Raw genomic sequence first — 45,693 nt, forward strand, 5'->3', positions numbered from 1 at the left:
TCGACATCGGCACCGGCGGCAAGATCTGCCTCTACACCCTCCAACCCGTCGACATCCTCGCCGACATCAACGGCTGGTTCCCCGCCGGCGCCGACTACACCCCCCGCAACCCCAACCGCCTCCTCGACACCCGCAACATCACCACCCCGCCTCCCACCAATCCACCGACGACGCCGCCCACCACGCCGCCGACGCCGACCCCGCCGCCGGCCAACGCAGCCTTCGTCGAGACGTTCGACGGCAACACCGGGCTCGACCGGTTCCGGTACGGCGTGTACCACCGAGGCGTCGGCTGGCAACAGGCCGGCAGGGCCCCGGTCCTGGTCGGCAACAACAACGTGGGCGCGGCGGGGCAATGGAGCGCCGACCACGACCTCTCGTGCGGCAGCCCTGACACCCAGCGGCCGCTGCGCACCGACTTCTTCCAGGACAAGACCGGCGAGAACGGCTGGAAGCCGCGGGTCGACTTCCACCTCGACGAGCTCCTCTACCTCTGCCGCGACCACCTGATGACGTCGATGGGCGACGTGGCGGCCTACTCGATCGTCTGGTTCTCCCCCGATCAGGTGTTCTCGTCGGTGTCGAAGGTCTGCGTCGACGTCAACCTCACCGACCTCGGCACCCGCCAGTGGTGGAAGATCGGCGTCGTCTCCGACGGGTTGTACAACTCGAAGATCAACGGCAACCCGGGCCTCCTGATCTCCGATGTCGGCACCTCGGACCTGCCGGGCAGTCTGAGCGGACCCGATCGGCTCCTCGCGTCGTGGTCGGGCGCTGCATCGGCCGGCTACCCGGGTGCCCTGAAGATCGGCGGCACCAAGGTCGGCGCCGGCTTCAACGGCGGCGACGACAAGAAGACCCGCCACCCCGCCTGCCTGACCGACAACGGGAACGGCACGGTCACCTTCTCCGTCGCCGGCGTCTCGAAGACGACCTCGGGATCCTTCCCCGCCGAACCCAGCCGCGTCGTGTTCTACGACCACAACTACAACCCGGACAAAGACACCAACCCGATCGGCCACACCTGGCACTGGGACAACATCGTCGTGTGGGAGTGAACCCGCACGATCGGTGACCTCGGTCCAACCGGTCGATCACAACCAGCTTGCTTGCCGCCGACGAGGTGACCTCGTCAGGCCTTGAATCAAGAGATCGGCAAGAAGCAACTCGCAGCCTCAAGAGCGTCGGGCGGACGCGCCGATACAGCCCCGAACGTTCGTGACGCGGTCCTGCGCGCGGGCGTCGCAGGACCACAGTCCACGAAAGGAAGGCACATCCGCCATGAAACCCTCCCTTGCGACCGCCCTGGTGGTCGGTCTCGTCGTTCCACTCGGTGTGGGCGCGACCGCCACCTTCGGGTCGTCGACCGACACCGAGTGTTGGGACATCTACAGCCGAACCGGATCGCGGTTCTTCTCCACGATGGTGCCCCAGGGCCTCGATCCGGAAGACTGCACGCCGGCCAGCGGCGACTGCTACGTGGGCTACAACTCGAGCGACCGCGTTCGCCAGCTGATCGTGCCCCACGATGCCGATCCGCTCACCGCATGCAGCAACGTCTCCGACGAGACCACCACGACCACGGTCGCACCGACGACCACCTTGCCGGACGTCCCGACCGGCCGCTTCGAGACGATGCCGGTCGGCGCTGCGCTGCCGACCGATGCCGAGTGCGCAGCCGGCGTGCGCCCTGCGTCGGAGAACCGTCCTGAGAACGTCCCGTACAACGCGACCCGCGGCAACGGCGCCAACGCCACGTACCCCCGTGTCACCGGCGACTTCGTCGGAACGACGGACGAGATCATCCAGTGGACCGCCTGCAAGTGGGGCATCGACGAGGACTGGGTGCGAGCCCAGATCGTGAACGAGTCGAACTGGAAGCAGACCGCGCTGGGCGACTTCACGACCGACCCGGCGGCCTGCGCACCCGGCTTCCCGATCGGCAACTACCCGCCGCAGTACAACGGCGATCGTGACCACAACGGGGAATGCCCCGAATCGATCGGGCTCGGTCAGGTCCGTTGGCTCTACCACCAGTCGGCGTTCGCGAACGACAACTCGACGAGCTCGAGCGCCTACAACCTCGACTACACCTACGCGATCTGGCGTGAGTGCTTCGAGGGCCGATTCGGTTGGCTGAACAACGTCGAGGGCCGCGGCGACTACGCGGCCGGCGACGCCAAGGGCTGCCTCGGCGTGTGGTTCTCGGGGCGCTGGTACACCGACGCCGCGAACAGCTACATCGCCCGGTTCGACGCCACGTTGGAGAACCGGTCCTGGGAGCAGGACTGGTTCGGTCCGGCGAGCACCGAGACCGCGCCGCCGACCACCGCCCCCGCGACCACCGCGCCTGCGACCACCGCCCCGGAGACCACCGCCCCGGAGACCACCGTGCCGGCGACGACCGCTCCCCCGGCCACGACGGCACCCCCGGCGACGACGGCACCCCCGACCACCCAGCCGCCGACGACCGAGCCGCCGACGACCGAGCCGCCGACGACGACCGCTCCGCCGGCGCCGCCGGCCGAGTCGCCTGCGGCGTCCGGCGCCCAGTTCGTCGAGACGTTCGACAACAACACCGGGCTCGATCGGTTCCGGTACGGCGTGTACCACCGCGGTGTGGCCCACCACGAGGCCGGGACGCCGATCCCCGATGGCGCCAACAACAACATCGGCGCCGGTGGCACCTGGACGGCCGACCACGACCTCGACTGCGGGTCGCCCGACACACAGCGGACGATCCGGTCCGAGTTCCAGCAGGACAAGACCGGCGCCAACGGGTGGAAGCCGATCATCGACTTCCACACCGAGGACCTCCTGTACCTGTGCCGCAACCACCTGATGACGACCATGGGTGACATCGCCGCCTACTCGATCCTGTGGTTCTCGCCCGACCAGGTCTTCTCGGACGTCTCGTCGGTGTGCTTCGACGTGAACCTCACCGATCTGGGCAACCGCCAGTGGTGGAAGGTCGGCGTCGTCTCCGATGACCTGTTCAACTCGACCTACCGGGCGGGCTGGGACGAGTCGGTGCCCGTGCCCGGCCACATCGTGTCCGACGTCGGTTCCGCCGACGTCCGCGGCGGGCTCAACACCTCGGATCGCCTGATCGCCACGTGGTCGGGCGGGGCGTCCGCCGGGTACCCCGGTGCGCTCAAGATCGGTGACACACGCCTCGGCGGCGGCATCAGCGCCGGGTCCGACAAGAAGACCCGTCACCCTGTGTGCCTCGAGGACAACAAGAACGGCACCGTCACCTTCACGGTCGGCGGGCAGTCGGTCTCGATGGCCGGCTCGTTCCCCGACGGTCCGCAGCGGGTCGTGTTCTACGACCACAACTACACGCCGGACAAGGACGGCAACCCGATCGGCCACACCTGGCACTGGGACAACTTCGTCGTCACCTGATCGGAGGCGTCGGCTGACCCGCCGACGTGCGGCGCTCGCGCTCCGCACGTCGGCGGGCCACCGGCAACACGCCGGGGCGACCACGGATCCGGCAGCGTGCCGGTCGCCGCGGGTGGCTGCGGCCCGCCGCCGTGGCACACTTCGGTTGTGCCGTGGCTCGTGAGAGAAGACGCCCGAGTACTGGCGTCGGCCGAGGTCGCCGACGCACGATCGGCCCGACGAAGGGGTCTGCTCGGCCGTGACCACCTCGATGGCGCCCTGGTGCTCCGACCGTGCCGCTGGGTGCACACCATCGGGATGCGCTTCCCGATCGACGTCGCGTTCCTCGACGACGACGGCGTCGTCGTGAAGACGATGTCGATGCACCAACGCCGTGTCGGCGTACCCGTTTGGCGAGCGAGCGTCGTCGTCGAAGCCGAGGCTGGTGCGTTCGCCCGGTGGGGGCTCCGCGTCGGCGACGTGCTCGAGGTCCGGACCGACGACACGTGAGCGAGGGCGGCACGCTCTGGTTGGTCGCCACCCCGATCGGCAACCTCGGTGACCTGCCACAACGCGCCGTGGACGTGCTGGGCCGCGTGTCGCTGGTGTGCTGTGAGGACACGCGCCGCACCGGCCGGCTCCTCCAGCACGCGGGCGTGCGAGCCGAACGGCTCGCCGTCGCCAACGAGCACACCGAACACCACCGCATCGCCGACGTCCTCGACGAGTTGGGGGCCGGCAACGACGTGGCCGTCGTCAGCGACGCCGGCACGCCCGGCGTGTCCGATCCGGGCGCACGGTTGGTGCGGGCTGCGCTCGATGCCGGCTACGCCGTGTCGGCCGTGCCGGGGCCGGCCGCCGTGATCACGGCGTTGGTCGTCAGCGGGCTGCCCACCGACCGCTTCGTGTACGAGGGCTTCTTGCCCCGCCGCGGCGGTGAGCGCGCGGCGCGACTCGACGAGATCGCTCGCGAGACGCGGACGATCGTGCTCTACGAGGCGCCGCACCGGATCGAGCGCACGCTGGACGACCTCCGCCGCGTCTGCGGCGACGACCGCTCCGTGGCGATCTGCCGCGAGCTCACCAAGCTCTACGAGGAGGTCGTGCGCGGCACGTTGGGCACCGTCGCGATCGGCGATCCACGAGGCGAGTACGTCATCGTCGTGGGCGGACATCGCTCCGGGTCGGCCGAGCCGGGTGACGACGAGATCCGCGCCGCTCTCCGCGTCCACCTCGGGGCAGGTGCGACCAAGCGCGACGCCGTCGCCAGCGTGGCGACCGAACTGGGCGTCCCGAAGAAGCAGGTCTACGCCCTCGCGATCGCCGAGTAGATCGGGCGAGGGCCGCTGCAGCGCGCGCTGCCCCGCCGACGGCCCATGGTTAGCCTCGCCGATGTGAGCGAGTACGTGTCGGTGGCCACCGGCGGACCGAGCGCAGCGTTCTTCGACCTCGACCGCACCCTGATCGCCGGGTCGTCCGCGTTCACGCTCGCCACCGCCGCGCGTTCGATGAAGATGATGCCCGCCCACGAGCTCGTCCGCGATGCGCTGACCGCGGCCACGTTCAAGTTCGTCGGCGACCACAGCGGCGACGGCACGAGCGACGCCGTCCGCGACCGCATCCTCGGATTCGTGAAGGGCCAGCGCCAGGACGACCTCCAGGCGCTGAACGAGCGGGTGCTCCCCCGCCTGCTCGGCAAGATCCGCCCCGAGGCGCGGCGGCTCGTCGACATCCACCGCCACGCCGGTCGGGCCACGTTCATCGTGTCCGCCGCGCCGCAGGAGATCGTCGAGCCGCTGGCGATCTCACTCGGCATGACCGGCGGCATCGGCACCCGCGGCAAGGTGGCCGACGGGGTGTACACCGGTGAGCTCGACGGCCCGTTCTGCTACGCCCAGGGAAAGGTCGACGCGATCGAGCACCTCGCCCGATGGGACGGTCTCGACCTCCGACAGTGCTACGCCTACAGCGACTCGTCGAGCGACCTGCCGATGCTCGGCGCCGTCGGTCACCCGGTCGCCGTCAACCCCGACTCCAAGCTCGAACGCCACGCGCGGTTGCACGCCTGGCCGGTGGTGATCTTCAGCCAGCGCACCAAGACGGTGATCCGGCGCACCGTCGCCGGCGTCGCGTCCGCCGGCCTGGCCGCCGGGACGTTCGCAGCAGGGATCGAGGTCGGCACGCGGCGCGCCCGGCGCGGCTGGTTCCGCTGACGCCTCGCAGCGGCACCGGCCACCGACCAGCGCCGCCGAGCGTCGAGACGTGGCGCTGCGACGCCGCAGCGGAGACAGCGAGCTCGGCCAGGCGCAGCCGATCCGGCTCTGCCCGAGCGCGTCGCGCCACGCTGATCTCGCCGACCGACCGCGTTGCGCCGGCCAAGTCGGCGAGCGTCGAAGCACGGCGCGAAGCGCCGCAGCGGAGACAGCGAGCTCGGCCAGGCGCGGCCGATCCGGCTCTGCCGGTCGGCGGAGCGCGACGGAGCACTAGCCGCGCGGCAGGAGGGCGAGCTGCCGGGATTGCGCAACCAGCGCTCCGCCGGCATCCCAGATCTCGCCGTCCTCTTCGAACAGCCCGGCCTGGAGGCACCGGCTGCGGAACCGGCACCGCAGCGGGCCGGGCTCGGGGACACCGCGAACGTGGACCGTCAGCTCGAGCGTCGGCGTCCAACCGACGGGCACCGACGGCACGTTGAAGCAGACCGGGGCGAACGCGTCGGCGACGAGCAGCAGGCCGAGCTCGTCGGTGCGCTGGTGGTCGGTGAACTCGAACCAGCCGCTGATCTCCGGCCGCCCGCTGGGCTCGCCGAGGCGGAAGCCGGCGTCGGCCGGGTCGATCCGGACGACCACTCGGTCACCGAACCCCGAGACCGCCTCACCCCCGGGAGGCTTGGCGCGGACGCACTGGTCGATCGGCGGCAGGTCGGGCGGCTCGGTGCCGATGAACAGCGGACCGGGCGCGCCCTGCTCGCCGAAGGTGCCGAGCAGCGCCAGCGAGTCGACGCCGTGAGAGCGCAACCGCGCCGAGGCCGTCGCGGTGCGGCGGCCCACGCGAACGAGGTCGACCGAGACGTCGCACGGCCCCGGCCGTCCCGGCGCGAGGTAGTGGGCGGTCAGGCTGAGCGGCGGGCGACCGGTCGCATCGATCATCGCCCGTGCCGCGAGTGCGATCAGGTAGCCGCCATTGGCGTTGCCGGCGATATCCCAGCCGGCCGGGATGTCGGCGTCGTACAGACCACCGCCCCGACTGCGGACCCGCGTCGCGCGCTCGAACTCACCCTCCACGAGCCGGAACGATACGGGTCGTGTCTGGTGCCGGGACGACCGGACGGGTGTGACCATCGCCACCGCCGAGCGGCGTGAAGGCAATGGATCCGATCCGCCCGGTCCGTGCCGTCGACCGCACGTGGAGCACCGGCCGCGGGCCGGCCGGTCGCCCGATCCCACGTCGGTGCGCCGCATGGCGGTCGGTACGCTCGGCGGGATGAGCACCCCGATCCTCGTGGCTGTCGCGTGGCCGTACGCCTCCGGGTCGCGCCACCTCGGCCACCTCGCGGGTGCCTACCTGCCCGCCGACGTGTTCGCCCGCTACCAGCGCCTCGCCGGCAACGACGTCTTGATGGTGAGCGGCTCCGATGTGCACGGGACGCCGATCACCGTTCGTGCCGAGGAGGAGGGCGTCACCGCGCAGGACATCGTCGATCGGTATCACGGCGAGATCGTCCGCCAGTGGGACGAGCTCGGCATCTCGTGGGACCTCTACACCACGACCGGCACCGAGAACCATGCCCGGGTCACGCAGGAGATGTTCCTCGAGCAGCTCCGGCGGGGCCACATCGACCGCCGCGTCAGCAAGCAGCTCTACGACCCCGAGGCCGAGCGGTTCCTCCCCGACCGGTACGTCGAGGGCACCTGCCCACACTGTGGCTACGGCGAGGCGCGCGGCGACCAGTGCGACAACTGCGGCCGCACGCTCGACGCGACCGACCTGATCGACCCGCGCTCGAAGCTGTCGGGCTCGACGCCCGAGCTCCGCGAGACCGAGCACTTCTACTACCGCTACTCCGACTTCAACGAGCGGCTCGCCGAGTGGCTCGACACCCGCGAGGGCTGGCGGCCGCACGTCCTCAACTTCGCCAAGAGCTGGACCACGGAGGGGCTCCACGACCGGGCGATCACGCGCGACATCGAGTGGGGCATCGACCTCCCGGTCGACGACCTCGGACCCGGCAAGCGCATCTACGTCTGGTACGACGCCGTGATCGGCTACCTGTCGGCGTCGAAGGAGTGGGCGGCCGGCACCGGCGACCCCGAGGCCTGGCGCCGTTGGTGGGAGGGCGACGACGCACGCAGCTACTACTTCGTCGGCAAGGACAACATCCCGTTCCACTGCCTGTTCTGGCCTGCCCAGCTGATGGGCGCGGGCGACCTCAACCTGCCGACCGACGTGCCCGCCAACCAGTACGTGACGTTCAAGGGTGGCAAGGCATCGGCGAGTCGAGGTGTGGGCCTCACGATCGAGCAGGCGCTCGACCGATTCGAGCCCGATGCGATCCGCTTCGCCCTCGCCGCGGCGTTCCCCGAGCACGCCGACACCGAGGTCTCCGAAGACGAGATCGCCAGGCGCATCAACGAGGAGCTCGTCGCCACCTGGGGCAACCTCGTCAACCGGGTGCTGTCGATGGTCAACAAGAACTGCGAGGGCCAGGTGCCCGACCCCGGCGAGCTGCTCGGTGCAGACCGCGCCGTGCTCGACGAGGTCGATGAGGCCCTTCGATCGGCCGCGGCACAGCTCGAGGCGGTCGAGCTGAAGGCAGGTCTGCGCACCGCGCTGGCGGCCGCGCAGGCCGTCAACGGCTACCTCAGCGAGACCGAACCATGGAAGGTGCTGAAGGTCGACGAGCAACGCGGACGCACCATCCTCCACACCGCGCTCAGCGCCGTGAACGGCGTGCGAGTGCTCTTCGCGCCGTACCTCCCGTTCTCCACGGCCCGCCTCGCCGAGGTGCTCGGCCCGATCGAGCGCTGGGAGCGGTCACCGATCGCCACCGGCGCGCCGATCCCCAAGCCGACGCCGCTGTTCGGCAAGGTCGACCTCGACGCCTGAGCCGCTCGTCGTCATGCAGCACTGGTCCGACAGCCACTGTCACGTGCACGACGAGCGCATGCCGGGCGGCACCGCCGCAGCCGTCGCGGCCGCACGCGAGATGGGCGTCACGACGCTCGTCACGGTCGGATGCGATCGCACGACGTCGCTCGCAGCGATCGCCACCGCAGCCGAGCACGACGGCGTCCACGCCACCGTCGGTCTCCACCCCCACGAAGCCAGCGACGGTGTCGACACCATCGTCGACCTGCTCGACGAACCCGGCGTCGTCGCAGTCGGCGAGGCGGGGCTCGACTACTTCTACGAGCACTCGCCGCGCGACGTCCAGCGGCGGGCGTTCGCCGAGCAGATCCAGCTCGCACACGAGCGCCGGCTGCCGCTGGTGATCCACAGCCGCGACGCCTGGGACGACACGTTCGAGATCCTCGTCGCCGAGGGCCCACCGACCCGGACGATCTTCCACTGCTTCACCGGCGGCGCCGACGAGGCCCGCCGGGCGCTCGACCTCGGAGCCCACGTCTCGTTCTCGGGGATCGTCACGTTCAAGAACGCCACCGACGTGCAGGAAGCGGCACGGCTCTGCCCGCTCGACCGGCTGCTGATCGAGACCGACAGCCCGTACCTCGCCCCCGTCCCGCACCGCGGGCAGACCAACCGGCCGGCGTGGGTGCCGCATGTCGGCCGGTTCGTCGCCGACCTGTGCGACCTCCCCGTCGGCGACGTCGCCGACGCCACCCGACGGAACACCGAGCGGGCGTTCCCGGCGACGGCGCCGTGACCGGTCGGGTCGCCCCGGGGCGCCAGTAGCCTTTTCGGTGCTGCACCCACCGTGGCTTCGGTGCCGGGCAGACTGGCCTCACCGATCATGAACCCCGACTACGCCCAGCGACGCCGCGTCGCCATCGCCGCAGCGATCACGGTGATCCTCGTCCCCGCGGCGTTCCTCCTCAACCGGGGCAGCGACGACGAGGCGGCCACGCCGACGGTGACGTTCGTCGGCGCCACCGTCGTCGCCGACGACCGGACCCCCGAGGCGCCGGCGACCGAGCCGCCGCGCGACGACCCGATGGGAACCGCGCCGGTCGCCTACCTCGATGGGACGTCCCCGGCGCAGGACAGCGACCCCGCCACGATCGCGATCCCGCGCCCTCCCGACGGCATCACGGGCACTGCCTCGTTCCGTCGCAGCATCACGGCGACCACCGCGTGCCAGGTCAAGGGCGTGCCGTTCAACACCGCCGTCACCGTGACCAACCTCGACAACAGCCGGAGTGTGCGGTGCATCGCCAACGTCGGCGGGACCGAGCCCGACGTCGACGTCGTCCTGAACGCCGACGCCTTCCTGCTGATCGCCGACCTCACCGACGCGCCGGTCCCCGTGACGATCACCTGGTGAGCCGGTGACGCACTCACGACCGCGCATCCACGAGCTGCTCGACGGCCTCGCGCCCCGGCGCGACCTCGGCCAGAACTTCGTCGCCGACCCGAACACGGTGCGCCGCATCGCCGCCCTGGCCGGCGTCGGCGCCGGCGACCACGTCGTCGAGATCGGGGCGGGGCTCGGTTCGCTGACGCTGGCGCTGGCCGAGACCGGCGCCGAGATCACCGCCGTCGAGGTCGACGCCGACCTCGTGCCGGTGCTGCGGGACGTCGTCGCCCCGTCGAGCAACGTCTCGGTGGTCGAGGCCGACGCGACGCGCGTCGACTGGTCCCAGCTGCTCGCAGGTAGCGACCGTTGGACGCTCGTCGCCAACCTGCCGTACAACGTCGCGACGCCGCTCGTGTGCGACCTCCTCGACGAGGTGCCCGGCATCGCGTCGATGCTGGTGATGGTGCAGAAGGAGGTCGCCGAGCGGTTCGTCGCATCGCCCGGGTCGAAGCAGTACGGCGCGGTGAGCATCAAGGTCGCGTACTGGGCGACGGCCCGCCTCGTCGCCACGGTTCCGCCCTCGGTGTTCGTGCCCCGCCCCAACGTCGACTCCGCCCTGGTTCGCATCGAGCGTCGGACACCCCCGGCGACCGACCCGCAACAGCTGTTCGCCGTCGTGCGGGCGGCGTTCACCCACCGCCGGAAGATGCTCCGGCGGTCCCTCAGCTCCGTCGTCACGGCCGATCAGTTCGCCATCGCCGAGATCTCGCCCGAGGCCCGCCCCGAGCAGCTGTCGCTCGACGACTGGTGCCGGCTGACCGACGCCGTGACGTCGACGGCGCCCGCCGCGACCCCCGGCCCGGCATGACAGCGGGACGATGAGCGCGCCCGTCACCCTCGTCGCTGCTGCGAAGCTCACGTTCGAGCTCCGTATCACCGGCGTGCGCGACGACGGCTACCACCTCATCGACGCGGAGATGGCCAGCCTGTCGGTGGGCGACTCGCTCACCATCGACCCGAGCGGCGACGGCGTCACGCTCTCGGGGCCCTACGCCGAGGGCATCCCAACCGACGAGTCGAACCTCGTCAGGCGGGCGCTCGCACTCACCGGCCGGCGCGCCCACGTCACCATCGACAAGCGGATCCCGCCCGGCGGCGGACTCGGGGGCGGTTCGACGGATGCCGCCGCAGTGCTTCGATGGTCCGGCTGGGGCGGCTCGGCCGACCAACTCGTCACCGCGAGCACGATCGGCGCCGACATCCCGTTCTGCATCGTCGGCGGTCGTGCGCGGGTGCGGGGCATCGGCGAGATCGTCGAGCCACTCCCCCATGCGGCTCGCTCGGTGACGCTGGTCATCCCGCCGCTGTCGGTCGACACGCCCGCCGCCTACCGCGCCTGGGACGAGCTGGGCGGACCGACGGCTGACGGACCCAACGACCTCGAACCGGCTGCGTGCCGAGTCGAACCGGAGCTCGTGCGATGGCGGGATCGCATCGGCGACGCGTGCGGCGAGCATCCCGTGCTCGCGGGCAGCGGCGCCACGTGGTTCGTCCCGGGCGAACACGAGAACGCCCTCGCTGCGCTGGGCAACGAGGGCGCACGAATCATCGCCGCGCACACCACGCCGCCGCCGGATCCGGTGGGATCGAGGCGATGACGGATGGGCCCGGCGGCCGGTGAGCACCGGCGACGAACTGTCAGCTACTTGCGACGCTGGTGACGCGTGCGGCGAAGCATCTTCTTGTGCTTCTTCTTGCGCATGCGCTTGCGGCGCTTCTTGACGAGCGAACCCATAAGGGTGGTCACGCTACCGGCGGATGTCCGCTCGCGGCACACCGAAGTGGTCGCACCGACGAGGGCAATCCGCCGAGCGGGCACGGGCTTGCGCCGTGGGGGAAGAAGCGGGCGCGACCGACGCGGCCGGCGCTACCGTGAAGCCGTGCGGTCGGCTCGCGCCGACGGCACGGCCGTCCGGGGTCGTTCAATGGTAGGACAGCGGTTTTTGGTGCCGTTTATAGGGGTTCGAGTCCTCTCCCCGGAACGATGAGAGCGATGCACCACCTCGCACCCTCAGGAGGCTCCCGATGACCGTGTCAGCAATCGTGCTCGCCGCCGGGGCAGGCACGCGCATGCGATCCGAGCGACCCAAGCCGCTCCACCGCATCTGCGGGCGACCGATGGTGTTGCACGTCATCCACGCGCTCGAGCGGCTCCACCCGGCTCGGACCGTGGTCGTCGTCGGGCACGGCGCCGAGCAGGTCACCAAGAAGGTCCACGAGACCGCCCCGGGCTGGTCGAACGTCGCATTCGTCGAGCAGGTCGACCAGAACGGCACCGGCGACGCGACCGCCATCGGCATGACCGCCCTCGGCGGCGACGACTACGACGACGACGCCATCGTGGTGGTCCTGCCGGGCGACACGCCGTTGCTGCGCCCCACGACGCTCGACGAGCTGGTCGCCACGCACGTCGCCAACGCCAACGCAGCAACGCTGCTGACGAGCGTGATGGACGACCCGACCGGCTACGGGCGGATCGTGCGTGCGTCCGACGGGCGTGTCCTGCGCATCGTCGAGCAGCGCGACGCAGCGCCCGACGAGCTCGACATCCGAGAGGTCTGCACGAGCATCTACGCGTTCCGGCGCGATCTCCTCGGCCCTGCGTTGCGCAACCTGACGACCGACAACGCGCAGGGCGAGTTCTACCTCACCGACGTCATCGAGGGGCTGGCCGCGATGGGGCACCGGGTCGGTGCGGTCGAGGCGCTCCCGGCCGAGACGCACGGTGTCAACGACCGCTGGCAGCTCGCGCTGGCCGAGCGCGAGTTGCGCAACCGCACCAACCGTCACTGGCTCCTGAACGGGGTCACGATGCTCGACCCGCGCCAGACGTTCATCGACGTCACCGTCCGGCTCGGGCGTGACGTGACGATCTACCCCGGCACGATGCTGCACGGCGACACGGTGATCGCCGACGGCTGCGACATCGGCCCGCACACCCAGCTCGAGGACTGCGTCGTCGGCGCCGGGGCGCTGGTCCGCCAGACCGTCGGCGTCGACGCCGAGATCGGCGAGGGCGCACAGGTGGGCCCGTTCGCGCACCTCGCGCCTGGCTCGGCGGTACTTTCCAACGTCACCACCGGGGCGTTCTACACTGCAAGTGTCGACGACTGACGAGAGCCGCCAGCTCGTGAGCCGCCGACGGGCCACGCAGACGACCATCGCAGCTGCCCGGGGAGGGGCGCTCACCATGGAGAAGGTCACGACCAAGAAGCTCGCCCTCTACTCGGGGCGAACGCACCCGGAGCTGGCGGAGGAGGTGGCGGCGCATCTCGGTCAAGGCCTCGGCGACGCCAACATCGTCGAGTTCGCCAACGGCGAGATCCGCCCGCGCTTCGCCGAGTCGGTGCGCGGTGCCGACGTCTTCGTGATGCAGAGCCACTACGGCATCGACGGCCGATCGGTCAACGACTCGATCATGGAGCAGCTGACCATGATCGACGCCGCCTACCGGGCGTCGGCCAAGCGGATCACCTCGGTGTGCCCGTTCTACGGCTATGCCCGCCAGGACCGCAAGGCCGAGGGCCGCGAGCCGATCACCGCCCGCCTCGTCGCCGACATGTTCAAGGCCGCCGGCGCCAAGCGGATGATCTCGATCGACCTCCACTCCGGGCAGATCCAGGGCTTCTTCGAGGGGCCGGTCGACCACCTCACCGCAGCCCCTGTGCTCGAGAACTACATCCGTCAGCAGGCGGCGGACGCACCGGTCATCGTGTCGCCCGACTCGGGACGCATCAAGGTCGCCGAGCGGATGGCGCAGCACCTGGTCGACTGCGACGCCGACATCGCGTTCATCTACAAGCGCCGACCGAAGGGCCAGGCCAACGTGGTCGAGGCACGCGAGGTCATCGGCGACGTGGACGGCCGCCTGTGCATCCTCACCGACGACATGATCGACACCGGTGGCACGATCGTGTCGGCGGCCGAGATCCTGCTCGCACGCGGCGCCACCGAGGTCTGGGCGATGGCCACCCACGGGGTGCTGTCGGGCCCGGCGATCGACCGGCTCAAGAATGCGCCGCTCGAACGGATCGTCCTCACCAACACACTGCCACTCCCACCCGAGAAGCAGATCCCGAAGATCGAGGTGCTGTCGGTCGCCGAGATCATCGCCGAGGCGCTGAGCGCCGTGTTCGACGACACCAGCGTCAGCGACATCTTCGACGGCGAGAACCTGGCCTGACCGTCTCGCTCCCGCCCGCAGTGTGGGACGCCGTGGACCCTTCGGCCCCCGGCTGCCGGAGACTTCCAAGACGAAGTCGAGCTGGGTCCGAGTTCCCGCCGGCGACAGCCATCGGCGCTTCCTCCACGGACTGACAGCGACGGGAGACCGACGGTCCGCCGACCCGGCGCGGGATCGACGCGGCCGCTCGGTTGGAGCCGCTCGGAGATGCGGGGCGTCGGCACCGATGCTGCTCCTTCGCGGCGCCGATCGCCCGGCACTTCCGGCATGCCCCGGGTCCTCGACGGCTCGACCCCGCTACCGTCGGATCGTGCAGATCTCTTTGCTGCTGGCCCATCCTCGACCGAACAGCTTCAATCACGCTCTGGCGTCAGCGATCCTCGACGAGCTCGACGAGGCCGGTCACACCGTCGCGTTCCATGACCTCTACGACGAGGGATTCGATCCGCTCCTGCGTCCCGAGGAGTGCTACACGACGGGGAGCACGGTCGAAGAGCTGCTCGCGAGCTCCGACGACGTACTGGTCGCCACGCATCGCGAGGAGATCGCCGATGCGGACGGCCTGGTCGTCGTGCATCCGAACTGGTGGGGAAAGCCGCCGGCAATCCTCGCCGGCTGGCTCGACCGCGTTCTCGTACCAGGGGTTGCCTACCGACTCACCGACGCCACGGGCGAGCCCGACGGGCTGCTCTCGCTCAGGGCCGCGCTCGTGGTCAACACGACCGACACCCCGGCACAGCGCGAGGCGGAGGTGCTCGGCGACCCACTCGCTTCGATCTGGACCCGCTGCGTACTCCCGTACTGCGGCGTGAGAACGGTCGATCGCGTCGTGGTTGGTCCGGTGACCGACAGCACCGCGCGTGCTCGATCGGAATGGCTCGACGAGGTTGCCCGCAGAACCACCGACCTGTTCGGACTCGCGGAGCCATAGCGGCCCGTCGGCGCTCGCCGGGCAGCGCGAGAACGTGCGGCGGAGGGACAGGCGTCAGCACCCGGGAACCGGTTCGCCCCGCCTTGCTGCCTCCGCGGCTCCGAACCCGTCAGACCACGTTGCTACGACACATCGCTCGGCAGTGATCTACGGTGCGCTTCGGTGAGGTCTTCGGCGCAGTCGTCGTGGGCAGTTGTTGCCGTCGCGATGCTGGCGGCGTTGACCGGCTGCGGGCTCGACGACGGGTCAACCGATGAAGCTGAACCAGCTCCTACCGACTCGCCGGCCGCGGTGGGGCTCGACGGACCTGTCATGCGCCACCTTCGGGCCCGTTCGACCGAAGGGGAGGATGCCGAGGTCGGAGGTGTGATCGAGATCGACGGAGACTGCCTGTACGTCGCACTCGCCGACGTGGCCCAGCGCTATCCCATCGTCTGGCCTGCGTCGACGTCATGGGACTCCCGAACGGATCGAGTGATCCTCCCCGGCGGGGAGTCGATCGGCCACGGCGACGCTGTCCACGGCGGCGGCGGATACCGATCCGTCGACGACGTGGCCGCAATCGCCGGCGACGCAGCTGCAGCCCGGGCCAGCGAGTGCGTCGACAACCGGTACGGCGAGATCGCGGTGGTCAACAATCAGCCCGACGGGATCCGCGCTGGCGCTCGCCCGGTCGAGGACGAACAGCCGAGCGTCGACTCGAGTGACGCACTCGAGGTCGAAGGGGACTGGCTCGTCGAGGAGCTGACCGTGGACGGTGAACGGGTCGTGCTCGGCGCCTCGCAGCCCGTCACGGTCACGATTGAGGGCGGGATGATCAGTGGTACCGCTGCGTGCAACCAATACACCGGTGCGATCGATTGGTCGGCCGAGGCCGGATTTGGCCGCTTCGGCGTGTCGGATCTGAGGTCGACAAAACGGGCTTGCGGTGCGGACGCAATGGAGATCGAGCAGGCCTTCTTCACCGCGCTCCAGGCGGTCGACTCCTTCGAGGCCGCCGATGGTCTCTACGTTGCGCAGACCGGCACGTCCACCAACTTCCACCTCGTCCGGTCCGACTGACCGGGATGAGCACCCGGTCGGCGGTGCTCGTCCCGGGCACCCTGACCCGCTCGCTCGACCCGAGGGCAGGAGTCGTACGAGGGATCGCGACGCGGCTCGCCCCGCGGACGATCATCCGTCTCCGGGTGGAACCGGCGGCCACAGACGAAGCAGAGCCCGGGATCGTCGAGGCGCTCGCCATCCCCGGGCGCCATCACGTCAGCACCTCGCACGGAGCCCCGATCAGCACATCGGGACGATCGGAGGCCGGAACCTGCGCGAGCGCGGCACCGATGCGCTGGCCGAACCGATCGGACCGCTCGTTCGCTTCTACCTCGGGGGCTGCGAGGATGACATGGATGTCAGACGAGGAGGTGCTGCACGGTGGTGTCGCCAACGCGGGCGCTGTGGCTCGCGTGGGCGACCACGTGCTTCGGCCCTCGAACGCGCACTCGACGTCGATCCACCGGTTCCTTGTCGCTCTACGTCGAGGCGGATTCGACGGCGCATCGGTGCCGGTGGGGATCGAACCGGATGGACGGGAGCGTCTCTGGTTCGTTCATGGCGACGTCGCCACACCGCCGTATCCGAGCTGGGCGCAGACCGACGCAGCGCTCGGCTCGATTGCTCGGCTCCTTCGACGCTTGCACGACGCTTCGGTCGGCCTCGACATCGGCGCCACGACGTGGAGCGACGAGATGGCCGATCCGTCGGGCGGCGACGTGATGTGCCACAACGACGTCTGCCTCGAGAACGTGGTGTTCCGCGACGGTGAAGCGGTTGCGCTGCTGGACTTCGACTTCGTGGCACCGGGTCGTCGCGAGTTCGACCTGGCTGCGTTCGCACGCATGTGCGTTCCGATCGACGACGACACGAACGCTGCCAAACTCGGATGGACGACGACCGACCGGCCTGCTCGACTGCGACTGGTGTGTGATGAGTATCGACTCGATGGGGTCGGTCGCAGCGTGCTCATCGACTGTCTGACGGAGTCGATCGAGCGAGGCGGCGAGTTCGTTCGGCGGCGGGTCGAAGCCGGCGAGGCTGCGTTCATCCAGATGTGGGAGTCGATGGGGGGCCAAGGACGGTTCGATCGGCGACGACGTTGGTGGAACGCCCACCGCGACGAGTTCGCCGAGGCTCTGCGGTCGTCACAGCCGCCCGGCAATCGCGGAGCGTCGACGAGGGTGGCACCTGCTCGGAATCGGCACTCCTGAGCGGTTGGTCGCGCGGGTCCTGGCGTCATGCCTCGACACGGATCCGGTCGAGCGGGCTGCTGATCGAACACGAGGCGACCACGACAGCGGACCGACCCTCGGCTGCGTCGCAGCAGCGGTGTGGCGAGCGATCCCGACGACACGAGCCGCGCCGCCCGGGCGACGCCCAGGTGATTCCGCTGAATCGCGCCCGCGCCGCGCGAGGTACCTTCCGAACCATGACGGACACGCCGAAGCACCGCATCGATCTCGACGAGTCGGAGATGCCGACGACTTGGTACAACGTCATCCCCGACCTGCCCGAGCCGCCACCACCCCCGCTGCATCCCGGCACCAGGGAGCCGGTCGGGCCCGACGACTTGGCGCCGCTGTTCCCGATGGCGCTCATCGAGCAGGAGGTGTCGGCCGAGCGCCACATCGACATCCCCGGTGAGGTCCTCGACGTCTACCGGGTGTGGCGTCCCAGCCCGCTGTTCCGGGCGACGCGCCTCGAAGAGGCGCTCGGCACGCCGGCTCGCATCTACTACAAGTACGAGGGCGTCAGCCCGGCCGGCTCGCACAAGCCGAACACGTCGGTACCGCAGGCCTTCTACAACCATGCCGAGGGCGTCACCCGCCTGACGACCGAGACCGGCGCCGGCCAGTGGGGCAGCGCGCTCGCCTACGCCACCGCCCAGTACGGGATGGACTGCGAGGTCTGGATGGTCGGCGCGTCGTACCGCCAGAAGCCCTATCGCCGCACCATGATGCAGATCTGGGGAGCCACCGTGCACTCCAGCCCGTCCGACGTGACCGAGTTCGGGCGCCAGCTGCTCGCCGACGACCCCGACCACACCGGCTCGCTCGGCATCGCGATCTCCGAGGCCGTCGCCGCCTGCGTGGCCGACCCGAACGCGCGGTACGCACTCGGCTCGGTGCTCAACCACGTCCTGCTGCACCAGACCGTCATCGGCGAGGAGGCGCTCCTGCAGCTCGCCAAGGTCGGCGAGACGCCCGACGTGCTGGTCGGCTGCACCGGCGGCGGCTCGAACTTCGGCGGGCTGGCGTTCCCGTTCCTGCGCGAGAAGCTGGCCGGCAAGATGGACCCGGTCATCCGCTGCGTCGAGCCGGCCGCCTGCCCGACGCTCACGAAGGGCGAGTACCGCTACGACTTCGGCGACACCGCCGGCATGACGCCGCTGATGAAGATGCACACGCTCGGCCACGGCTTCGTACCCGAGCCGATCCACGCCGGCGGGCTGCGCTACCACGGGATGAGCCCGCTCGTGTCGCACATCTACGAGCTCGGCCTGGCCGAGGCCGTCGCCATCCCCCAGCGTGAGTGCTTCTCCGGAGCGGTGCAGTTCGCCCGCACCGAGGGCATCGTCCCGGCCCCCGAGCCGACCCATGCGATCGCGGCTGCGGTCCGCGAGGCGCTGGCGTGCAAGGAGTCGGGCGAGGAGAAGGTGATCCTCACTGCGCTGTGCGGCCACGGACACCTCGACCTCGCGGCGTACGAGAAGTACCTCAGCGGCGAGATGGTCGACTACGACCTGCCCCAGGAGAGCATCGACGCTGCGATGGCCGAGGTGCCGGTGCTGAACTGAACTGAACGGACGGACGGGTTCTGGCGGACCGGCGCAGCTGGACCCGCCGCCACCTCCCGAGCTCGCCGCTCCGCTCCGCCCGAGCCCCACTCCGCTTCGGCGCTCGCCCAACCCGCACACCTCCGCACGGGTTCTGGCGGACCGGCGAGCCCCGGAGCCCACGAGGCAGGCCGGCACTCACGGTGTGGGTGCCGGGGGCGGGCGATAGCATGGCCCGCTGCTCGTATCACCGTTCCACGAGGCTTGATCTACCCATGTCTGAGACCGTTCTCATCGCCGAAACCGGGCGCGCAACCGGCAGCGCAAACGCTCGCCGCCTGCGCGCCACTGATTCGATCCCCGCCGTCGTGTACGGACAGGGCATGGAGCCGCTGAGCATCTCGGTCGCCCGCCGCGACCTGCGCGTCGCCCTGTCCGGCGCCGCCGGCACCAACACGATCCTCGACCTCACCGTCGACGGCACGGTGTACCCGGCCATCGTCAAGGACATGCAGCGCCACCCGGTGCGCCGGACCGTGCAGCACGTCGACTTTATCCAGATCAACCTCGACGAGGCGATCACCGTCTCGGTGCCGGTCCGGCTCGAGGGCGAGGCGAAGGACGTGCTCGCCAACAACGGTCTCGTCGACCTGGCGATGACCGAGATCGAGGTCTCGACCACGCCGCGGAACATCCCCGACGAGATCGTCATCGACGTCACCGAGATGACGATGGACACCACGATCACGCTCGGCGACGTCGCGCTGCCGTCCGGCGTCACCGCCACCGCCGACGTCGAGCTGCCGGTCGTCACCGTGCTCACGATGCGGACGCCGGTGCTCGACGCCGAGGAAGAGGCAGCCGAAGGCCTCGAAGAGCTCGAAGGCGCCGAGGAGGCCGGCGAGGCCGCCGACGAGGGCGGCGGCGACGCTGCCGGCGACGACGCCGGCGAGTGACCGCTCCCACGCTCACCTGACCGATGGGTCTCTTCGACCGGCGGGCCGGCAAGGGCACCCCGTTCGACTGGCTGGTGGTCGGTCTCGGCAACCCGGGCAAGGAGTACGCCCGCACTCGGCACAACGTCGGCGAGGAGTGCGTTCGCATGTTGTCCGAGCGGCACGACGCCCCGCTCAAGGCAGGCCGCGACAACGCGCTCGTCGGTGAGGCGAGGTTCGGTCGAGGTCTCGATGCTCCTCGTGTCGTCCTCGCGTTCCCGATCACGTTCATGAACGAGTCGGGGCGAGCGGTGTCCTCGCTGGTCCGCCGGTACCGGATCGAGACGCCCGAGCAGATCATCGTCGTCCACGACGAGCTCGACCTCGAGCCCGGCGTGCTCAAGCTCAAGGCGGGGGGCGGCCTCGCCGGGCACAACGGTCTGCGCAGCATCACGCAGCACCTGAAGACCCAGGACTACCTCCGGATCCGGATCGGCGTCGGGAAGCCGCCCAACAAGGGGCGCGGCAAGAGCCACGTGCTGACCCGGGTCCCGGCCCGCCAGCGCGAGCTGCTCGACCAGCGGGTCGCCGATGCCGCCGATGCCGTCGAGATGATCATCCACGATGGCATCGACGCCGCGATGGCCGACTTCCACGCCCGTCCGTGACGCTGGCCTCGCTCCCGCCGCTGCTCCGGGACGAGCCCGGGCTGACCCGGGCGCTCGGCGAGCCGGGCGCCCGTCTCGCGGTCGTCGAGGTGGCCCGGCCGATCTCGATCGCCGCGCTCGCCCACCTGTCCGGGCGCTCACCGCTCGTCGTCGCGTGCCCGACGGGGGCGATGGCCGGCCAGCTCTACGACGACCTCCGCCAGTACGTCGGCGGCGACGACGTCGCCCTGTTCCCGGCATGGGAGACGCTTCCCTTCGAACGTGTCAGCCCAGCGGTCGAGACGATGGGCCAGCGACTCGAAGTGCTCTGGCGCCTGCGGCAGGGAGCCGAACCCGACCGGGCAGCGGGGAGCAGCTCGGCCGCGACCAGCTGCCCGAAAGTGATCGTCGCCGGGGTCAGGGCGCTCCTGCAGCGCCTCGGGCCGGGTGCGGTCGACGTCGAGCCGATCATCGTGCGGCCCGACGCGATCATCGACCCCGATCAGCTGACCGCTCAGCTGGTCGAGTTCGGCTACCGGCGGGAGGAGCTCGTCGAGCACCGCGGCGAGTTCGCACGGCGCGGCGCCATCGTCGACGTCTTCCCGTCGACCGCCGACGCACCGATCCGCATCGACCTGTGGGGTGACGAGGTCGATCGTCTCACGGTGTTCGGCGTCAACGACCAGCGATCGACCGGCGACATCGACCAGGCGACCATCTTCCCGGCGCGTGAGTTGATGCCCACCGACGACGTCCGCGAGCGTGCGGCCTCACTCGTCGCGACCGAGCCGTGGGGCCGCGAGCAGTGGGAGCGCCTCGCCGAGGGGACCCACTTCGAGGGGATGGAATCGTGGGTCCCGTGGCTGGTCGACGACGACACGCTCATCACCGACGTGCTCCCCGAGCAGGCCAAGGTGCTGCTCGTCGAGCCGCGGCGCATGCGCGACCGCGCGATCGACCTGCTGGCAGAGGAGGACGACCTCGCCAAGGCGCTGGCATCGACCTGGGCCCGTGACCCCGACAAGGCGTTCCCGAGGTTGCACGCCGACGTCGACCGTCTGCTGTCCTCGTCGGCCACCGGCTCGTTCTGGACGATCGACTCGTCACCCGACTCGCCGGACACACCCGTCGTGCAGGCGTCCGGCTGGGGCCCGGTCGGCGCAGACGGCTCCGGGCTGAGCAACCGGCTGATCGACCTGATCGGGCAGGGCTACAGCGTGACCGTCGCCGCCGACGGCGCCGGATCGGCGACCCGCCTCCACGAGATCCTCCTCGAGCAGGGCCTCGACTTCCCGGTCGTCGGCACGACCGACATCGAGCCGCCGCTCGAGCTCGCATCCCCCGGCGGTCGCATCGTCGTCGCGCCGCTCCACCGCGGTTGCACGATCCCCAACGCCAAGGTCGCGATCGTCGCCGAGTCGGACCTCACCGGCCGCCGCCGCGCCCACCGCAAGGCGCGCCCGCGGCGGCGCGAGGGCACGACCACGTTCGAGGACCTCCACGCCGGCAACTACGTCGTCCACCACATGCACGGCGTCGGCAAGTACGAGGGGATGGTGAAGCGATCGATCGGTGGCGTCGAACGCGACTACCTGCTCGTCGCGTACAAGGGCGGCGACAAGCTTTACGTGCCGTCCGATCAGATCGACACGCTGCGCCAGTACGTCGGCGGCGAGGCCCCGACGTTGCATCGGCTCGGCGGCAGCGACTTCGCGAAGGCGAAGGGACGCGTCCGCTCGGCCGTCCGCGAGATCGCGCAGGAGCTGGTCGTGCTGTACCAGAAGCGGGTCAACGCCGAGGGCCATGCGTTCGGCCACGACACGCCCTGGCAACGCGAGATGGAGGATGCGTTCCCGTACGTCGAGACGCCGGACCAGCGGACGGCGATCGACGACCTCAAGGGCGACATGGAGCGACCCTTCCCCATGGACCGCCTGATCTGCGGCGACGTCGGGTTCGGCAAGACCGAGGTCGCCATCCGGGGGGCCTTCAAGGCCATCCAGGAGGGCAAGCAGGTCGCCGTGCTCGCCCCGACCACCCTGCTCGCCAGCCAGCACGGCAACACGTTCGCCGATCGCTTCGCCGGGTACCCGATCCGCGTCGAGGTGCTGTCGCGGTTCCTCACGGCCGCCCAGGCGAAGCAGGTCATGCAAGGCCTCAGGGACGGCGAGGTGGACTGCGTGATCGGCACCCACCGGCTGCTCGCGGCCGACGTCACGTTCAAGGACCTCGGGTTGCTGATCGTCGACGAGGAGCAGCGATTCGGTGTCCAGCACAAGGAGCAGATCAAGAAGCTGAAGACGAACGTCGACGTGCTGACGCTGTCGGCCACGCCGATCCCGAGGACGCTCGAGATGTCGCTCGTCGGCATCCGCGACCTCTCGCTGCTGCAGACACCGCCCGCGGACCGGCAGCCGATCCTGACCTACGTCGGCGGGTACGACGAGCGGGTGGCGGTCGAGGCGATCCGCCGCGAGCTGCTCCGCGAAGGGCAGGTCTTCTGGGTCCACAACCGGGTCCGCTCGATCGACACGGCTGCCGCCCGCCTCCGGCAGCTCGTCCCCGAGGCGCGCATCGCCGTGGCCCACGGCCGCATGGACGAGGGCACGCTCGAGCAGGTGGTCGTCGACTTCTGGGAGGGCCGCTACGACGTGCTGGTCTGCACGACGATCATCGAGTCCGGCATCGACATGCCGACCGTCAACACCCTGGTCGTCGAGCGCGCCGACCTGCTCGGGCTCGGTCAGATGCACCAGCTACGGGGTCGCGTCGGCCGCAGCGGTAGCAGGGCCTACGCCTACCTGTTCCACCCCGAGGACACCGTGCTGTCCGAGGAGGCGTACGAGCGGCTCAAGACCATCGGCGAGGCCACCGACCTCGGCTCCGGCTTCAAGATCGCGATGCGCGACCTCGAGATCCGTGGCGCCGGCAACCTGCTCGGTCAGGCGCAGTCGGGCCACATCGCGGCCGTCGGTTACGACCTGTACTGCCAGATGGTCACCGAGGCCGTTGCGGAGATGAAGGGCGAGCCGATCCCGACGCCGTCGGAGATCAAGCTCGACGTGCCCTCCGACGCGTTCCTGCCGGTCGACTACGTCTCGAAGGAGGAACTGCGCCTCGAGGCGTACCGCCGGCTGGCCGAGGTCACGAGCCACGGCGCGGTCGACGACATCCGCACCGAGTGGGAGGACCGCTACGGCCCGCTCCCCGAGCCGGCCGAGGCCCTGCTCATGGTCGGCCGCCTCCGGGCCGAGTGCAACCGGCTCGGCATCGTCGACCTCCAGATCACGGAGAACCAGGCCCGGCTGGCGCCACTCGAGCTGAAGCTGTCGGCTGCGACCCGGCTGAAGCGGATCGCCAAGGGCGCGATCCACAAGGAGGAGCTCCGGCAGCTCGTGGTGCCGATCCCGCGCGGGCAGGACGCAGCGACGTTCCTGGTCGGATTCCTCCAGGAGCTGATCCCGGAGGGCGCCGCGTGACCGGTCGGCGCGGAGCCGGCGCAGCGCGGCCGGTAGGTTGTGCGCCGTGATCCGACGCTCCCCCGCCCGCCTCGCGCTCGCCTTGACGGCGGCGGCGCTGGCGTTGTCCGGTTGTTCGACGCTCGGCGCCGACGACGTGGCTGCACGGGTCGGCGATGCCGAGCTGAGCCACGACGAGTTGAAGGAGCGGTCGTCCAAGCTCGGGCTGCCGATCGACGACGCCGTGGTGGTGGCCGACGACGCCCGCGCCATCACCGCCACCTGGATCGCGACCGAGCTCATCCGCGAGGTCGGGCTCATCGACCGGTACGAGGCCGGCGGCGAGACGTCGGGCATCTGGTGCCTGTCGTTCTTCCAGGTCGGGAACATCGACGAGGCGCAGGCGTACGTCGACCGGCTCGACGCCGGCGAGGACTGGCATGCGATCCTCGCCGCCGAGCTACCCGACCTCCCGAACGCGGCGCGGGCGCAGTGCCAACCCACCGAATCCCTCGGCGAGTCGATCACCCAGCTCACCGGCATGTCACCGTCCGATCCACATCGCACGGTGGCCACACCCGACGGGCTGACCCTCGTCGTGCGCATGCAGCCGGTCGACGAGGTCAACGGGTTCGAGCTGATGAGCCTGGCCCAGGCGACCGATCCGTCGCTGATCGACGCCGTGCTCGAACTCGCCATGACCGCCGACGTGTCCGTCGATCCGCAGCTCGGCGCGTTCTCGCCCGAGGACCTGAGCGTCGTCCCGCTCGGCTAGTCGGGTGAACGACCCGCGTCCGCGCATCGTCGTCGTCGGGTTGGGCCCGGGCGGCGAGTCGCACGTCACCCGCGAGACGCTCGACGCCGTCGACCGCATCGAGCCGCGCTTCCTGCGAACGTCGGTGCATCCCACCGCGCACCTGGTTCCCGACGCGACATCCTTCGACGACGTGTACGAAGCGGCCGACCGCTTCGACGACGTCTACGAGGAGATCGTCGAGCGGCTCGTCGCGTCGGCGGTCTCGAACGGCGCTGTGCTCTACGCCGTCCCGGGTTCGCCGCTGGTGCTCGAGCGCACCGTTCGCCTGCTGCTCGACGACGAACGGGTGACGACCGAGGTGCTCCCGGCGATGTCGTTCCTCGACCTGGTCTGGGCGCGACTCGGCATCGATCCCGTCGAGGCCGGCGTCCGCCTCGTCGACGGCCACGAGTTCGCACGATCCGGAGCTGACGCGTCGGGACCCCTCCTCGTCGCGCACACCCACGCCAACTGGGTGCTGAGCGACATCAAGCTCTCGATCGACGACGTCGACGTCGTCGGCGACGCGGCAGGGACGTCGCTCGCCGAGACGCCCGTCACGTTGCTCCAGGCCCTCGGCACCGAGGACGAACGCATCGTCACCACCACCTGGGCAGACATGGACCGAGCGCTCGAGGCCGACCACCTCACGTCGCTGTACGTCCCGGAGCTCGGCGCCCATCCCGGGCTCGGCTACGTCCGATTCCACGACCTGGCCAGGACCTTGCGCGAGCGCTGCCCGTGGGACATCGAGCAGACCCACACGTCGCTCGTGCCGTACCTCATCGAGGAGTCGTACGAGCTCGTCGACGCGATCCAGGGCCTCGACCCCGATGACCCGGCGAGCGACGAGCACCTGATCGAGGAGCTCGGCGACCTGCTCTACCAGATCGAGTTCCACGCCACGATCGCCGAGCAGGAGGGGCGGTTCAGCATCGCCGACGTCACGTCCGCGATCCACGACAAGCTGGTGCGACGCCATCCGCACGTGTTCGGCGACGTCGACGTCGAGGGCAGCGACGACGTGCTCGCCAACTGGGAGGCCATCAAACGAGCCGAGAAGGGTCGCACGTCGGTCTTCGACGGCGTCGCCGGCTCGCTGCCGTCGCTCAGCTACGCGCACCAGGTGCAGCGCAAGGCCGCGAAGGTGGGCTTCGACTGGCCATCCGTCGACGGTGCGCTCCCCAAGATCGCCGAGGAGGCGGCCGAGCTCGCCGACGCGCTGGGCGACGACGACGAGTCGCGCGACGAGCTCGGCGACCTGCTGTTCGCTGTGGTCAACGTCGCTCGGCATCTGCGGGTCGATCCGGAGGCGGCGCTGCGTGCGGCCGCCGACAAGTTCCGGCGCCGGTTCGAATCGGTCGAACTGCTCGCCGCGGAGCGGTCGATCGACCTGCACGACGCCGATCTCGGCACCCTCGACGCGCTGTGGGACGAGATCAAGCGGGTCTGAGCGGGACGGTGCAGGTCGACTCGCGCCGACGAGCCGTCGTCAGCGTTCGGCCTCGGCGAGCAGCGACTCGCCGAACCGGTTGCGGAGCGTGTAGCGGTGTTGCGTGCCGTCCTCGATCGACCGAGCGGCCTCGTTGACCGCCAGCGCGCCCAGCACCTGGAGGAGGCCACCGATCACCATGTACGCACCGAGGCGCCCCCACTCGTCGGACCCACTCGTCTGGTCGATGGTCGACAGGCCACCGAGGAACTGCAGTTGTGCGAGGAAGCAGACCGAGATCATCGCCGCGACACGCAGCGGGCGGTGCTTGGCCTCGGCCGCGCTCGTCACCCGCTCGAGCATGATGAGGGGGACGGCGATGAAGATCGCCTGCAGGACGAAACCGGCGCCCTCGCCCAGCGCGTCGTCGGCCTCGGCGACGATCTCTGAGCCGACGATCCAGATCCCCAACAGTCCGAAGGGCAGGCTCAGGGCTGCGACGATCGGGCTGCGACGCTGCCCGGTGCCGCGCCGCACGTTGACCGTGGCGACAGCGATCCACGCCACGGCGACGGGAATCGTCGCCAGGGCGAGCCAGCGCTCGATCTGGCGGAGCATGTCGAAGAGATCCCAGGTGCGATCGAGCTGGCTCGTCAGGACGCCCGATGCACGCTCCTGCTGCCAGAGCAGCAGCATCAGGATCGCACCACCGACGGTCAGGAGGCACAGGATGGCCAGCATCGTGGCCATGGTGAACCGGAGGATGCTGGCGGCGCCGTAGGGCTCCTGGGCAGCGGCGAGCTCGCCGTGCGTCGCCGGCCGCAGCCGATCGAGCCACGAACGCTTGGCCTCGGCCGTCGCCGCCTCCGCAGGGGCCTCGGATCCGGGCGCCGGCGTGATCGTGGTCCGCGTGATCGAGCTGCGCGCGTCGTCTTTCCCGGGCGTCGACGCGCCGGCGTGTGCCGGCCCGTCCGCGACCATCAGATCTTCCACTCCCACACTCCTCTCATCGTCGCGCATCGGTCCGGGCTTGAACGGTTTCTTGAGTTTGTGCCGAACGAGCGGCGGCCCGGTCGGAAGGCTGGCACACTGACGGCCATGCGGGTCCAGGTCGCCCACCCAGCCGAACACGCCGCGATCGCCGACCTCCCCTTTCGCGAACCCCTCGAGACCTGGGACATGTCGAACGTGCACGAGGTGCTCGGCCTGCACCGGCACGTCGTCAAGCTGATCGAATTCGAAGGTGTCTCCTACGTCGTCAAGGAGCTGCCCGACCGCCTTGCGCTCCACGAGTACCGCTTGCTTCGCGAGATCGACGAGGACGGGCTTCCGACCGCCGAGATGGTCGCCGTGGTGACCAACCGGTCGGCGGGTGACGGGATGATCGTCACCCGTCATCTCGACTACGCACTCCCCTATCGCTCGCTGCTGATGGGACGCGGGCTCGAGATCCCGTACCTCGGCGACCGGCTCCTCGACGCCCTCGTCGTGCTGCTGGTACGCATCCACCTCGAGGGGATCTACTGGGGCGACTGCTCGCTGTCGAACGCCCTGTTCCGGCGCGACGCAGGGGCACTGCAGGCGTACATCATCGATGTCGAGACGGCCGAGCGCCACGACGAGCTCACCGACGGCCAGCGGTCGATGGACATCATGATCGCGACCGACAACGTCGCCGGGGGCCTGATGGACCTCCAGGCCGCAGGCCGGCTGGCCGACGAGATCGACCCGATCCCGTTCGCACTCGCCATCGAAGACCGCTACAACGCGCTCTGGAACGAGCTCCACGCCGAGTCGACGGCGGCACTCGGGGACGTGATGCCGATCCGGCAGCGGCTCGACCGGCTGCACGACCTCGGGTTCGACGTCGACGAGATGGAGGTCATCAGCAACGAGGACGGCTCGTCGCTCCGCTACGTGCCGACGGTCGTCGAGCACGGGTACCACGCCGAGCGGCTGGCCAATCTGACGGGCCTGATCGCCGGCGAGAACCAGGCGCGCCGCATGCTCGACGACATCAAGAGCTACGGCGCCTGGCTCCAGGCCGAGTCCGACCGTCCGATCCCGTTCAACGTCGCGGCCGTGCGGTGGCTCGACCGGGTGTTCGAGCCGACCATCGCAGCGATCCCGCCGCAGCTCCTCGGGCGACTCGAGGCCGCCGAGATCTTCCATCATCTCCTCGAGCACCGTTGGTACATGAGCGAGCGGCTGGGACGCGAGGTCAAGCTGCAGGAGGCGCTCGCCGACTACACCGCGATGCTGGAAGCAGCCCCCGACGAGCGCGTCGTCTCCGACGTGACCGGCGAGATCGCCATCACGACCGACCGGAGTCCGCCGCGGTCGAGCTAGCGGCTCGACACCTGCCGAGCCGCGGTGCCGTGTCGATCGGACTTCGCCGCGGTCGAGCTGGTAGCTCGACGCCTGCCGAGCTCGGTGCTCGCTCCCGCTGCGCTCCTCGCCGGGCGCGACCGTCGCGGCGCGATCGCCGTTGGCGACAGGCGCTGCTTCGCCTCCCGAGCTCGCCATCTCCGCTCCGCTTCGATGCTCGCCCACTTCGGTGAGACGACGCGGTCGGCCGGCGAGATGGGCGTCTGTGCGAGCGGGCTCCATGCTGCTGAGTACGAGACGTTCGGCCCTGCCGTTGGCCGCCCCCGCACGGGTACGGTGGCGCGCATGAGTGAGATCGTTCATGTTGCCGGCCGCGAGATCCTCGACTCCCGCGGCAATCCCACCGTCGAGGTCGACGTGATCCTCGACTCCGGCGCCGCCGGCCGTGCCGCGGTGCCGAGCGGTGCCAGCACCGGCGAGCACGAGGCCGTCGAGCTCCGCGACGGCGGCGATCGGTTCATGGGCAAGGGCGTCCAGACGGCTGTCGGGTTCGTCAACGGCGAGATCGCCGGCGTGCTCGACGGCTTCGACGCGCTCGACCAGCGTGCCGTCGATGCCGAGTTGCTCGCGCTCGACGGCACCGACAACAAGGGTCGTATCGGCGCGAACGCCATCCTCGGCGCGAGCCTGGCGGTGGCCAAGGCCGCTGCGGCGGACCTCGAGGTGCCGCTCTACCGGCACGTCGGCGGCACCAACGCCCATGTGCTGCCGGTGCCGATGATGAACGTGCTCAACGGCGGCGTACACGCCGACAACTCGGTCGACTTCCAGGAGTTCATGATCATGCCGGTCGGCGCCCCGTCGTTCAGCGAGGCACTGCGCTGGGGCACGCAGACGTACCACGTGCTCAAGGGGGTGCTGCACGACAAGGGCCTCGCCACCGCCGTCGGCGACGAGGGCGGCTTCGCACCCGACCTCGATTCGAACGAGGACGCGATCAAGCTGCTCATCGAGGCGATCGAAGCGGCCGGCTTCTCCCCCGGCGACGACATCGCGATCGCGCTCGACCCCGCTGTGAGTGAGATCTACCGCGACGGCGCCTACCACCTCGAGGGCGAGGGCAAGGTGCTGTCGGCCGACGAGATGGCCGCCTACTGGACCCGCATCGTCGACACCTATCCGGTCGTCTCGATCGAGGATGGCATGCAAGAGGACGACTGGGCGGGCTGGGCACAGCTCACCGCCGCCGTGGCCGACCGTTGCCAGCTCGTCGGCGACGACCTCTTCGTCACGAACAGCCGGCGACTGCAGATGGGCATCGACCAGACCGTCGCCAACTCGATCCTCGTGAAGGTCAACCAGATCGGCTCGCTCACCGAGACGCTCGACACCGTCGAGCTGGCGACGCGGCACTCCTACACCGCCGTCATGAGCCACCGCTCGGGTGAGACCGAGGATGCCACCATCGCCGACCTCGCGGTCGCCACGAACTGCGGTCAGATCAAGACCGGGGCGCCAGCGCGTTCCGACCGGGTCGCGAAGTACAACCAGCTGCTCCGCATCGAGGCCGAGCTCGGCGAGGCCGCCGCGTTCCGCGGACGGGCCGCCCTCGCGCCGCGTTGAGCGCACCCACCGCGAGCGGTGGTCACAGTTGCGGGGCGCGACCCGCTTGCGTCTGCCGGTGCCAGGGACAACTCGCGCATTGACGTGTTGCGGCGAACGGTGGTGACAGTTGCGCCGTGCGACGCGCTTGCGTCTGCTGGTGCCAGGCACGTTGCGGCGCGTGAGTGTCACCACCTCCTTCGTGCGCCCTGCCACACTTGATTCTCGTGAGCGGCAAGGGCACGTCGACCGTCAAGCGACCCGAGACACCCCCGCGCGCCTCGGACCGCAACCGGAGCCGGCTGGGTGATCTCAGCCGGCCCATCCGCATCGACCGCCGCATCGCCCGCCGGCGACGCTCGAACGTGCTGCTGGCGCTGGTCGCGGTCGGGATCGCCGGTGCGCTCGCGGCCGCGCTGTTCCTGCTGCCGATCCAGACCTACTTCGGTCAGGACGAGCGCATCGAGCAGCGCAGCGATCAGCTCGAGCAGCTCGAGACCGTCAACGAGGACCTCCGGCGTGAGGTCGAACGGCTCGCCACCCCGGACGGCGTGCGCGAGGCGGCCCGCGAGGAGCTGGGCTTCGTCGAGGCCGGCGAGCGCCGCGAATCGCTGCTCGACCTGCCGCCCGTACCGACCGACCTGCCCGACGGGTGGCCGTACAGCCTGGTGAGCGACATCGTCGAGCTCCGTTCCAACCCGCCCGACGAGCCGGCGCCAGCACCCACGCCCTGACCGAACCGGCGGGCACCGGAGCCGGCCCGATCGACCCGAGCTGGCTACCGCACCCGGTCGGCCCGCTCGCTAAGGTGCCGACAGTCGCTGACCGGTAGTTCGACCAGGGGGTTCACAGGTGGCAGGAAGCGTGCTCGGAGAGAAGGTGCTCCGCAAGGAGGACCCGAAGTTCCTGACCACGGGCGGCGTCTACACGGACGACTTCGACGACGAACGGCTCGCCGGCGCGCTCCACGTCGTGTTCGCACGCTCGGCCGTCGCCCACGGCACGATCAACTCCATCGACATCGACGACGCGGTCGGCATGCCCGGCGTCGTGGGTGTCTACACCGCCGAGAGCCTCGGTCTCGAGCCGACGCCGTCGGGCTTCAACCCGACCGTGGCCCGCACGCTGCTCGCCAGCGGCAAGGTGCGCTGGGTCGGCGAACCGATCGCCGCCGTGCTCGCCGAGACGTACGAGCAGGCCACCGACGCGGCCCAGGCGATCTACGCCGACATCGACCAGCTGCCCGCCCTGATCGACCTGGAGGCGTCGCTGGCGAGCGATGTCCACATCTACCCCGACGCCGGCAGCAACGCGGTGTTCGACTCGACGATGATGGGCGGCGCCGCCAACACGGGGCCCGAGTTCTTCGAGGACTGCGAGGTCGTCGTCTCCGAGACCGTGATGAACCAGCGCGTCGCTCCGTGCCCGCTCGAGCCCCGCGCAGCGGCCGCGGCCTGGGTCGACGGCCGCCTCGACATCTGGCTGTCCACCCAGCACGCCCAGGGTTCGGTCGAGCCGATCGCCGGAGCGTGCGGCGTCGAGGCCGAGCAGGTCCACATCATGACGCCCGACGTGGGCGGCGGCTTCGGCGCCAAGATCGGGTGCTACTCCGAGGAGCTGCTGATGGGGGTGCTGGCACGTGAGGTCGGCCGCCCGGTCCGCTTCCGCGAGACCCGCAGCGAGTCGATGATGAACCTCGGTCACGGTCGCGCCCAGCTGCAGAAGATCACGGCCGGCGGCACGCGCGACGGCAAGGTCACGCACCTCCGGCTCGAGCTCTACCAGGACGCCGGCGGCTTCTGCGAGATCGGCACGATCCTGGGTGCGCTGTTCACGCGCGGCATGGCCTCGGCGGTGTACGACACGCCCAACGTCGAGTGCCACTGCATCTCGGTGGCGACCAACACCAATCCCATCGTCGCATACCGCGGCGCCGGCCGGCCCGAGGCCACGGCCGCCGCCGAGCGCGCCATGGACCTGTTCGCGTTGGAGATCGGCAAGGACCCGGTCGACGTCCGTCGCATGAACCTCGTGCCGAAGTTCACCGAGCCCTACACGACGCCGATGGGTCAGGCCTACGACTGCGGCGACTTCGAGGCCAGCCTCGACAGGGCGCTCGAGCAGGCCGACTACGCCGGACTCCGGGCCGAGCAGGCCCGTCGCCGCGAGGCGGGCGACACGAAGCAACTCGGCATCGGCGTCAGCGTGTACGTCGAGATCACCGGCGGCATTCCGCCGATGAGCGAGGCGGCCAAGATCGAGATCCACGACGACGGCACCGGCACGATCTACACCGGCACCTCGCCGCACGGCCAGGGTCACGACACCTCGTGGTCGATGATCGCCAGCGCCCAGACCGGCATCGACATCGACGACTTCACGCTCGTCTGGGGTGACACCGACCTCACCCCTGTCGGCCTGGGCACGATGGGGTCCCGTTCGCTGCAGCAGGGCGGCGTCGCCGTCAACGAGGCCGCGATCGGTCTCGTCGAGAAGGGGAAGTCCGTGGCCGCCCGCCTGCTCGAGGCCGACGTCGCCGACATCGTGCTCGACACCTCGACCGGATCGTTCCACGTCGCGGGTGCGCCGGCCGTCGCGAAGACCTGGGCCGACCTGGGTGCCGAGGCGAGCGACGAACTCGTCGAGGAGCACCTGTTCAAGGCGTCGATGCCGACCTACCCGTTCGGCGCCCACGTCGCAGTGGTCGAGGTCGACACCGAGACGGGCGAGGTCGAGCACCAGCGCCACATCGCGTGCGACGACGCCGGCACCATGCTCAACCCGATGTTGCTCGCCGGGCAGGTGCACGGCGGTATCGCGCAGGGGACGGCGCAGGCGCTGTACGAGGAGGTCCGCTACGACGACGACGGCAACCCGATCACGTCGAACCTCGCCGACTACGCCATGATCTCGATGGACCTGCTCCCCCAGATCGAGCGGGTGCCGATGGAGACCGCCACACCGGTCAACCCGCTGGGCGCCAAGGGCATCGGCGAGTCCGGCACGATCGGATCGACGCCGGCCGTGCACTCGGCGGTCGTCGACGCGCTCAGCCACCTCGGTGTCCGCCACATCGACATGCCGTGCACGCCCGAGAAGGTGTGGGCGGCGATCCGCTCGGCCGGCAGCTGACCGCCGGGCCCGGGCCACCCGCGATGCCCGAGGTGCCCGACGGCACGTGGGTACACCGCGGCGAGTCGGTCGTCTACGACAGCGAGTGGGTGCGGCTGGTCGTCGCCGACGTCGTGATGCCCGACGGCACGCAGGTGGACCACCACGTCGTCCGCACGCCACACGCTGCGGCAGGCACCATCGTGCTCGACGACGATCGCGTCCTGCTGCTCTACCGGCACCGGTTCATCACCGACACCTGGGGCTGGGAGATCCCGGCGGGCCGGATCGATCCCGGCGAGTCACCGCAGGACGCCGCGCGACGCGAAACGCTCGAGGAGTCGGGCTGGGAGCCGCAGGCGCTGACGCCCCTCTGTGCGTTCCACCCGGCGAACGGGCTGCTCGACCAGACGTTCCACATCTTCACCGCCACCGACGCCGTGCACCGCGGTGAACCCGACGACCGCAACGAGGCGGCCCGGATCGAGTGGATCGACCGCGTGGAGGTGCGCGAGCTGCTGCTGGCCGGGGAGATCACCGACGGACTGTCCTTCGGTGCGATCTCGTTCGCGATCGCCGCCGGCGTGATGTGAGCCGTCACACTCCGACGGTCGCCCGTGCTCACTCCATCACGCGCAGCGTGTCGGGCACGTTCATCCTCCGCAGGCTGCGGACGAGGAACAGGGGTGCGACCGCCACCGCGATCACGCCCACGACGAGTGCGATCACGAGCGTCTGCGGCGCGAGGTACACGCTGATCCCGAGGTCGGGCAGCGAGTTCTCGGCCAGCGACTCGAGCATCCACTCGAGGATCAGCGCGCCGGCGAGGAGACCGATCGCGGTCGCGAACACGCCGACCACCACGCTCTCCTTCACGACGACCCCCATGACCGACCGCACCGGCAACCCGAAGGCTCGCATGGTGGCGTGCTCGCGGCGGCGCTCCTCCACCGTGATCCGACTGGAGTTGAAGGCGATCAGGATCGCGAGGACGAGGACGAAGCCGGCGACGACGAAGAGGATGGGCACGAACTGAGCGAGCGCCTCGTCGAAGATCTCGGCGAAGCGAGCGACGGCCTGCGCCGACGTCACGCCCTCCAGACCGAACACCGCCGCCTGGACGTCGCCCCGACCGGCATCCCCCGCCGGATAGACGTTGACGAGGTTGACGAGACCGCTGAGCCCGAACTGCTCGGCCAGCGAGAGGTCGGCGAAGGCGAAGTTGCGGATCGGGTTCGGGTGGATGCCGTCGACGCGGATCTCCGAGACCTCCTGGAACGGCCCCTCGGGCCCGAGCGCGAGGTGCCGGATGCTGACCGTGTCGCCGGGCGCGACACCGAGGTCGTCGGCGGCCTTGCGGGCCAACACGATGCCGCCGTCGCCGTCGGCACCGTCCACGATCGTCGGCGTCCACGCTGCGGCGTCGACGTCGAGCATCTCGAGCAACAGGTCGATGTCGCCGTCGGCACCGTCGGGACCGAGCGCCACGGCGCCCATCCGGAGGCCCGGGTCGACCCGGCCGGCTGCGTCCGTGCCGGCGATCGCGCCCACCACCGGATCGTCGGCGCGGTAGAACGTGTCGAGCGTGACGAGGACACGGTCGGGGTCGCCCTTGGTCACCTCGTCGCCGCCGCGGTCGATCGAGCGCCCGAAGCTGTCGAGCATCCCGAGCACGGCGACGAGTGCGGTGATCGCCGCACCCACCCCCACAGCGGTGAGCAGCGTCCGTCGGGGTGTGCGGAGGACGTTGCGGATCGGCATGTGGGACAGGCTCGACCCCGGCAGCCGAAGCCGGTTGGTCCAGTCGGTCAGCCGACTGGAGCGGGCCGTCAAATGGCCGGTGCGAATCGCCTCGATCGGCTCGACTCGGACAGCCCGCCACACCGGCAGCGCCGCGGCCACGACGGGGATCCCGAACCCGAGCACCGCAGCCCAGACGTAGACGCCGAACTGGAAGGGGGTCCGCCACTCGGGCAGCGGCAGGAACGACTCGAACAGTCCCTTCATCAGCCACCCGAGGAGGAGTCCCACGCCGATCCCCGCGATGGTGCCGAGCAGCCCGATCTGGGCGCCGACCATGAGTGGGCGGATCGCGAGCCGGCGCCGAGCCACGCCGAGCGCCATGCCGATCCCGATCTCGCGGCGCTGGGCCTCGACGATGCGGCTGACGAGGTTGAAGGCGGCGAGCGCCGCGGCGAACAGCACGAGGATCGAGATCATCGTCCACACCTGTTCGTCGTTCTCGATGTCCTCGTAGAGCACGCTGAACGCCTCGACGTCGTCCTGGTCGGACACGCTGGCGCTCACGCCCGGCGCCGCGTCCAGCGCGGCCTGCAGCTGGGACTCGATGCGATCGCGGTCGGCTCCTTCGGCGAGGGTCAACACCACGTCGTTGACCTCCCCGGGCCGACCCGCGAGCTGCTGCGCTGACTCGATCGAGGTGTACACGATCGCGTAGTCGCCCTGGGCGAAGATCGACCCCTCCGGTCCGGTCACGTAGAAGTCCTCCGGACCGGCGCCGAGGCCGACGTAGTCGACGACCCGACCCCCCGCCATCGTCACGGTGCCCTGCGGAGGCAGGTCGTAGAAGTCGGCGAACTTGGCCTCGAGGACGATCTCGGAGCCGTCGGGGAACGATCCGTCACGCAGCCAGAGGGCGTCGACGAACCGCGAAGAACCGGGGTCGTCGAACGGCATGCCGACGATGCGCGCCTGCACCAGGATCGTCTCGTCGGGCGTCGACGCGTCGAGCTGGCTGGGGACGACCAGCCGTTCGGTGACGGCGGTGACCGCGTCGGCCGCCGCGAACTCGTCGACCACGTCGAGCAGCGTGCCCTCCTCGACGTAGGTCCCGGTGCTGAGCTCGGCGCGAAGGTCGTGGATCGCCGTCTGGGCGAAGCTGGTGTCGTTCGACTCGAGTCGCCACGTCGACGTGCTCCGCAACCCGGCGAAGACGCCGGTGCCGATCGCGATCACGAGCGCGATCGCGATCACCGCCACCCAGTGGCGGCGGAGGTCGCGCAGCGACAGGCGGAACAGGAGACCGGTCATCGCGTCACCATGCCGTCGTCACCACTGGAGGTCGCCGATGTCGGCCTTGCCGCCTTCCGGAGGGCCGTCGGCGACGATGTGGCCGCTGCTGAGCTCGATCACCCGGTCGGCGATGCGCGAGATCTCCCGGTTGTGGGTGACCACCAGCACCGTCATCCCGTCCCGGGCCTGGGCCTCGAGCACCTGCAGGATCTGCACCCCGGTGCGGAAGTCGAGCTCGCCCGTCGGCTCGTCGGCGAGCAGGATGGGGTTGTCGCTGGCCAGCGCCCGGGCGATCGCGACGCGCTGCTGCTCGCCGCCGGAGAGCTGGTGCGGAAAGTGCCGGCTGCGGTCGGCGAGGCCGACCTTGCCGAGCGCGTCCAACGCCCGCGCGGCGGCATCGTCGCGGCCGGCGGCGTCGGCGCCGAATTGGACGTTCTCGAGGGCGGTCAACGCCGGGAACAGGTTGAACGTCTGGAAGATGAAGCTGACGGCGGCGCGCCGGAACCGGGCCCGTTCCATCTGGCTGGCACGGCTGAGGTCGATCCCGTTGACGCGGACCGTACCGCCGCTGGGTGAGTCGAGCGCTCCGATCAGGTTGAGCAGCGTGGTCTTGCCGCTGCCCGACGGGCCGAGGATCACCACGAACGCCGACTCGTCGACATGGAGGTCGACCCCGTCGAGGGCGACCACGTCGACGTCGCCGACGTGGTATCGGCGCGACACCCCGTCGAGATCGATGCGCGTGCCGAGATGGCCCTCGCTGGCATCGACGCGAGTGGGGACGGCCTCGACCGATGGCTCTGCGCTCACGAAATTCATCATCCGTCCGCCCGCGGGGCGCCGGTAGGGCCGAACGCCCTGGGCGAACCGGTTCCGCGCGACGGTCGCTCCGAGCGAGGCCGACGAGACGCATCGACGAACCCGGTCGCTGCGGCAACCCCGCCACTACGGTGACGGGCTGTGAGCTCGACGATCGGTCGCCTGCGCCTCGGCATCGCCATGGTGCTGACGGTGTTCGTGATCGGCACGGCGGGGTTCGCGATGTTCGGTCTGAACCTGCTCGACGCCGCGTACATGACGATCATCACGATCACGACGGTCGGTTACCGCGAGGTGGGCGGCGAGGACATGTCCGACGCGCACATCTTGTTCACGATGTTCATCATCGTGTCCGGCGTCGGTACCGCGCTCTACACCTTCACCCTCGGCGTGCAGGTCGTCGTCGAGGGCCAGCTCAGGGATTTCGTCGGCAGACGCCGCAACGACAGGAGGATCGCCCACATGCGCAACCACGTCATCGTGTGCGGCTTCGGCCGCGTCGGCAAAGGTGTCGCACACGACCTGGCGCTGACCGGCAAGGACGTCGTCATCGTCGACCAGGACGCCAATCTGATCTCCGACATCGCCTACCCGGGCGTGGTCGGCGACGCCACGCTCGACACGACCCTGCGGGCCGCCGGGATCGAGAAGGCGTCGGCGCTGGTCGCGGCGCTCGAGGGAGACGCCGAGAACCTGTTCGTGACGCTGTCGAGCAAGTCGATCAACCCCGACCTGTTCATCGTGGCGAGGGCCCGGCAGGAGGAGAGCGTCGCCAAGCTCGCCAACGCCGGAGCGGATCGCGTCGTCAACCCGCAGGAGCTCGGCGCGGCGCGGATGGCGTCGTTCGTTTCGCAGCCGAACGTCGCCGAGTTCGTCGACGTCGTGATGCACGAGCGGTCGACGTCGTTCCGCATCCAGGAGGTCGACGTGCCCGAGCGGTCGCCGGTCGCCGGCCAATCCCTGCGCGAGGCCGACCTCCGCCAACGGGCGGGCATCCTCGTGCTGGCGCTCCGTGACGCCGAAGGCGCCTTCAACACCAATCCAGGTCCCGACACGGTCATCGAACCGCGCCACGTCATCATCGCCGTCGGCACCGCCGAGGCGCTGAGCCGTCTCCAGAAGGTGTGCGCGTGACGGGGACCACGGCCGGCACGAGGTGGTCCGTCGCCGCGATCTCCGAGGAACGTGCGTGACGCGCACGCACGTGCTGCTCGACCTCGACGGGACGCTCAGCGACTCCGAGCCCGGAATCCGGCGGTCGCTGCAGTGGGCGTGCGAGCGAGAGGGGTTCCCGGTCCCGAGCGACGACGAGGTGCGATCCGTCATCGGACCGCCGTTCGAGATCGGCCTGCCGTCGATCGGGATCCCCGACGATGCCCTGGTCAGGGTGATCAACACCTACCGCGAGCGGTACAAGACGATCGGTGCGTTCGAGAACACGCTCTACGACGGCATCCTCGAGATGCTCGACTCGATGGCCGACGCCGGGTTGTCGCTCTCGATCGCCACCGCCAAGCCCGAGCAGACCGCCCACCCGATCCTCGACTACTTCGGCATCAGCGACCGGTTCGACGTCCGCGCCGGCGCGTCGCTGACATCGGAGCGCCGCACGAAGGCCCAGGTCATCGACCACGCGCTGCGCGAGCTCGAGATCCACGCCGACCCCGATCTCGGCGATCACGTGATCATGGTCGGCGACCGTGACCACGACGTCCACGGAGCGCGCCACCACGGCATCGTGTGCATCGGCGTGACCTGGGGCTACGGGTCGACCGAGGAGCTCCTGAAGGCCGGGGCGGTGGCCCTGGCGGACTCGCCGGCCGAGGTGGCCGAGCTCGTGCTGCAGCCGTTCCGCCTGCACGACGGCTGATCCGCCCGAACCCACCACGACCTCGAACGCGTGAGGTTGCTGCGCACTATCGCCGCAGAAACCTCACGCGAACCACTCGCGCGCCGATGTTGCGGTGCTCGTGCCACAGCCGTACCGTTTGCACGAGCCATGAGCACCCAGCCGATCGACTCAGGCGCGGAGGAGTACACCGTCTGCGACCCGCCGCCGCTCGGCCCACCCCGCTCGGACGCCGACCGGTTCATGCGGCGGCTGCTGCGGCTACCCGTCGACGGCCCGCAGGCCTCGGCCGCCGATGCCCAGAAGGCCTTCCAGACCTCGATCCTGGTCGCCACGGTGCGCTGCCTGCTGATGTACATCGTGTTCCCGTTCGTCCTCCCGGCGATCGGCGTCGCCAGCGGTGTCGGGCCGTGGATCGGCCTGCCGATCAGCATCGTCGCGATCACGGCGATCGTCATGAGCATCCGCCGGTTCTGGCGTGCAGATCACTCGAAGCGCTGGCACTACACCGTGCTCGGCACGACGGTCATCGGCTTCCTCGTCTACCTCGTCGTCAAGGACGTCGCCGAGCTCCTCGGCTGATCCATCGATGGCCGACCTCACGGTGGCGCCTCCGCGCGCCGATACACCAGCATGTCGGTGACCACCACTTCGAGCGACACGCTGCGCGATGGTCGGACGCGCGGCGCGACCGCCATCCACGAGCGCCCGACGTGGCGGGGCCGCCTGCACGTGTGGGCGTTCGTCGTGTCGCTGCCCGCCGCCGTCGCGCTCATCGCGCTGGCCGACGGCAAGATCCCGACCGTCGCGGCGGCGTTGTTCGCCGGGGCGGTCGTGCTGCTGTTCGGCTCGTCGGCCGCTTATCACCGGCTGACCCGCACCGAGCGGTCGAAGCGGATCATGCAGCGTGTCGACCACTCGATGATCTACATCTTGATCGCCGGCACCTACGCCCCGCTCTGCCTCGTCGCGCTGCCGAGGAGCTGGGGGATCCCGGTGCTGGTCGCCGCTGCCGCCGTCGCCGCCGCCGGCATCGGATTGCGGGTCTTCGCCTTCGAGCGCACCGAGTGGCTCGGCTATGCGCTGTACCCGATCATGGGGGGCGCCGGCATCATCGTCCTGCCGATGCTGATCCGCCACCTCTCTGCGGGCCAGCTCGCCCTGATCGTGACGGGTGGCCTGACCTACGGGGTCGGGGTGCTCATCTTGTTCCACCGCCGACCCGACCCGTGGCCCCGGTCGTTCGGCTACCACGAGATCTGGCATGCGCTGACCGTGCTCGCCGCCGCGCTCCACTTCGTCGCGATCGCCGACCTGCTCACGTAGCGATCGGGCTGCGCCGCGGTCGAGCTGATCGCTCGACCCTCCGAGCTGCGGGCCTCGCTCCGCTCCGCTCCTCGCGGGGCGCCATCGAGACGACGACGCCAACGAGGCCGGCTGGCGCTGTCTCGCCTCCCGAACTCGCCGTCTCCGCATCGACGCGATGCGCCGCCGCGTCGAGACTGCGAGCCCTTCGGGCTCGGCCCATCCCCGCGATGCGATGCGGTTGACCGGTGGCCTCTGCTCCCGCTTCCGGCTCGGCTGATCGGCGCGCAGCCCGGTCTGGTGGCTCAGTCGTCGAACGCAAGGAAGCTGGTCGCCGCTGCTTGTTCGCTCCGGCCGCCACGGCTGCCCGACGACGCTGCCTTCCAGAAGGCGCGATAGCTCGGGTACTCAATTGCCGGTGTCACCCAGCCGCTCGCCACGAGCTCGTCGTGGAGCCTGGGCAGGTTGCGCCACGGCACGCCCATGTCGACGTGGTGTGCCAGGTGCCAGCCCGTGTGGTAGGGCACCATCCAGTAGCGGGCGACGAGGGACTGGCGGATGACGTGGGTCGTCTCGCGCCGGTCGCGCGAGCGGATGAGACCGCCGTGCTCGGCGATCGCACGAAGGCGGTTCGACACGCGCCACACCGTCGACCACGACACGATCCAGACGACGTAGGCGAGCGGTCGCATGAATGCGATCGACAGACCGATCATCACCAGGTGGACCGCGACGATCTGCAGCGCTTCGGCCCGGCGCTTGCGGATCGCCCTGAACAGCACCTTGAAGTTCTTGTAGGCGCTGATGCCGACGGCGTCGCGGGTCAGCTTGCGCCGCCACGAATCGCGCGGGATCGGGTAGCCGGCGTAGAGCGACGCGTCGGGCTCGTCGGGGCCCATCTCGTCACGATGGTGGGCGAAGTGGGCGCGCCGGTAGGCCAGCATCGCCTGGTACGAGGGGTAGCCCATCAGGAACCGCCCGACCAGGTCGTTGGCGCGCCGGTTGGTGAACAGCAAGCGGTGGGCGGCCTCGTGGGCCAGGATGTTCAGGCACACGTGGCCCCGCGCCATGAGGACGAACGCCAGCAGGTAGGACCACCACGTGTTGATCACCGCCGCAGCGGTCACGACACCGAACGACTGCAGCAGCGTCGACACGACGGCCACGGCGTTGCGGCCGTTGGGGATCCGTCGCAGCTCGTCGCGCAGCTCGCGAACCGGCTTCGCCCGCTCGTTGAGTCGATCGGTCGGCAGGACGTCGGGCAGTGCGTCGGGCCCCGGCACCATGTTGGTCGGCGACGGGGGCGAGCTCGGTCGGTCGATCACGGCCATGACGATATGTTACACTGCAAGCTCGTCATGAGCAAGATAGGTAACACCGGGCGCACGCGCGACGTGCGCGACGTGGGCGACGGGCCGTCGACCGTCACGGTCACCGCACCGCTCAACGCCCGGTCACTGGCCCTGTCGGTGCTGTTGGGCACACATCCTCCCGAGCTCCCCGTGCGGGCCCTCGTCGCGCTGGCCGATCTCTTCGGCATCGCCCCCGGCACGATGCGGACTGCGCTCTCCCGCATGGTGTCGACCGGCGAGCTCGTCGGCGACGGTGGCCGGTACGAGTTGGGCCCGTCGCTCCTCGCCCGGCAGACCGCACAGGACGCCGGTCGCCGAGCGCCCGAGGCGGCCTGGGACCGGCAGTGGCACAGCGTGATCGTCGCCGCCGACCAGCGCCACGTGACCGAGCGGCGGCGGTTCCGCACCGGGATGGCCAACCACCGGTTCGGCGAGCTCCGGCCCGACATCTGGATGCGGCCCTCCAACCTGCCCACTCCCCCGGTCGAGGCCGGCTGGATCGTCACGACCGGATCGCTCAGCGGTGTCCCGGCCGACGAGCTCGCCGCGCGGCTGTGGGACCTCCCGGCCATCGCGGCCGACGCCCGCCGCCTGACCGGGCGGCTCGATGACCTCCGTCGTTCCGTCGACTGGTCCACCGTCGGCTCGATCCCGGCGATCTTCGTCGAGTCGGCGAGCGTCGTCCGCTTCCTGCGCAGCGAGCCGTTGCTGCCGGTCGAGCTGACGCCGGCGGGCTGGCCGGTCGATCGGCTCCGCCAGACCTACGACGAGGCCGAAACGGCGTTCCAGGCGCTGCTGCAGGGCTTCTTGCGCCGAGCCGATCGCGGTTGACGCCTCGGCGCCGGCGACGCCGTCACGGCCAGGTGCGACGGCCGGGCGCGTCCGCTCCGAGCCACCGGCGCGCACCATGCCTTGGCCGCGCCGCCTGCACCCCGTAACCTGTCGCAACCGGCCGATGGCCGGTTCCCGGTGGCGTGACACCACCCGATCGATCCTGGGGAGGGATACAACGATGAGAAAGTCCACGATCCGAGCGGTCGCCGTACTGGCGGCGTTCGGCCTGGTCGCCGCAGCATGCGGTGATGACGACGACGACTCGGGCGACGAGTCCGAGACGACCGAAGCCGAGGCCGACGACGAGGGCGACACGCCCGACGACGACGGCGACGACATGGCCGAGGACGAGGGCGACGACATGGCCGACGGCTTCGACCTCGGCGGTCGCACCGTCACAGTCGCCGTCGAGAACGCCTACCTGCCGTTCAACTACCTCGACCCCGAGACCGGTGAGCCCACCGGGTGGGACTACGAGACGATCGACGAGATCTGCAACCGCCTCAACTGCGTCCCCGACTACCAGACGTTCTCGTGGGAGCCGATGATCCAGGCGGTCGCCGACGGTCAGTTCGACATGGCCGCCGACGGCATCACCATCACCGAGGAGCGCGCCCAGATCGTCGACTTCTCCGACGGCTACATCGCCATCGAGCAGCGCCTGCTGGTCGGCCTCGACAGCCCGTTCACGAGCATTCAGGACGTCATCGACGACGGCTGCTCGGTCGCCAGCCAGGTCGGCACGACCAACCTGCAGACCGCGATCGACACGTTCGGCGAGGACCGCGTGGTCGCGCTCGAGGAGTTCGGCTTCGTCGTCCAGTCGGTCATCGCCGGCGACAACTGCGCCGCCGTGATCGACGAGACCGCCGGCCAGGGTTACGTCGGTGCGAACGCCGACGAGGTGCAGCTGATCGGCGACTCGCTGTCGTCCGACCAGCTCGGCTTCATCTTCACGCCGGGCAGCGAGCTCACCGCGGCGTTCAACCACGCACTCGATGGCATGAAGGCCGACGGCACGCTCGAGGAGATCTCCTCGCGCTACTTCGGGGACTCGTTCACCATCACCTACGACGACATCGAGTTTCCCGACGCCCCGGGTGACGACGATGCCGCCGGTGAGCTGATCATCGGCACGATCCTGCCGGAGACGGGCGCGCTCGCGTTCCTCGCTCCGCCGCAGCTGCAGGCCGTCGAGCTCGCACGCGAAGACCTCGCGGCCGCCGGTGCGCCGGTGACGATCCTGACCGGTGACTCGGGCACCGACCCCGACGTCGCGCAGGAGACCGCCAACCGCCTGCTCGGCGAGGGTGCCAACGCGATCCTGGGCGCGGCCGCCTCGGGCGTCTCGCAGTCGATCATCCAGAACCTGTTCGACAACCAGATCCCGCAGTGCTCGGCGTCCAACACCTCGCCGGCCTTCACCGGCCAGGAGAACGCGGCGTTCTACTTCCGTGCGGTCCCGCCGGATGAGGCCGTCTCGCCGATCATCGCCGATGTGATGGCCGGTGACGGCCTGACCAACGTCGCCATCGCGGCTCGCGCCGACGACTACGGCAACGCGCTCGCCAACCTGGTCGCCTCCGAGCTCACCGCGCTCGGCGTCGCCAACACGGTGGTCACGTTCGATCCCGAGAATGCGGCCGCCGACGCCGTCGTCTCGGACATCGCCGCCGTCGGCGCCGACGGCGTGCTGCTGATCGCCTTCGGCGAGGGCATCCCGATCATCCAGGCCGCGCTCGAGGCCGGCGTCCCGGCATCGGCGATGTACGTGCCGGACGGTCTCTTCGACCCGGCGCTCAACGCCGCCGTCGACGAGAGCAACCCGAACGTCCTCGACGGTCTCACCATGATCGGTGCGTCCGGCGGCAAGGACTTCAACGACCGTCTGAGCCCGCTCACCGACGGCAACCTCATCTACGGCGGTCAGGGTTACGACTGCATGATGATGCTGTCGCTGGCGTTCGCACAGGCCGGCACGACCGACGGTCAGGCGCTCTACGAGGCCGCGATCGCCGTCAGCCGCGACGACGGTGGCGACACCGCCTGCAGCACCTACGAGGAGTGCGTCGCCGCGCTCGACGCCGGTGAGGGCATCAACTACGAGGGTGTCGCCGGTCCGCTCGACCTCGACGACGGCGGTGACCCGACGTTCGGCCGGTACGCGATCGCACAGTTCCAGGACGGTGCGCTCGTGACCATCGACAGTCAGGACATCGACCTCAACTTCTGATCCGGCACGACGCCGAATCATCGAACGGCAGGGGCCCGGTCGTCGGACCGGGCCCCTGGCGCGTCCCGACACGAGCGATCGGGCTCGACGTCTGGGAGACTCGGCCCGACGGTGACGGGCACTGCGTCGCGCGAGGCCCGCGCCGCGTCACGGAGGAGGACCACGGTGGAACTGCGCACCCGCGGCGGACGTGAGAGCTCGAGGTGAGGTACGCCGACACGTTGCGCGGGCAGTTCCCGGGACTCGATCCCGAGGCCGACGACCTGTTCCTGCTCGAGGCCCATCAGGTCGCGCAGCTGCCCGACCGCGCACCTGACCGCGAGCTCGCCGCGGTCCTGCACGCCCGACCCCGGTTGCGGCGCTTCCTCGTCGCCCGGTGCCCGCCGATCGAGGAGTTCCTGAGGCGCATCGCGGCCGAACACGGCCCGGTCGGACCGGACGAGTTGGCCGCCTGCGAGGACGAGCTGATGTGGGAGATCGCCGATTGGGTCGTCTACCAGCGTGCGCCCGACCGCCTCGACGTCGAGCCCGACGAGGCGCACGATCCGTGCTGGACCGCCATCTCCGACGTCGCCGCAGGGCACGGTGTCGACCTGCACGACCAGGTGGTGGTCGACGCCGGAGCCGGCACCGGGCGGTTGACGTTCCTCGCGGCGCCGACGGCGCGGCACGTGTTCGCCGTCGAGCCGGTCGCGGCACTGCGTCGGCACGTGCGCGAGCGAGCCGCACGCCAGGGCATCGGCAACGTCTTCGTGCTCGACGGCTGCCTCGACCAGATCCCGCTCCCCGCCGCGACCGCCGACGTGCTGATGACCCGCCAGGCGATCGGATGGCGCCTCGATGCCGAGCTGCGAGAGGTCGAACGGGTCACGAAGGTCGACGGGCTCGCCATCCACCTGCTCGGGATGCCGGCGCCGGCACCGCCGGGCGACGAGCTCGACCCGGTGCTGTCGGCTCACGGCTACCGGCCGGGCACCTACGACGAACGCGGCGTCGTGCGGCGCCTGTACGTGCGCCGGTTCGGGAGGTGACGGCACCGGCGCGGCCGCCCGCACGGACGCGTGCCGAGCGTCGGACCGGGCTCGGCGGTCGTTCCGTCAGCG

The 45,693-nt window shown here is 70.2% G+C and carries 39 protein-coding genes and 1 tRNA gene; 34 read left to right on the forward strand and 6 right to left on the reverse strand.

Translation table 11 applies throughout. The annotated features are described in order from the left end of the window. The 5 genes from QNJ12_RS08560 to QNJ12_RS08580 all read left to right on the forward strand — a co-directional run. Positions 1 to 1,058: hypothetical protein (locus tag QNJ12_RS08560; RefSeq protein WP_300621619.1), on the forward strand; the 1,058-nt coding region annotated here is incomplete at its 5' end. Between the two features lie 223 nt (positions 1,059 to 1,281). Further along, entirely contained in the window at positions 1,282 to 3,408 is a 2,127-nt protein-coding gene (locus QNJ12_RS08565; RefSeq protein ID WP_300621621.1) for a hypothetical protein, read from the forward strand. Between the two features lie 159 nt (positions 3,409 to 3,567). Further along, positions 3,568 to 3,897 (forward strand): DUF192 domain-containing protein, encoded by a 330-nt coding sequence (locus QNJ12_RS08570; protein WP_300621722.1) that lies wholly within the window; start codon positions 3,568 to 3,570, stop codon positions 3,895 to 3,897. Then, positions 3,894 to 4,718: a 16S rRNA (cytidine(1402)-2'-O)-methyltransferase gene (rsmI, locus tag QNJ12_RS08575; RefSeq protein WP_300621623.1), complete on the forward strand. Its 825-nt coding sequence runs from the start codon at positions 3,894 to 3,896 to the stop codon at positions 4,716 to 4,718. The genes QNJ12_RS08570 and rsmI overlap by 4 nt, the downstream gene beginning before the upstream one ends. 63 nt (positions 4,719 to 4,781) lie before the next feature. Then, entirely contained in the window at positions 4,782 to 5,600 is an 819-nt protein-coding gene (locus tag QNJ12_RS08580; protein ID WP_300621625.1) for an HAD family phosphatase, read from the forward strand. A 270-nt stretch (positions 5,601 to 5,870) separates the two neighbouring features. On the opposite strand, the gene QNJ12_RS08585 is transcribed toward QNJ12_RS08580, so the two are convergent. Continuing rightward, entirely contained in the window at positions 5,871 to 6,668 is a 798-nt protein-coding gene (locus QNJ12_RS08585) for a thioesterase family protein (protein ID WP_300621627.1), read from the reverse strand. A gap of 199 nt (positions 6,669 to 6,867) precedes the next feature. On the opposite strand from QNJ12_RS08585, the gene metG reads away from it, so the two are divergent. The 5 genes from metG to QNJ12_RS08610 are packed head-to-tail and all read left to right on the forward strand — an operon-like array spanning position 6,868 to position 11,517. Further along, the gene (gene metG / locus QNJ12_RS08590; protein WP_300621629.1) at positions 6,868 to 8,490 is read left to right on the forward strand and encodes a methionine--tRNA ligase; all 1,623 of its coding nucleotides are present in this window, start codon (positions 6,868 to 6,870) and stop codon (positions 8,488 to 8,490) included. 13 nt (positions 8,491 to 8,503) lie between these two features. Beyond that, entirely contained in the window at positions 8,504 to 9,268 is a 765-nt protein-coding gene (locus tag QNJ12_RS08595) for a TatD family hydrolase (protein ID WP_300621632.1), read from the forward strand. Positions 9,269 to 9,328: 60 nt separating this feature from the next. Beyond that, the gene (locus QNJ12_RS08600; protein WP_300621634.1) at positions 9,329 to 9,886 is read left to right on the forward strand and encodes a hypothetical protein; all 558 of its coding nucleotides are present in this window, start codon (positions 9,329 to 9,331) and stop codon (positions 9,884 to 9,886) included. Between the two features lie 4 nt (positions 9,887 to 9,890). Beyond that, positions 9,891 to 10,727 carry a 16S rRNA (adenine(1518)-N(6)/adenine(1519)-N(6))-dimethyltransferase RsmA gene (gene rsmA / locus QNJ12_RS08605; protein ID WP_300621637.1) on the forward strand — a complete coding sequence of 279 codons (837 nt, stop codon included), beginning with the start codon at positions 9,891 to 9,893 and terminating at the stop codon, positions 10,725 to 10,727. Positions 10,728 to 10,737: 10 nt separating this feature from the next. Continuing rightward, entirely contained in the window at positions 10,738 to 11,517 is a 780-nt protein-coding gene (locus QNJ12_RS08610; RefSeq protein ID WP_300621640.1) for a 4-(cytidine 5'-diphospho)-2-C-methyl-D-erythritol kinase, read from the forward strand. A 44-nt stretch (positions 11,518 to 11,561) separates the two neighbouring features. On the opposite strand, the gene QNJ12_RS08615 is transcribed toward QNJ12_RS08610, so the two are convergent. Continuing rightward, a complete protein-coding gene (locus QNJ12_RS08615; RefSeq protein ID WP_133870992.1) occupies positions 11,562 to 11,654 on the reverse strand; it encodes an AURKAIP1/COX24 domain-containing protein in 93 nt (30 codons plus the stop codon). Between the two features lie 176 nt (positions 11,655 to 11,830). Here QNJ12_RS08615 and QNJ12_RS08620 point away from each other — a divergent pair. The 12 genes from QNJ12_RS08620 to mazG all read left to right on the forward strand — a co-directional run bounded on the left by QNJ12_RS08620 (position 11,831) and on the right by mazG (position 26,145). After that, a tRNA-Gln gene (locus tag QNJ12_RS08620) sits at positions 11,831 to 11,901 on the forward strand. 43 nt (positions 11,902 to 11,944) lie between these two features. After that, entirely contained in the window at positions 11,945 to 13,033 is a 1,089-nt protein-coding gene (locus tag QNJ12_RS08625) for an NTP transferase domain-containing protein (RefSeq protein WP_300621647.1), read from the forward strand. Positions 13,034 to 13,109: 76 nt separating this feature from the next. Then, positions 13,110 to 14,102, forward strand: a complete 993-nt coding sequence (locus tag QNJ12_RS08630) for a ribose-phosphate diphosphokinase (RefSeq protein ID WP_300621650.1) — start codon at positions 13,110 to 13,112, stop codon at positions 14,100 to 14,102. A gap of 307 nt (positions 14,103 to 14,409) precedes the next feature. Next, entirely contained in the window at positions 14,410 to 15,033 is a 624-nt protein-coding gene (locus QNJ12_RS08635; protein WP_367281769.1) for an NAD(P)H-dependent oxidoreductase, read from the forward strand. A 312-nt stretch (positions 15,034 to 15,345) separates the two neighbouring features. Continuing rightward, positions 15,346 to 16,095, forward strand: a complete 750-nt coding sequence (locus tag QNJ12_RS08640) for an META domain-containing protein (protein ID WP_300621656.1) — start codon at positions 15,346 to 15,348, stop codon at positions 16,093 to 16,095. Positions 16,096 to 16,433: 338 nt separating this feature from the next. Beyond that, positions 16,434 to 17,291, forward strand: coding sequence for a phosphotransferase (locus QNJ12_RS08645; protein WP_300621658.1), 858 nt, complete (start codon positions 16,434 to 16,436; stop codon positions 17,289 to 17,291). Positions 17,292 to 17,509: 218 nt separating this feature from the next. Next, positions 17,510 to 18,877 (forward strand): TrpB-like pyridoxal phosphate-dependent enzyme, encoded by a 1,368-nt coding sequence (locus QNJ12_RS08650; protein ID WP_300621661.1) that lies wholly within the window; start codon positions 17,510 to 17,512, stop codon positions 18,875 to 18,877. A 254-nt stretch (positions 18,878 to 19,131) separates the two neighbouring features. Then, positions 19,132 to 19,812 (forward strand): 50S ribosomal protein L25, encoded by a 681-nt coding sequence (locus QNJ12_RS08655; protein ID WP_300621664.1) that lies wholly within the window; start codon positions 19,132 to 19,134, stop codon positions 19,810 to 19,812. A 23-nt stretch (positions 19,813 to 19,835) separates the two neighbouring features. Beyond that, positions 19,836 to 20,459, forward strand: coding sequence for an aminoacyl-tRNA hydrolase (gene pth, locus QNJ12_RS08660; RefSeq protein ID WP_300621666.1), 624 nt, complete (start codon positions 19,836 to 19,838; stop codon positions 20,457 to 20,459). Then, a complete protein-coding gene (gene mfd / locus QNJ12_RS08665) occupies positions 20,456 to 23,917 on the forward strand; it encodes a transcription-repair coupling factor (protein ID WP_300621668.1) in 3,462 nt (1,153 codons plus the stop codon). The genes pth and mfd overlap by 4 nt, the downstream gene beginning before the upstream one ends. A 46-nt stretch (positions 23,918 to 23,963) precedes the next feature. After that, a complete protein-coding gene (locus tag QNJ12_RS08670; RefSeq protein ID WP_300621671.1) occupies positions 23,964 to 24,671 on the forward strand; it encodes a hypothetical protein in 708 nt (235 codons plus the stop codon). Positions 24,672 to 24,675: 4 nt separating this feature from the next. Beyond that, complete coding sequence (gene mazG / locus QNJ12_RS08675) at positions 24,676 to 26,145, forward strand: nucleoside triphosphate pyrophosphohydrolase (protein WP_300621674.1); 1,470 nt, start codon at positions 24,676 to 24,678, stop codon at positions 26,143 to 26,145. A gap of 39 nt (positions 26,146 to 26,184) precedes the next feature. Here the strand turns inward: mazG and QNJ12_RS08680 are convergent, their stop codons facing one another. Then, a complete protein-coding gene (locus tag QNJ12_RS08680; protein WP_300621676.1) occupies positions 26,185 to 27,123 on the reverse strand; it encodes a hypothetical protein in 939 nt (312 codons plus the stop codon). A gap of 99 nt (positions 27,124 to 27,222) precedes the next feature. On the opposite strand from QNJ12_RS08680, the gene QNJ12_RS08685 reads away from it, so the two are divergent. From QNJ12_RS08685 to QNJ12_RS08705, 5 genes are all read left to right on the forward strand, one after another. Continuing rightward, positions 27,223 to 28,473, forward strand: a complete 1,251-nt coding sequence (locus QNJ12_RS08685; protein ID WP_300621679.1) for a DUF4032 domain-containing protein — start codon at positions 27,223 to 27,225, stop codon at positions 28,471 to 28,473. Between the two features lie 324 nt (positions 28,474 to 28,797). Beyond that, positions 28,798 to 30,075 (forward strand): phosphopyruvate hydratase, encoded by a 1,278-nt coding sequence (eno, locus tag QNJ12_RS08690; RefSeq protein WP_300621682.1) that lies wholly within the window; start codon positions 28,798 to 28,800, stop codon positions 30,073 to 30,075. Positions 30,076 to 30,281: 206 nt separating this feature from the next. After that, complete coding sequence (locus QNJ12_RS08695; RefSeq protein WP_300621687.1) at positions 30,282 to 30,788, forward strand: septum formation initiator family protein; 507 nt, start codon at positions 30,282 to 30,284, stop codon at positions 30,786 to 30,788. 130 nt (positions 30,789 to 30,918) lie between these two features. After that, on the forward strand, positions 30,919 to 33,186 hold the full coding sequence (locus QNJ12_RS08700; RefSeq protein WP_300621690.1) for a xanthine dehydrogenase family protein molybdopterin-binding subunit: 2,268 nt from the start codon (positions 30,919 to 30,921) through the stop codon (positions 33,184 to 33,186). Further along, on the forward strand, positions 33,138 to 33,758 hold the full coding sequence (locus QNJ12_RS08705; protein WP_300621692.1) for an NUDIX hydrolase: 621 nt from the start codon (positions 33,138 to 33,140) through the stop codon (positions 33,756 to 33,758). The genes QNJ12_RS08700 and QNJ12_RS08705 overlap by 49 nt, the downstream gene beginning before the upstream one ends. A 28-nt stretch (positions 33,759 to 33,786) precedes the next feature. On the opposite strand, the gene QNJ12_RS08710 is transcribed toward QNJ12_RS08705, so the two are convergent. Continuing rightward, entirely contained in the window at positions 33,787 to 36,216 is a 2,430-nt protein-coding gene (locus QNJ12_RS08710) for an FtsX-like permease family protein (RefSeq protein ID WP_300621694.1), read from the reverse strand. An 18-nt stretch (positions 36,217 to 36,234) separates the two neighbouring features. Next, positions 36,235 to 37,008 carry an ABC transporter ATP-binding protein gene (locus QNJ12_RS08715; RefSeq protein WP_300621696.1) on the reverse strand — a complete coding sequence of 258 codons (774 nt, stop codon included), beginning with the start codon at positions 37,006 to 37,008 and terminating at the stop codon, positions 36,235 to 36,237. 150 nt (positions 37,009 to 37,158) lie between these two features. Between QNJ12_RS08715 and QNJ12_RS08720 the strand changes: the two genes are divergently transcribed. The 4 genes from QNJ12_RS08720 (at position 37,159) to QNJ12_RS08735 (ending at position 40,192) form a co-directional block, all read left to right on the forward strand. Then, positions 37,159 to 38,151, forward strand: a complete 993-nt coding sequence (locus tag QNJ12_RS08720; protein ID WP_300621699.1) for a TrkA family potassium uptake protein — start codon at positions 37,159 to 37,161, stop codon at positions 38,149 to 38,151. A gap of 55 nt (positions 38,152 to 38,206) precedes the next feature. Then, positions 38,207 to 38,887: an HAD hydrolase-like protein gene (locus QNJ12_RS08725; RefSeq protein WP_300621701.1), complete on the forward strand. Its 681-nt coding sequence runs from the start codon at positions 38,207 to 38,209 to the stop codon at positions 38,885 to 38,887. A 129-nt stretch (positions 38,888 to 39,016) separates the two neighbouring features. Next, the gene (locus QNJ12_RS08730; RefSeq protein ID WP_300621704.1) at positions 39,017 to 39,448 is read left to right on the forward strand and encodes a hypothetical protein; all 432 of its coding nucleotides are present in this window, start codon (positions 39,017 to 39,019) and stop codon (positions 39,446 to 39,448) included. A gap of 57 nt (positions 39,449 to 39,505) precedes the next feature. Then, positions 39,506 to 40,192, forward strand: a complete 687-nt coding sequence (locus QNJ12_RS08735) for a hemolysin III family protein (protein WP_300621707.1) — start codon at positions 39,506 to 39,508, stop codon at positions 40,190 to 40,192. Positions 40,193 to 40,476: 284 nt separating this feature from the next. Here the strand turns inward: QNJ12_RS08735 and QNJ12_RS08740 are convergent, their stop codons facing one another. Then, on the reverse strand, positions 40,477 to 41,502 hold the full coding sequence (locus tag QNJ12_RS08740; RefSeq protein WP_300621710.1) for a fatty acid desaturase: 1,026 nt from the start codon (positions 41,500 to 41,502) through the stop codon (positions 40,477 to 40,479). 27 nt (positions 41,503 to 41,529) lie between these two features. Between QNJ12_RS08740 and QNJ12_RS08745 the strand changes: the two genes are divergently transcribed. The 3 genes from QNJ12_RS08745 to QNJ12_RS08755 all read left to right on the forward strand — a co-directional run bounded on the left by QNJ12_RS08745 (position 41,530) and on the right by QNJ12_RS08755 (position 45,621). Then, positions 41,530 to 42,354: a PaaX family transcriptional regulator C-terminal domain-containing protein gene (locus QNJ12_RS08745; protein ID WP_300621714.1), complete on the forward strand. Its 825-nt coding sequence runs from the start codon at positions 41,530 to 41,532 to the stop codon at positions 42,352 to 42,354. A gap of 181 nt (positions 42,355 to 42,535) precedes the next feature. Next, positions 42,536 to 44,590, forward strand: coding sequence for a transporter substrate-binding domain-containing protein (locus QNJ12_RS08750; RefSeq protein WP_300621717.1), 2,055 nt, complete (start codon positions 42,536 to 42,538; stop codon positions 44,588 to 44,590). A gap of 203 nt (positions 44,591 to 44,793) precedes the next feature. Next, entirely contained in the window at positions 44,794 to 45,621 is an 828-nt protein-coding gene (locus tag QNJ12_RS08755) for a methyltransferase domain-containing protein (RefSeq protein ID WP_300621719.1), read from the forward strand. Positions 45,622 to 45,693 lie beyond the last annotated feature (72 nt).

This window comes from Ilumatobacter sp. (genome assembly GCF_030065885.1).
Lineage (GTDB): Bacteria > Actinomycetota > Acidimicrobiia > Acidimicrobiales > Ilumatobacteraceae > Ilumatobacter.

Coding starts and splice junctions, on each gene's coding strand:
- QNJ12_RS08640 (WP_300621656.1), top strand. CDS start 15,346: ATGCGCCACCTTCGGGCCCGTTCGACCGAAGGGGAGGATGCCGAGGTC.
- pth (WP_300621666.1), top strand. CDS start 19,836: ATGGGTCTCTTCGACCGGCGGGCCGGCAAGGGCACCCCGTTCGACTGG.
- QNJ12_RS08625 (WP_300621647.1), top strand. CDS start 11,945: ATGACCGTGTCAGCAATCGTGCTCGCCGCCGGGGCAGGCACGCGCATG.
- QNJ12_RS08645 (WP_300621658.1), top strand. CDS start 16,434: ATGTCAGACGAGGAGGTGCTGCACGGTGGTGTCGCCAACGCGGGCGCT.
- QNJ12_RS08745 (WP_300621714.1), top strand. CDS start 41,530: ATGAGCAAGATAGGTAACACCGGGCGCACGCGCGACGTGCGCGACGTG.
- QNJ12_RS08565 (WP_300621621.1), top strand. CDS start 1,282: ATGAAACCCTCCCTTGCGACCGCCCTGGTGGTCGGTCTCGTCGTTCCA.
- QNJ12_RS08610 (WP_300621640.1), top strand. CDS start 10,738: ATGAGCGCGCCCGTCACCCTCGTCGCTGCTGCGAAGCTCACGTTCGAG.
- QNJ12_RS08615 (WP_133870992.1), bottom strand. CDS start 11,654: ATGGGTTCGCTCGTCAAGAAGCGCCGCAAGCGCATGCGCAAGAAGAAG.
- QNJ12_RS08630 (WP_300621650.1), top strand. CDS start 13,110: ATGGAGAAGGTCACGACCAAGAAGCTCGCCCTCTACTCGGGGCGAACG.
- QNJ12_RS08710 (WP_300621694.1), bottom strand. CDS start 36,216: ATGACCGGTCTCCTGTTCCGCCTGTCGCTGCGCGACCTCCGCCGCCAC.
- QNJ12_RS08655 (WP_300621664.1), top strand. CDS start 19,132: ATGTCTGAGACCGTTCTCATCGCCGAAACCGGGCGCGCAACCGGCAGC.
- QNJ12_RS08595 (WP_300621632.1), top strand. CDS start 8,504: ATGCAGCACTGGTCCGACAGCCACTGTCACGTGCACGACGAGCGCATG.
- QNJ12_RS08730 (WP_300621704.1), top strand. CDS start 39,017: ATGAGCACCCAGCCGATCGACTCAGGCGCGGAGGAGTACACCGTCTGC.
- eno (WP_300621682.1), top strand. CDS start 28,798: ATGAGTGAGATCGTTCATGTTGCCGGCCGCGAGATCCTCGACTCCCGC.
- QNJ12_RS08650 (WP_300621661.1), top strand. CDS start 17,510: ATGACGGACACGCCGAAGCACCGCATCGATCTCGACGAGTCGGAGATG.
- QNJ12_RS08740 (WP_300621710.1), bottom strand. CDS start 41,502: ATGGCCGTGATCGACCGACCGAGCTCGCCCCCGTCGCCGACCAACATG.
- QNJ12_RS08685 (WP_300621679.1), top strand. CDS start 27,223: ATGCGGGTCCAGGTCGCCCACCCAGCCGAACACGCCGCGATCGCCGAC.
- metG (WP_300621629.1), top strand. CDS start 6,868: ATGAGCACCCCGATCCTCGTGGCTGTCGCGTGGCCGTACGCCTCCGGG.
- QNJ12_RS08750 (WP_300621717.1), top strand. CDS start 42,536: ATGAGAAAGTCCACGATCCGAGCGGTCGCCGTACTGGCGGCGTTCGGC.